We start from the raw sequence: 56,585 nt of genomic DNA on the forward strand, positions 1-56,585 counted from the left end.
CCGGGGGGGGGGGGGGCCGGGGGGGTGGGCCAGTGTGCCGGTGGGGGCCCGGGGGCCGCCCCGGGCGCCCGGAGCGGCGCCAACGCCCGTGGGGGGGCGGCCCGTGGTCCGGCGCCCCCTCGGGCGTGCTACCAGGCTCGGGTGGAGGACCCCGGTTACTTCTTCTTGTCCTTGCTGCCGTACGGCAGCCCGGCCAGACCGGCGATGACCACGAAGGCCACGATCGGGATCAGCACGTACAGGCCGAGGGTCTGGGCCACGGTCAGGCCGCTGCCCGGGTCGTCGCCGTCGTCCCGGGAGTAGGCCATGGCGGGCGACGACAGCAGCATCATCAGCGTGACCGTTGCGGTGACCGCGCCGGCTCGCAAAGCGTTCCTCTTGTCCACGCTGCTCAACTTACCCGCCACTTACGCCGCCGCGCTCGGCGGGGTCGGCCTTTCGGGCCGCCGGCCCGGCGGCCCGCAGGAGTCCGGCCAGGGCCTGCGCGGCCGGGGTGGCGGCCAGCTCGTCCAGCGTCACCGGGCGGCCGGAACCGTCCGCGACCGGCAGCCTCCAGTTGGGGTACTGGTCCCAGGTGCCGGGCAGGTTCTGCGGGCGCGGGTCGCCCACCAGGTCGGGCAGCCAGATGCCGACCAGCTCGGCCGGGGTGGCCAGCAGGAAGCGGTACAGCGCCTGCGCCGAGAGCGGCTCGTCCTCGGCCAGCAGACCCAGCCGGGTCAGCTCGGCCCGCCAGTCCGCGAGCTCGGCCGCCGCCTGGGCCTGCTCCTCGTCGAGCGACCGGGCCAGCAGGCCGAGCCGGTGGCGCAGCTCGACGTGCTCACCCGAGAGCCGGGCGGCGGTGCTCGGCAGGTCATGGGTGGTCAGCGTGGCCAGGCTGCCGGGCCGCCAGCGCTCCGGGGCCAGGATCTCGCCCCCGGCCTGCCAGTCCCGCTCGAACCAGAGCACCGAGGTCCCCAGGACGCCGCGCGCCGCCAGCTCCTCGCGGACGCCCGGCTCCACGGTGCCCAGGTCCTCGCCGATCACCGCCGTGCCGGCCCGGTGCGCCTCCAGGGCGAGCACCCCCAGCATCGCCTCGGCGTCGTAGCGGACGTAGGCGCCCTCGGTCGGCGCGTGGCCGGCCGGCACCCACCAGAGCCGGAACAGGCCCATCACGTGGTCGATCCGGATCGCCCCCGCGTGCCGGGCCGCCGAGCGCAGCAGCTCCGCGAACGGGGCGTAGCCGGAGGCGGCCAGCGCGTCCGGACGCCAGGGCGGCAGGCCCCAGTCCTGGCCGTGGGCGTTGAAGGCGTCCGGCGGGGCGCCGACCGAGATGCCGCCGCCCAGTACGTCCTGGAGCGCCCAGGCGTCGGCGCCGTCCGGGTGGACGCCGACGGCGAGGTCGTGGATCAGACCGACGGCCATGCCCGCGGTGCGCGCGGCCTGCTGGGCCCCGGCGAGCTGCCGGTCGACCTGCCAGGCGAGCCACCGGTGGAACTCGACGCGGTCCGCGAGCTCCTCGGCGGCGAGGGCGACGTGCGGGCTGTCCGGGTGACGCAGGCCCTTCGGCCAGCTGTGCCAGTCGGCGCCGTGCGCCTCGGCGAGGGCGTTCCAGAGCGCGTACCGCTCCAGCCACTCGCCCTCGCCGCGCCGGTAGGCCGCGTAGGCGGCCCGGCCGCCCGCCCCGAGCGGCACCTCGTGCAGCAGCTCCAGGACCCGGCGCTTGAGCGCCCAGACGGCGTCCCGGTCGATCAGGCCGTCGTGGCCCAGCACCTCGGCGCGCAGCCGGGCGGCACGGCGGCCCAGCTCCTCGGCCTCGGCGCGCTGCTCGCCCGTCAGATAGCCGTAGGCGGGGACCGCCTCGACCCGCAGGTGCACCGGGTCGGCGAAACGGCGGGAGGAGGGACGGTAGGGGGACGGGTCGGAGGGGACGGTGGGCAGCGCGGTGTGCAGGGGGTTGATCTGCGCGAAGTCCGCGCCCAGACCGCCGGCCCACTGGGTCAGTTCCGTGAGGTCACCGAGGTCGCCCATGCCCCAGGACCGGTCGGACAGGACGGAGTAGAGCTGTGCGAGGAAGCCCCAGCCGCGGCCGGGCAGTCCCGGGAGCCGCTCCGGCGCGACGATCAGATGGGCGTCCTGCCGGGTGCCGTCGCTCTCCGCCCTGAGCCGGTGCCGCCCGAGCGGCAGGTCGGCGGGCAGCCAGTGCGAGTGCCCGCGCGGCAGCTCCCAGAGCCCGCCGCCCTCCAGCTCGACGGTCAGCCGCGCGTCCGCCGGCACGTCCAGCGCCGTCCGCCGGCCGGCCCGCACCACCACGCAGGGCGGCAACAGGCGTGCCCGCTGCTCGGCGCGGTGACGCTCCAGCGCCTGCCGGGCCTCCTCCGGCGTGCCGGCCGCCACCCCCAGCGCGGCCAGCACGGCGACCAGTGTCCGCGCGCCCACCGGCACGGCCCCGCCCCCCGGGTTGTCCCGGGTGTCCACCCCGTAGGCCTGGGCCAGCGCCACCAGCTCCGCCGGGGGAGGCGGCGCGTCCTGCGCGGGCACCTCCAGGCCGTCGGCTCCGTCACGGTCGAGATAAGCGGCCACGCGCGGCTCCTGCGATGTCTCGGCAACGCCCAGTCAGGACAGCCACAGTCCTACCCGCGTAACGGCCCGGTGACCCGGTGCGACACACGGCCGGGGCGGGTGCGCGCGCTCCGACGGGGCGTCACCCCGGCCCGCGCGGGCCGCCGGCGCCCGGGGCCGGGCCCGTTCGAGCACGGGGGAACCGGCGCGTGGGCGGGCTGGTTCCGGAGTCGGGCGATGAAACGACAAAGAGGACAAATTCTGCATACCCGTCGGCGACGTTGACACCGGCAGGGCCAACTGGTGGGCTTTGGCGCGATGTGGTCATTGCCTGGCGAGGAGGCTCCTGTGCAAGCCCGAGTGTCCGTCGCCGCAGGGCGGCGGTTGAGGCAGCAGCTGGAGCAGAGCCCGGCACTGCGTGACGTGTTGCAGCACCCGGCGGCGATCGCGGCGCGGCGGGCGACCGCGCGGACGTGCCGTCAGTTGGCCCCCAGGGCCGCGGACCGGCTGATCGCGGACCTCAAGGGCACGGAGCCGCTGCTGGCCTCGGTGCGGGCCGAACGCGCCGGGGTCCGGGCCGGGGCGCCGAGCCGGCGGACCCTGCAGGTCGCGGCGACGCTGTCGGCGGCCGCCGTGGTCGGCGGACTGCTGGTGAGCGGACCGGTCGCGTACGCGTACAACCCGGGGCCCGACGTGGTGAGCACCGCGTCGCAGACACCGCTGGGCAGTGTGAGCAACCCTCAGGTCTTCCCGCGCCCGCAGGAGCAGAGCGTGACCGGCAAGCCGGTCGCGGTACCCGCCGAGGTGACGCTGGTGACCGCGCCGAAGGCGGACCACGGCGCGGTGGACACCGTGCGCGAGGTGCTCGGCGTGGCCGGGGCCACCGCGGTGACGCCGCGGACGGAGGCCGGCACACCGGTCGCCGGGTCCCTGGTCGTGTACATCGGCGGTCCCGCCGAGGGCGCGGGCGGCGAGGTCGACCGGGCGCTGCGGGAGCTGACCGCGGCCGCCGGCGGCAAGGACGGCACCGCACCCTCCACCGCGGGGATGCCCGCCGGCGGATACGTGCTCTCCGCCGGCCAGCTGCCGGCCCCGGGCGGCGGGACGTACGGCGTGGTGGTGCTGGCCGGCGCCGACCAGGCGGGCAGCTTCTACGCGGCGCAGAGCATGCGCCAGCTGCTGGCCGCCGTGCCCGCCGGGCAGGGGCAGGCACCGGGCGCGGCCGGCCTCGGGCTGCCGGGGATCACGCTGCGCGACTGGCCCTCCGGCGCGCCGGTGCGCGGCACCGCGGAGGCGTTCTACGGCACCCCGTGGAACCAGCAGCAGCGCCTCGACCAGCTGGACTTCCTGGGCCGCTCCAAGCAGAACTTCTACCTCTACGCCCCGGGCGACGACCCGTACCGGCTCTCCCGCTGGCGCGACGCCTACCCGGCGGCCAAGGCGGCGGACCTGAAGGCGCTGGCCGCCCGGGCCGGGGCGAACCACGTGACGGCCGGCTACGCGATCGACCCCGGCCAGTCGCTCTGCTACAGCTCGGGCAAGGACGCGGACGCGCTGGTCGCCAAGCTGGACGGACTGCGGGCCCTCGGCTTCACCGCGTTCCAGTTGCAGTTCCTCGACGTCTCCTACGACGAGTGGCACTGCGGCGACGACCGGGCCAAGTACGGCACCGGGCCGGCCGCCGCCGCCAAGGCGCAGGCCGAGCTGGTGGCCAAGGTGCAGGACCGGCTGATCGCGAAGAACCCGGGGCTGGCGCCGCTCTCCGTGGTGCCCACCGAGTACCACCAGCAGGGCGCCACCCCGTACCGCACCGCGCTCGCGGCGGCACTGCCGGCCGGCGTGCAGGTGGCCTGGAGCGGGGTCGGGGTGATCCCCGAGAAGATCACGGGCACTCAGGCCGCCGAGACCGCCGGCCTCTACGGGCACCCGCTGGTCACCATGGACAACTACCCGGTGAACGACGCCAACCCGGACCGGCTCTTCCTCGGCGCCTACACCGGGCGCGACACGGAGGTCGCCACCCGGTCGGCCGTCATGCTCACCGGCGCGATGCAGCAGCCGACGGCCTCGCGGATCGCGCTCGCCACCGCCGGGGACTTCGCCTGGAACCCCGGCGGGTACAAGCCGGAGGACTCCTGGCAGGCCGCCCTGCGCTCGCTGGCGGGCCCGGCCGGCGCCACCGCCGCCCCGGCCGGGGCGGTCCTGGCGTCCGTCACCGCACTGGCCGGCAACAGCTCCTCCTCACCGCTGTCCAAGCAGGAGTCCGGCTACCTCGCCCCGCTGCTGGAGCGGTTCTGGGCGACCGCCGAACCGAACGCCGGGGCGGCGCCCGACCTCGCCAAGCTGATAGAGGCGGCGGCCCCGCTGCGGGAGTCCTTCGCCGCGATGGCGGGGGCCCAGCAGACCCTCACCGCCACCCCGGCCACCGCGGCACTGGCCGCCGAGGCCGGGCCCTGGCTGGCCCCGTTGCGCGACTACGGCCTCGCCGGCCAGGCCGCGCTCGACATGCTGCTGGCCCAGCGCGGCGGCGACGGCGCGGCGGCCTGGCGGGCCCGGGTCGAGCTCAACAAGCTGCGCGAGCAGCTCGGCCAGAGCCCGGCGACGGTCGGCGCGGGCGTGCTCGGCCCGTTCCTGGAACGCGCCGTGCGGGCCGCCGACAGCTGGGCCGGCGTGGTCGGCGGCGGAGCCGCCCCCACCACCACCATGGGCACCGCCCACGACCACCTGCCCGCGCTGATGACCGACGGCGTGGCCGACACCTTCTACTGGAGCTCGGCGCCCCCGCAGCCCGGCGACTCGGTCGGCCTGGACCTCGGCGGCGGCCGCCCGGTGGGCAGCGTCACCGTGCTGATGGGCTCCTGGGGCAGCGGCCCGGACGGCACGAGCGCACTCGACGACTACATCCGCGACGGCGTGCTGGAGTACTCCACCGGCGAGGGCGGCTGGAAGCAGCTCGCCCAGGTGAGGAACCAGCGCAGCGTCACCGCCCAGCTGCCCGCCGGGACGGTCGTCCGGGCGGTACGGCTGCGGGCCACCGCCGTCCAGAAGACCGCCGTGGCGGTCCGCGAGTTCAGCGTGACCGCGCCGGACGAGGCCCCGGCCAGCGTCACCGGCGGCCCGGCCGCGCTGCCCGGCGCCTCGGCGGGCGCCGTGCTGGACGGCAACCCGGACACCGCCTACCGGGCGGCCACCGCGCCGACCGTCGCGGACGAGCCGCTCACCGTCGAGCTGGGCACGGCCCGGCCGCTGGACCGGCTGACCGTCCTCACCGACCCGACCGTCCGGGCCTCCGCCACCGTCTCGGTGCGGCGCGCGGACGGCACCTGGGCGGAGATCGGCACCGTCCAGCCCGGCTACAACGAGCTGCCGGCCGGCGGCCAGAGCGCGGACGCGTTCCGGCTGGCCTGGAAGCCCGGCGGCGAGCCGCCGGTCGTCAACCAGGTGATCCCCTGGTACGCGGACGCCCCGGCCGCCCGGCTCAGCCTGGCCGACGCCGCGCTGGACGTGGTGACCGGCGCGACCGCGCCCGTACAGGCCCGGGCGATGGTCGAGGCCGGCCGGCCGGAAGGCACCGTCGGCGAGCTGCGCACCGAGGTACCCGCCGTGGCCAAGGGCCTGACCGTGGCACCGGCCTCCGGGGTGAGCGTGCCGCGCGGCGGCCGGGTGGGCGTGCCGCTGCTGGTCAGCGCCGCGCCGGGAACGCCGTCCGGCACCTACCAGGTACCGGTGCTGTTCGTGACCGGTCCGACCACCGTGCGCCAGGTGCTCCAGGTGCACGTGGTGCCGCCGACCGGCGGGCCGGACCTCGCCACCACCGCGAAGGCCGCCTCCTCGGCCGACGAGACCTCCTCCTTCCCCGCCTCGGCGGTAGCCGACGGGGACCCGAAGAGCCGCTGGTCCTCCCCCGCCAAGGACGACGCCTGGGTGCAGCTGGAGCTGCCGAAGGCCGCCCACCTCGGCTCGGCCGTGCTGCACTGGCAGGCCGCGTACGCCTCCTCGTACAAGATCCAGACCTCGGCGGACGGCATCGCCTGGACGACGGTGGCGACCGTGGACGACGGCAAGGGCGGCAACGAGACGGTGCGGTTCGACGCGCCGGGCGCGAAGTTCCTGCGGGTCCAGGGCGTCGCCCGGGCCACCAAGTACGGCTACTCGCTCTGGGGCGTGGAGCTGTACGCCGTCGCCGACCCGTCGGCCCCGGTGACCGAGCAACCGGTCACGACACCGGGCACGACGGTGGTACCGCCCACCACCACGACGCCGCCGCCGGGCACCACACCGGCCACCACCCCGCCGGGGACACCCTCGGGAGCACCGTCGCAGAAGCCCTAGCGACCCGGAGGACCCACGAAAGACGGGCGGGGGGACACACCCCCGCCCCGAGCCACCGTGACCGGGCACCCCGGCGTCCGAACCCCGACCCGGAGGTCTGAAGCCCCGACCATCGAGGTCCGAACCCCGGCCCCGGCCGAACGCGCCCCGAGCCGAAGGGCCGCGCCGGTGCCGAAAGGAAGAAGCGAGGACGACGCGAGGAACGAGCGGCGCCCGGAGCGCCGACCGTCGGCACCGGACCGAAGCGGCCCGGAGGCGAGCGGGCGAAGATACAGCGGCGAGCGGGCGACGATACAGCGGCGGGCCGCCGTGCGCCCCGATGCGGGGTGCGCGGCGGCCCATGAGGCGTACCGAAGATATGACGGGCAAGCCCTTGTGGAGCGGGGTCAGGCGGAGAGCGGTTCGGGCTGCTCACCGCGGCGGGCGGGGGCGGAGTGGGCGGAGTGCGCCCGGCCGAGCGGCAGCGGATGCGCGCCCTCGGTATGGTCGTGGTGTTCGTACTCGGCCCACTGCGGGGCGTGCAGCTGGTCACCACCTCCGTAGGGCTCCAGGTAGGGCCGCCAGCGCGGGTCCTTGATCCCGGTGCCGATGATGCGCCAGGCCAGGCCGCTGGGCGGGGCCGGTGGCCGCTTCATCCGCCAGCCGAGTTCGGTGAGGTGACGGTCGGCCTTGGTGTGGTTGCAGCGGCGGCAGGCTGCCACCACGTTGTCCCACCGGTGCTGGCCGCCCCGGCTGCGCGGGATGACGTGGTCGACGCTGGTGGCGGCGGCCCCGCAGTAGACGCAGCGGCCGTGGTCGCGGGCGAACAGCGCCCGGCGGGTGAGCGGGACGGGCCCGCAGAACGGGACCCGGACGAAGCGGGTCAGTCGGACGACGGACGGCGCCGGAAGGGCGCTGGTGGCGCTGTGCAGAGTGACTCCCGAATCCTCCAGGCTGACCGCCTTGTGGTTGAGGACCAGGATGAGTGCGCGGCGCATCGATACGACGCCGAGCGGCTCGTAGGACGCGTTGAGGACCAGGACATGCGGCACGGATGCCTCCTTGGACGCCTGCGGCGCGTGGCTCGCGCCGGGACGAGCGGTTCGACCACGCAACGGGTGCGTGATCTCCCCCAGTGTCGCCTTACGCCTTTGTACGGCGCCACCACTCCTGTGTAACGGAGCTGATGTGAACTCCGGGTGTGGGTTCTGTCATACCCGATATGCCCGGGCGAAGGACGGGTTGCACCCGGGTGCCCTCCCGGGGGACGGCTCGTCCGGTCGGAGCAGCGCGGTGGCGGGCACCGCCCGGTGCCGTCGGAGGCCCGATCAGAGGCCGGTCGGGGGCGGATCGGCGGGCCGATCGGGGGCGTGCCGGGGCGTTGACGGGGCGTCCGGGCGGCGGCCACACGCCCCGGGGCGGCTGCTCCGGGGCCGCCCGGCGGCCGCCCGGCGTGTCCGGGGCGCGGTCCGGCGGCGGATAGGCTAAGACGGACGGTCCGCAGGCCCAGGGTGTGCCTCCGCGGTGTGCCTCCGCGTCGGCGGGCTGTGCCACGACCCCTGCAGGAAGGTCCCCGCACGTGTTCAGGTCCGGTGCCGCCGGTTTCCTCGCCGACGCGTCCACGACGCTCTCGTCCACGCCGCCGAGCCCGTCCCCGAGCCCCACGGCCCCGCAGCTGCCGCAGTTCGACCTCAGAATCCCGACCAGCGCGCAGGAGGTCAGCGACACCACCAAGCAGGCGGCCGGCTGGTTCGACTCGCACTGGCAGGACTGGCTGGCGAGCGGAGTGCGGATCGTCTTCATCATCGTGCTGGCGCTGGTGCTGCGGGCCGTGGTGCGCAAGCTGATCACCCAGCTGATAGCGCGGATGATCAAGTCGAACGAGACCGACGACGAGCCCGGCCGGCTCGGCGGGCTGCTGGCCAACACCGGGGTGGTCAACCCCGAGCGCCGGCAGCAGCGGTCCGAGGCGATCGGCTCGGTGCTGCGCAGCGTCGCCTCGTTCAGCATCCTGGGGACGGCCGCGCTGATGGTCCTCTCGGCGCTCGGGGTGAACCTGGCGCCGCTGCTGGCGAGCGCCGGTGTGGCCGGTGTGGCGATCGGTTTCGGTGCCCGCAACCTGGTCACGGACTTCCTCTCCGGGGTCTTCATGATCATGGAGGACCAGTACGGCGTCGGCGACGAGATCGACACCGGGGTGGCGACCGGCACGGTGCTGGAGGTCGGCCTGCGGGTCACCAAGCTGCGTGGCGCGGGCGGCGAGATCTGGTACATCCGCAACGGCGAGGTGAAGCGGATCGCCAATATGAGCCAGGGCTGGTCGACCGCCTCGGTGGACGTCCAGGTCGGCTACAAGGAGGACCTGGCCCGGGTCGAGGCGCTGATCCAGGAGACCGCCGAGGCGATGGCCAAGGAGGCGCCGTTCGACGAGCTGGTCTGGGCGCCGGTCTCGATCCTGGGCGTGGAGTCGGTCGCGGTGGACTCGGTGGTGCTGCGGGTCGAGGCCCGCACGGCCCCGGGGAAGGCGCTGTCGGTCGCCCGGGCGTTGCGGCACCGGCTGAAGACCGCCTTCGACCAGGCCGGGATCAAGGTCAAGGAGGAGGCCCCGCTCGCCGCCGGAGCCGCCGGAGCCGCCGCCGCGGCCCCCATCGGGGTGGTGCTGACCACCGGCCCGACGACGGCGCCCACCGACGCCGCCCCGCCGTCCGCGCTGGCCGACCCCACCTCGCCGCGCTACCTCGCGACGGCGCCGATACCGGCTCCGGTGAAGCCGGCCGACGACATCTCCAAGGCGCCCTGACCGGCCCGCCGGCCGCCGCCGAGCGCCCACCCGCCGCGCACCGGACACGCGAACCGGACGAAAGCCCCGTCTCCCGGACATCGGGAGGCGGGGCTTCGCGCTGGCCGGTAACGCTTCGGCATCCACCGTCGGAAGGACCATTGACACCCTCCTGACGTGGACCGTACGGTCCTGTCCAAGCGACTGGAAAGTTTCCTAACAGTTCGCCCGGAGCCCACCCCACGTCCGTCGTGACGTGCCGGGAAGAGGAGGATCGACGCCGTGACCAGAACGCCCGCCAAGGCCCCCCTCGCCGGCACTCCCAGCCTGCTGCGCGCCATCAACGACCGCGCGGCCCTCGAACTGCTGCTGGAGAACGGCCCGCTCTCCCGCACCCAGATCGGCACCCTGACCGGCCTGTCCAAGCCCACCGCCTCCCAGCTGCTGGCCCGCCTGGAGGCCGCCGGGCTCGTCCTCCCGGTCGGTACCACCGCCGGCGGGCCGGGCCCCAACGCCCAGCTGTACCAAGTGAATCCGGCCGCCGGCTACGTGGCCGGCCTGGACGTCACCACCAGCCACGCCCGGATCGCGATCGCCGACATCACCGGCGTCAAGCTGGCCGAGCACGTGGTGCCCACCAAGGGCTGGACCGCCGCCGAGACCGTCACCCGGGTCGCCGCCGCCGTCGCCGAGGCGGTCCGGGCCGCCGGGCTCCCCGAGAACGGCCTGCACACGGTGGCGATCGGCGTCGGCGGCGCGCCCGACCCCGTCACCGGCAAGCTCCGCTACGCCTCCCACCTGCCCGGCTGGCACTCCCCGCGGCTGACGCGGGAGCTCTCCGAGGCGATCGGCGCGCCGGTGTCGATCGAGAACGACGTGAACCTGGCCGCCGTCGCCGAACAGGCCTCCGGCGCGGCCCGCGGGTTCGAGGACTTCGTCCTGCTCTGGGCCGGGGAGGGCACCGGCGCGGCGATCGTGATCGCCGGCCGGCTGCACCGCGGCTTCACCGGTGGCGCCGGGGAGGTCGGCTACATGCCCGTCCCCGGTTCACCGGTCGTGCGGGACGTGCGCCGCCGCAACTCCGGCGGGTTCCAGGAGCTGGTCGGCGCACCCGCCGTCCGGGTGCTGGCCAAGGAGTACGGGCTCGGCGCGCCCACCGCGGAGGAGTCGCTCGCCAAGGCCCTGGAGACCCCGGGTGCCGGTGACGAGTTCCTCACCGCCCTGGCCGGCCGGCTCGCCGTCGGACTGGCCGTGATCGTCGCCGTCGTGGACCCCCAGCTCGTGGTGGTCTCCGGCGGCGTGCCGAGCGCGGGCGGCGAACGGCTGCGCGCACTCGTCGAAGAGGAACTGGCCCGGATCTCGATCGCCCGGCCCGAGGTGCGCAGCAGCGCCCTGCCAGGCTCACCCGTCCTGCTCGGCGCACTGCAACGCGCCCTGGCAGCCGCTCGCGAGGCGGTCTTCTCCACGCACTGAAGCCCGCCCGCCGCGACCGCACCACCCCACGGACAGCTCCCACCCGCACCAACGCCCGCCCCTGCACACCTCTCCCCCAACCCCCCAACGCGGGACCCGAGGCAATGACGCCTGCCCGCGCACCCCCAGGAGGATCTCGAAGTGCACTCCACCACCTCCCGCAGAAGCCGCCGGACAGTCGCCGCCGTGACCGGCGGCGCCGTGCTGGCCCTGCTCGCCACCGCCTGCACCGGCACCAACGACGCCGGCGGCAAGGACGACTCGGCCACCGGCGGCGACGTCACCATCACCTTCTGGCACGGTTGGAGCCAGGACTCCGAGGTGAAGGCGATCGACGCCAACATCGCCGCCTTCGAGAAGGCCCACCCGAACATCCACGTCAAGGCCGTCGGCAACATCGCCGACGACAAGGTCAACCAGGCCCTGCGGGCCGGCGGCGACTCCGCCCCGGACGTGGTCTCCTCCTTCACCACCAACAACGTCGGCATGTTCTGCTCGACCAAGGCCTTCGCCGACCTCAAGCCCTTCCTGGAGAAGGACAAGATCGACGCCGCGAAGACCTTCCCGGCCGCGATGCTCAACTACACGCAGTACCAGGGCAACCAGTGTTCGCTGCCGCTGCTCGGTGACGCGTTCGGTCTGTACTACAACAAGAAGGCCTTCGCCGACGCCGGCATCACCAGCGCGCCGAAGACCTTCAGCGAGTTCGCCGAGGCGGCCACCAAGCTGACCGTCCCCGACGGCGACGGCTTCAAGCAGCTCGGCTTCATGCCGCTGTACCACGGCTACGAGTCGACCACCGAGCACTTCCTCGGCCAGTGGGGCCCGAGCTACTTCGACGGCTCCGGCAAGTCGAACCTCGCCACCGACCCCAAGGTCGCCTCGATGCTGACCTGGCAGAAGGGCCTGGTCGACAAGCTCGGCGGCTACGACAAGCTCGACAAGTTCCGCTCCACCTTCGGCGAGGAGTTCAGCGCCAAGAACCCGTTCCACACCGGCCAGGTCGCGATGGCCATAGACGGTGAGTGGCGCACCGCCGCGCTCGCCGAGAACAAGCCCGACTTCGAGTGGGCCACCGCGCCGTTCCCGGTGCCGGACGACCAGGTCGCCACCTACGGCCGCGGCTACCAGACCGGCACCATCGTCGGCATCGCCAGCAGCAGCAAGAAGCAGGCCGCCGCCTGGGAGCTGGTCAAGTACCTGACCACCGACACCGACGCCGTGGTCAGCTTCGCCAACGCGATCCACAACGTGCCGAGCACCTTCGACGCGCTCAACTCGCCGAAGCTGATCAGCGACGAGAACTTCAAGACCTTCCTGGACATCGCCAAGAACCAGTACTCCGGCACCACCCCGCCGACCGTCAACGGCGGCGCCTACATCGTCTCGCTGCAGAACCTCGGCTACGCCTACGAGTCCGGCCAGCAGAAGGACCTCCCGGCGGGCCTCACGGCCACCGCCAAGGAGATCGACGCCGCCATCGCCCAGGCCAAGTAGCCCGGCGCCACCTCGGAGCTCCCATGTCACTCGCGTTCGGCACCCGCAAGGGCACCGGATCGACCGACCCGGCGGCGCCCTCCACGCAGCACCTGCTGCGCCGGAAGCGCCGCCGGGAGGCGGCCCGCACCCTCGCCTTCCTCTCCCCCTGGCTGATCGGGTTCAGCGTCTTCTTCCTGTACCCGCTGATCTCCACCGTCTACTTCAGCTTCATGAAGTACAACGGCTTCAGCGCCCCCACCTTCAGCGGCCTGAAGAACTGGGACTACGTCTTCAACGACTACCCGTCCTTCTGGAAGGGCCTGCGCAACACCCTCTGGCTCGTCGTCGTCATGGTGTCGTTGCGGGTGACCTTCGGCCTCGGCATCGGGCTGCTCATCACCAAGGTCAAGACCGGCGTCGGCTTCTTCCGCACCGTGTTCTACCTGCCGTACCTGGCACCGCCGGTGGCCGCCACCGTCTCGTTCGCCTTCCTGCTCAACCCCGGCACCGGACCGGTGAACCACTTCCTCGGCGAGATCGGCCTGCCCCAGCCCGGCTGGTTCGCCGACCCGGCCTGGTCGAAGCCCGCGCTCACCATGCTCGCCATGTGGGGCATCGGCGACCTGATGGTCATCTTCATGGCGTCCCTGCTGGACGTCCCGAAGGAGCAGTACGAGGCCGCCGAGCTCGACGGCGCCGGCCCGCTCCAGCGGTTCCGGTACGTGACCCTGCCGAACATCTCGCCGATCATCATGTTCTCGGTGGTCACCGGGGTCATCCAGACCATGCAGTACTACACCCAGGCGATCGTCGCCGGGAAGGTCGCCGGCGGCATCGCCGGCAACTCCGGGCAGCAGTTCGAGCCCGGCTACCCGCAGGGCTCCACCTGGACCCTGCCGCAGATGGTCTACAACCTCGGCTTCCAGCGCTTCAACTACGGCGCGGCGTGCGTCGTCGCCCTGGTGCTGTTCGCCATCTCGATGGCCGTCACCTCGCTCCTGCTGCGCCGCAAGTCCGGCTTCATGGCGAACGACGACTAGCGGACCAGTGAGGACACGATCATGACTCTCAGCACCACGCTCTCCAAGGCCCCCGCGGGCACGTCCGGCGTCACCGGGTCCGGGCGGCCCGGCTCCGCCGCCGCGCGGGCCGCCCGCCGCCGCGCCGTGCTCAACTGGGTGGCCGTCCACTCGCTGGCCATCGCCGCCACGCTGTTCTTCCTGCTGCCGTTCGTCTTCGCCTTCCTCACCTCGGTGATGACGGACAACCAGGCGCTCACCACCGACTACTGGCCCACCTCCTGGGAGTGGGGCAACTACGCCAAGGTCTGGGACACCCCCGGGTTCCTCACCTGGTGGCGCAACACCCTGCTGTACGCCGGCCTCGGCACCGTGCTGACCATCGTGTCCAGCCTCCCGGTGGCCTACGCGCTCGCCAAGTTCCGCTTCCGGGGCCGCAACCTGGCCCTGATGGCCGTCATCGCGATGATGATGCTGCCGCCGCAGGTCACCGTCATCCCGATGTACCTGTTCTGGTCGAAGCAGATGGGCCTCTCCGGCTCGCTCTGGCCGCTGATCATCCCGATGGCCTTCGGTGACGCGTTCTCGATCTTCCTGCTGCGCCAGTTCCTGATGACCATCCCCAAGGAGTACATCGAGGCGGCCCGGATCGACGGCTGCGGCGACCTGCGCACCCTGCTGAAGGTCGTGCTGCCGATGGCCAAGCCGGCCATCGCCGCCGTCGCGCTGTTCCAGTTCTTCTACGCCTGGAACGACTACTTCGGCCCGCAGATCTACGCCAGCGAGAACCCGGGCGCCTGGACCCTCTCCTACGGTCTGGAGTCCTTCAAGGGCGCCCACCACACCAACTGGAACCTCACCATGGCCGCCACCCTGCTGGTGATGGCGCCGGTGATCATCCTCTTCTTCTTCGCACAGAAGGCCTTCATCGAAGGCGTGACACTGACAGGGGTCAAGGGCTGATGTCCGCACTGAAGTTGGCCATCGTGGGTGGCGGTTCGACGTACACCCCCGAGCTCATCGACGGGTTCGCCCGGCTGCGCGACAGCCTGCCGATCGCCGAACTCGTCCTGATCGACCCGGCCGCCGACCGGTTGGAGCTGATCGGCGGGCTGGCCCGGCGGATCTTCGCCAAGCAGGGGCACGGCGCCGTCGTCACCACCACGACCGACGTCGAGGCGGGCGTCGCCGACGCCGACGCGGTGCTGCTGCAGCTGCGGGTCGGCGGGCAGGCGGCCCGCAACCAGGACGAGACCTGGCCGCTGGAGTGCGGCTGCGTCGGCCAGGAGACCACCGGGGCGGGCGGCCTGGCCAAGGCCCTGCGCACCGTGCCGGTGGTGCTGGACATCGCCGAGAAGGTCCGCCGCACCAACCCGGACGCGTGGATCGTCGACTTCACCAACCCGGTCGGCATCGTGACCCGGGCGCTGCAGAACGCCGGCCACAAGGCCGTCGGCCTGTGCAACGTCGCGATCGGCTTCCAGCGGCGCTTCGCCGGACACCTCGGCGTCGACCCGGAGCTGATCCGCCTCGACCACGTCGGTCTGAACCACCTCACCTGGGAGCGCGGCGTCACCCTGCTCGACGCCCCGGGCGCGGCCACCGGGCGCGAGGTGCTGCCGGAGCTGCTCACCGGCTTCGGCAAGGAGATCTCCGAGGACCTCCGGCTGCCGCGACGCGTCGTCGAGCGCCTCGGCGTGGTGCCCTCCTACTACCTGCGCTACTTCTACCAGCACGACCTGGTCGTGGAGGAGCTCAAGGTCAAGGGCTCCCGGGCGGCCGAGGTCACCGAGATCGAGCGGCAACTGCTGGAGATGTACGCCGACCCGACCCTGGACACCAAGCCGGAGCTGCTCGGCCAACGCGGCGGCGCGTTCTACTCCGAAGCCGCCGTCCAGCTGATCGCCGCCCTGCTGGGCACCGGCGGCGGGACGTCGGTGCAGGTGGTGAACGCCCGCAACAACGGCGTCCTGCCCTTCCTGCCCGACGACGCCGTGATCGAGGTGCCGGCCGAGGTGGACGCCGCCGGCGTGCGCCCGCTGCCGCAGCGCCCCGTCGAGCCGCTGTACGCCGGGCTGATCGCCTCGGTGACCTCGTACGAGCAGCTCGCCCTCGACGCCGCCCTGCGCGGCGGCCGCGACCGGGTCTTCGACGCCCTGCTCGCCCACCCGCTGGTCGGCCAGATCGAACTCGCCGACCAGCTGACGGACCGGCTGCTCGCGCACAACCGCGAGCACCTCGCCTGGGCCTGACGTGCCCCTTCCGTCCGGCCCGCGCCGCCGGCCGTCGGCCCTGCCGACCGTGCCGACGGCGGGCCGGGCCGCGAGGAGACCGACCACCCCCGGCCGGGGACAACGGCCGGGCCACGCACGAGCCGCGGGGACCTCATGACCCACCAGCCCGAACCACTCCTGCCCGGCGTTCTCGCCATCGACGCGGGCAACTCCAAGACCGACGTCGCCCTGATCGGCGTCGACGGCACCGTGCACGGCTCCGCCCGGGGCGGCGGCTTCGCACCGCAGAAGATCGGCGGCGCGGCGGCCGTCGCCGGCCTCGCGCCGCTGGTCGAGGAGGCGGCCGCCGCTGCCGGGCTGTCGTTCCGCAGCGGCGTCCTGACCACCCACGTCAGCGCCTGTCTCGCCAACGCCGACCTCCCGGTGGAGGAGGCCGCGCTGCGCACCGCGCTGGAGACCCACCCCTGGGGCGTCACCAGCTCCGTCGTCAACGACACCTTCGGCCTGCTGCGGGCCGGCACCGACGGCCCGCGCGGCATCGCCGTCGTCTGCGGCGCCGGCATCAACTGCGTGGGGCTGCTGCCCGACGGCCGCACCGCCCGGTTCCCCGCCCTCGGCGAGCTGACCGGCGACTGGGGCGGCGGCAGCGGCCTCGCCACCAGCAGCATGTGGCACGCCGTCCGCGCCGAGGACGGCCGCGGCGGCCCGACCGCGCTCGCCCGCGCCATCGCCGAGCACTTCGGCCTGCCGAGCACCATCGCCGTCGCCGAGGCCATCCACCTCGGGCAGCTGCCCCACGCGCGGCTGCACGAGATCGTCCGGGTGCTGTTCGCGGTGGCGGACACCGGCGACCGGGTCGCCCTGGAGCTGATAGACCGGCAGGCCGACGAGATCACCCGGCTCGCCGTCGTCGCGCTGCGCCGGCTGGACCTGCTGGACGAGCCCACCCCGCTGGTGCTGGGCGGCGGTGTGCTCGCCTCCCGGCAGCCGCTGCTGCTCGACAACCTGACGGCACGCCTGGCCGCGGCGGCGCCGCTGGCCGAGCCGCGGATCGTGGTGGCACCGCCGGTGCTGGGCGCCGCGCTGCTGGGCCTCGACCACCTCGACGCCGGGCCGGCCGCCCAGGCGCGGGTGCGCGAGGCGTACGGCGACCCGGCCCGGCCGGTGGCGGCGTAACGCCCGACTGCCCGGCCGCTCCCCCGAGTTCCGCCCCCGACAGGTCCGCACACCCGTCGGGGGCGGTCACGTCCGGGGCAGGCGCGGCGAAGGCCCCGGGGCGGCCGCGGCCCGCTCCGGTCAAGCCCCGAAGGGCGGTGCGCCACCGCCGCCGTCCCACACCGCCGCCGCACCACCGCGCCGGTCCGCCGCGCCGCCCGGGGCACCGGGATCGGCGGGGCGGGGAGATCCGGGGTCACCGGCGGCACCCGGTCCCGGGTCGCCCGGTCCGGGCCGGGCCGGTGCCCCTCCCGGTCCGCCGAGCCACCGGTCGACGCTCTCGTGGATCAGCGCGAGGTACTCGTGCTCCGGATCGAGCGCGCCGAGCGCGTCGTCGAGCAGCCCCCGGCAGACCTCGGCCGCGCCGGTGCGGTCGCCGGCCGCGCCCAGCCAGTCCGCCAGGCTCGCCCGGGCGACCAGGGTGTGCGGGTGGTCGTGGTCGTAGTCGGCCGCGCGGTCCGCCAGCAGCGCCCGCAGCTCCGCCACCGCCCGCACCGGATCGCCCGCCCGGCCGCGCAGGTTGGCGAGGTTGGCGCGGGCCAGCAGCACCGTGGGGTGGTCCGGGCCGAAGCCGGCGGGCAGCCCGCCGAGCAGCTCCTCCAGGGCTTCCGCCCCGCCCGCCGGATCGCCGGCCGCGCTGCGCCAGACGGCGAGGTTGTTGCGGGCGGTGAGGAGGAAGAGGTCGCCGGGGTCGAGCGCGCGCCGCGCGTCCGCCAGGATCGCGGCGAACTCCTCGGCGGCCGCCGCCGGATCGCCGTCCCGGCCCCGCCAGGCGGCGAGGTCGCCGCGACAGGCCAGGGTCTCCGCCGCGTCCGGCCCCTGCACCCGGACCAGGACCGGCAGCAGGGCGCCGAGCAGCTCGACCGCGGCCGCGCGGTCGCCCGCCCGGCCGCGCGCGTTGGCGGCCTCGCCGGCCAGGATCAGGGTCGCGCGGTGCTCGGGCCCGACCCGCTCCTCGGCCTCCCGCCGCACGTCCTCGAAGTACCCGGCGGCCGCGATCACCCGGCCGCTCTGGGTGAGGCTCGTCCCGGCGCGCTGCAGCACGGAGGCCGACGCCGCCTGGGGATCGGCCCAGAGCGCCCCGCCGGCGTTGGCCCGCAGCACGGCGGTGTTGGCCCGCAGGGCATGGGCCAGCGCCTGGTCGTGGTCGGTCACCGGCCAGGCCGCCTGCAGTGCCCCGGCCACCAGCCGGGCGAACGCCGCGCGGCTCTTCGCGGCCGCCGGCAGGGTGTCATGGGCCAGGTGCTGGGTGAGCGCGTGCACCCTCAGCACGGCGAACTCCCGGCCGTCGGCGGGCGGGAGGAACTCGGCGAGGCCGAACCGGTGCAGCACCTCCAGGACGGCGAGGGCGGCGTCCGCGTCGGGCAGGGCGACCCCGTGCGCCGGCAGCGTCCGCACCAGCCCGTCGTACTCCGCCGTGTCGAACAGCCGGCCGTACCAGCCGAACAGGGCCTTCGGTCCGGGGAGCTTCGACACCAGGACCCGGCGCCCCAGGTGGGCCCGCGCGGGCTCGCCGGTGAGCACCCCCACCGGGATGCCGCCGGGGTCGAGCAGCGCCGCGAGCTGGAGCATCGGGGTGGCCAGACCGCCGGTGTGCCGGTCCGCCCGGGCCAGCGAGACGCCGAGGACGGCCGGGAGCGGGGCCCGCTGGTCGTCGGGCAGCGCGCCGTCGGACGGGGTGAGGCCGGTGAGCGGGTGCCGGCCGCTCAGCATGGACCGGTAGGTGGCCGGGAGCATCCGCGTCTCGTCGAGGTAGGCGGCGGCCTGGGCGAGCGCGAGCGGGAGGTGGCCGAGTTCGGCGGCGAGCCCGGCCGCCTCCTCCGGGGCGACGGCGGGCAGGCGCTCCGCGAGGTAGGCGACGGACTGCGCCTCGGTGAAGAGGCCGACGTCGACCAGGCGTCGGCCGCGGGCCGCCAGCGGCCGGTCGCGGCGACGGGTGGTGGCCACGGTGCGGCCGTACGCGGTGTCCGGCGGCCACAGCTCGCGCAGGTCGGCCGGGTCGGTCAGGTCGTCGAGGACGACGAGCCAGCGCCGGTCGGTGGAGTCGAGCCAGGCCAGCAGGCGTTCGGGGGCCGGTTCGAGGTCCTGCCGGTCCGCCAGGCCGATCTCCAGCGCGGCCCGGGTGTAGGACTGCCGCACCGCCTCCCGGTCGGTGGCGGCCGTCCAGACGACGAGGTCGAGCCCGCCGGAGCGCAGCAGGCTCCGGGCGTGCCGGGCGGCGATCTGGGTCTTGCCGACGCCGCCCATCCCGGACAGCACGGTCGTCCCGGCCGGGGTGTCGGCCAGCTCCCGGACGAGCCCGCGGGACTGGAAGGCGTCCGCGACGTTCGGGATCATGCCGACCCGGCACGGCCAGCGCGGTTCGGTGATCCGCAGCCGCACCTGCTCGGCCTGGACCAGCAGGCCGTTGACGGTCCCCCCGGTCATCGCGTTGCGCACCCGCGCGGACGGAGCCGCCGACGGCTCGGGGGCCACCGACGGCTGGGAGGCCACCGCCTGCTGGGAGGCCAGCGACGGCTCGGGGGCCATGGGCGGCTCGGGGGCGCCCGCCGACGACCGGGCGGGCTGGGAGGAAGGCGCCATGGCAGCCAGTGTCACAGCCGACGGTCCACCCCGTAGACACCTCTGCCGGATTCATCTCCGGTCTGATGAGCTGCTCGGCATGGAACACGAACAGAACGGCCCCCGGCGGTGGTGGGTACTCGCCGTCGGCATGTTCGCGATGACGTCCGGGTGCGCGTTCCAGTTCGGGCTCCCGTACCTGATCCCGGCGCTGCGCGACGAGGGCCTCTCGCTCAGCCGGGCCGGGCTGCTCGCCGCCTGCCCGACCATCGGGCTGGTGCTGACGCTCGCGGCGTGGGGCGCGGCGGCCGACCGGTGGGGCGAGCGGTGGGTGCTGGCCTCCGGACTGGGACTGGGCGGACTGGTGCTGCTGGCGGCGACGGCGGTGCGCGGGCCGCTCCCGCTCGGCCTCTGCTTCCTGCTGGCGGGCGCGGCCGGGGCGTCGGCGCACGCGTCGAGCGGACGGCTGATCCTGGGGTGGTTCCCGGCCCGGGAGCGCGGACTGGCGATGGGGCTGCGGCAGACCTCGCTGCCGCTGGGGGTCGCGCTGGCGGCGCTGCTGCTCCCGCCGCTGGCCGCGCACGGGCGGGCCCGCGCGCTGGCGGTGCTGGGCGCGCTGAGCGTGGCGGCGGCGCTGCTGGTGGCGGTCGCGGTCCGCGACCCGGCCCGCACCGACGGCGGCGCCGGCGCGCGGGCCGCCAACCCGTACCGGACGGCGGTGTTGTGGCGGCTGCACGGCGCGGCGACCCTGCTGGTGGTGCCGCAGTTCACGGTGTCGGTGTTCGCGCTGGTCTTCCTGGTGGACGAGCGCGGCTGGCCGCCCTCGACGGCCGGTCCGCTGCTGGCCTGCGTCCAGGTGGCCGGCGCCGGCGCCCGGCTGGCGGCCGGGCGCTGGTCGGACCTGGTCGGCAGCCGGGTGCGTCCGATCCGGCAGCTCGCGGTGACGGCCTCGGGCGTGCTGGCCCTGCTCGCGGTGGGCGCCTTCACCGGATCGGCGCCCGCCGTGGCGGCGTTGATGGCGGCGGGCGTGCTGACGGTCTCGACCAACGGGCTGTCGTTCACGGCCGTCGCCGAGTACGCGGGCAGCGCGTGGGCGGGCCGGGCACTGGGCGTGCACACCACCGTTCAGAACGCGGTCGCGGCCTGCGTGGGCCCGACGGTGGGCGCGCTGATCGGCGCGACGGGGTACGGGTGGGCGTACGCGCTGGTGGTGGGCTTTCCGCTGGCGGCGGCGGCGCTGCTGCCGGGGCTGGACGAGAAGTCGGCCGGTCCGACGTCCCGTGCGCGGCCCGAGCGGGCCGGGGTTGACCTCAACCGAGGTTGAGGTTGTCGAATGGGGGTCGGTGGCGAACACCCGCGCCACCGGGGCGGAATCCGGCAGGGGGAGGCACGGCCGCAGGGGGCGAGGGACGCCCCGGCTCGAACGGGTGGAAGAGCGTGGCCGGTCAGGACAGCGCGGTCGATGCCCCGTCCGCAGGGTGACGACCGGCCCCGGGGCCGTGGGCCGCCTCCCGTCATCGATCGTGCCGGAGGCGGCCCCGGTGCTCCCCCGCGATGACGCGGCTTCCCCCGGACCGGGCGGCTTCCCCCGGACCGGTCGACAGACCGCCCGCCGATGGCGCAGAGTCGCGCCATGCCTCACCTTCCACCGCCGCCCCTCCCGGCCCGCTACCGGAGCCGGGCCGCCACCCCGGCCGACGCGCCGGCCGTCCACCGGCTGATCGCCGCCTGCGAACGCGAGGTGCTCGGCGACGCCGCGCACCGGGCCGAGAACGCGGTCGACGGCGTGGCCGCCGACCTCGCGCTGCCCGACCTGGACCCGGCGCGTGACACGCTGCTGGTGCTGGACGCGGCGGGGGCGGTGGTCGGCCGGGCCTGGGTGCACGGCGGGCGGCGGAGCAAGGTCGACGTCCACCCGGCCCACCGGGGCGAGGGGTTGGGCGGCGCGCTGCTCGACTGGGCCGAGGCGCGGGCGCGGCAGCTGGGCAGCGAGCGGATCTCCCAGACCCTCCTGGACGGTGACCGGGCGGCCGTCGAGCTGCTGCGGGCCCGCGGCTACGGGGCGTTCGTCACCCAGTGGCTGCTGGAGATCGAGCTGCCCGCCGAACCGGTGGTGTCCGCACCGCCGGCGGGGGTCACCGTCCGGCCGTTCCGCCGCGGTGACGAGCACGCGGCCTACCGGCTCACCGAGGACGCGTTCGACGAGTGGCAGGTGCGGCGCAAGCCCTACGAGGAGTGGGCGCGGCACACCGTCGAGCGGGCCGCCTTCGCCCCGGCGCTCTCCCCGCTGGCCTTCGCCGACGGGCAGTTGGTCGGCGCGGTGCTGTCCCTGGATGTCCCGGAGAGCGGCGAGGGCTATGTCGAGCGGGTCGCCGTCCGGCGGGACCACCGTGACCGGGGGATCGCCCGCACGCTGCTCCAGGAGGCGTTCCGCTCCTTCCACCGGCACGGACGGCGGTCGTGCACGCTGTGGACGCATTCGGAGACCGGCGCGCTCTCACTGTACGAGCGGGTGGGGATGACGGTCCGGCTCAGCTCGACGGTCTACGGCAAGCCGCTCCACCCCGGGGACGGCGGGACATCGGCCTGAGCCGTAGTCAGCTGTGCGGCCGTGCGGCGGTGTCCACCTGCGGCGCCGATGGTTACCGCCGAGTAGGATCGGTCCGGAACGGTCGGGCCGGCAGGATCAGGGGGCGTGCACGATGGAGCAGCGACGGACCGCGGTGGTGTCGGGCGGCGGGACGGGGATCGGCCGGGCCGTCGCGGCCGAACTCGCCGGACACGGCTACCGGGTGGTGATCGTCGGTCGGCGGCCCGAGGTGTTGGCGAAGGCGGCGGCGGAGATCGGGGCCGACGTGATCCCGGTCGCGGCCGACCTCACGGTGGCCTCCGAGGTCACCGCCGCGGCCGCGGCGATCGCGGCGTTCGGCCCGGTGGACGTGCTCGTCAACAACGCCGGCGCGGTGATCACCCCACCGGCCGACGCCTCGCTGGAGGCACTGGCCGAGGCCTGGCGGCGCGACCTGGACACCAATCTGCTGACCGCCGTCCTGCTCACCACCGCCCTCGCCGACCAGCTGCGACGCCCCGGCGGGCGGCTGATCCTGATCAGCTCCGCCGCCGCCCAGCGCGGCGGCGCCGGCCCGCACTCGGCCGGCTCCTACGCGGCCGCCAAGGCCGCCCTGCACGGCTGGGGCTTCGGCCTGGCCCGCCGGTTCGGGCCGGAGGGCATCACCGTCAACATCCTCGCCCCCGGCTACGTCGAGGACACCGAGATCTTCGGCAGCGACTGGACTCCGGAGTTCCACGCCGACAAGGTGGCCGCCACCCTGGTCGGCCGGGCCGGCACCCCGCGGGACGTGGCGGCCGCCGTCGCCTATCTGGCGTCCCCGGCGGCCGGCTACGTCACCGGTCAGGTCATCGGCGTCAACGGGGGCGCCGTCCTCGGACGCTGAGGCACGGCCGCACCACCGGCCCCACCCAGATGTTCTGACTGTTCGTCACCCAATGGACCCACCAGCGCAGTTGGCCACCCGGGCCGCGACGGTTCGGGCCGGATCGACCCCCAGAAGGCTGGGATACCGAGCGCCCCGCCCCGACGGCGAGGATGCCCGTACGGGAGCTGTGGCATGAACGGGACACGGCTCCCTCCGCATCCCGTCCCACCGGAGGAGCACCCTCATGGCTTCGCGCAACCGACGCGCCGCCCTCACCTCAGGCCTCGCCGCACTCATCGCGGTGACCGGCCTCGGACTCGGCGCCGCACCCGCCCATGCCGACCCCGCGAACCCCGCCTGCAACCCGAACCAGGACTACCTCTGGCAGGACATCGTCTCGGCCCGGGTCGAACCGACCGTCACCGACTTCCTCGCGGTCGCCATCGCCCCCGGGACCACCGGCCGGTACACCAAGACGCTGTCCGAGGTCGACTCCGTCAGCACCACGGTCAACAACAGCCTGGAGGTGACCGCCGACTTCAAGGCACTGTTCGTCAAGGTCAGCGCCAAGGTCGGCTTCTCGGTGTCCAGCACCAGGGCGAGCACCCGGACCACGACCGTCACCGACACGGTGAACTTCAACAGCCCCGGCTACTACGGCCTCTACCGCGGCACCCGCAAGGTGACCGGCGAGTGGATCCAGTTCGTCTGCGCCCGCTCCGGCCCGACCACCGGGTACTGGATCAGGACCGACCCCGGCGCCAACGGCACCTTCATCACCTTCGACGTTCCCGAGCAGGGCACCGTCTCCTGCGCCTGGCCCGAGCCGGCCGGCACCCTGCGCGCCGCCGCCCGGTCGCGACTGGTCTGCTGACCGCCCGCCACCGCCTCCCGACCCTTCCGCCGTGAAAGCGAGTTCATGATGCCCGTTCTGCACCGACTCCGGCGCGGGATGCGCCGCCGGGCGGCCGTGCTCGGCACCGCTGCCGCCGCCGTCGCCCTGGTGTTCACCGCCGTCCCGACCGCCGTGGCGGCTCCCGCCCCGGCCCCGGCCGCCCTCAACACCACCTGGGGCGACTTCACCTGCGACGGGGGCCTCTACCGGATCAACACCGGCACCGGCCGACCGCTGACCGTCGCCCTGTCCTCCGGGAACCACGGCTCGGTCATCCAGTACTTCTGGGGCAACGAGTCCAACCAGAAGTGGATCTACTGCCACCGGCCCGAGGCCAACGGCACCGAGACGGTGGTCTTCCAGGACAGCTGGCGGCACTGGTGCCTCGCGGTCGACCGCGACGCCACGTTCCCCGGGGCCTGGATCCTCACCACCGGCTGCTTCAGTGACCGCATCCCCGCCGAGCAGCAGTTCGTGAAGACGAAGGTGCCCGGCACCAACCTGTTCGCCCTCCAGGGGCAGCACTCCCGCCTGTGGGTCGCGGCCCAGGACCACTCCGACGGCCTCGGCTACCAGATCGTCCAGGACAGCCGGCCCGACCTGTACTCGCTCCAGGCCGTCTGACGGCGCGGCGCCGGCCGGCGTCCCGGCAGTCGCTCCACGCGACGACTGCCGTCCGACGCCCGGGCACCACCGCACACGGCCGGCCGGGTTCCGGTGGCCGGCCGGCCGCACACGGGGGCGGCCGGCGGTCAGCGGCGGCCGGCGGCGGCTCGCGGTCAGCGGCGGCCGGCGGCCAACAGCGCGGGGAGCGTGGCGAGTTTGACCCGGGGACGGCCGGCGGCCTCGCCGAGCGCGCGTTCGGCACGGTCGATGGCCCGCAGCTGCCGCAACCCGACGGCGTCCGGCCGCCGGCTGCGGACCAGCCGGGCCAACTCCCGCCGGCTGCGGGCCGACTCGGGCAGCACCCCGGCGGCGGCATCGTCCAGCAGGGCGTCCACGGTCTCCTGGGCGCAGGCCCGGTTGGCACCGATCCCGCCGGACGGGCCGCGCTTGGCCCAGCCCACCACGTACGTACCGGGCAGCGGCCGGCCCGACCCCGGGTCGATCACCCGGCCACCCCGGTGCGGAACGGCCGCGGCGGCGTCGTCGAACGGCAGGCCGGGCACCGGAACGCCCCGGTAGCCGATGGACCGCACCACCAGGCCCGCACGGATGGCACCCCGCTCACCGGTGGGCTCGACGCGCGGCCCCTCGGGCCCGTCCACGAGCGCCGTCCCGCCGAGCCGGACGCCCTCCACCCGGCTCGCGCCCAGCAGTTCGGTGGGCGCGGCGAAGAAGCGCAGCACGATCCGCCGGCCGGGGCGCGGCGGCCCGTCGCCGTCGACGCGCTCCAGCGGCAGCCCGGCGAGCAGCGCGGCCTTGGAGCCGGGCGGGGCGGCGGCGATCGCGGCACGCACCTCGGGGTGGTCCTCGACGACGAGGTCGACACCGGGCAGCTGCCGCAGGGCCAGGAACTCGGGCCGCGTCCAGGCCGCCTGTTCGGGCCCCCGGCGGGCGAGCAGCACCACTTCTCGCACCCGGCTGTCCCGCAGGGCCGCGAGGGCGTGGTCGGCGATGTCGGTCGCGGCGAGCCGGTCCGGGTCCAGCAGCAGGATCCGGGCGACGTCCACGGCGACGTTGCCGTTGCCGACGACGACGACCCGCTCGGCGGAGAGGTCGACGGCCTCGGCGGGGACCGTCGGGTCGGCGTTGTACCAGCCGACGAAGGTGGTGGCGGGCAGACTGCCGGGGAGGTCCTCACCGGGCAGGCCGAGCCGGCGGTCGGTGGCGGCGCCGACCGCGTAGACGACGGCGTGGTGGTGGGCGGCGAGTTCGGCGTGGGTGAGGTCCTTGCCGATCTCGACGTTGAGATGGACCCGCAGCCGGGGGTGGTGGAACACGCTCGCGAAGCTCTCGGCGATCCGCTTGGTGGACTGGTGGTCGGGGGCGACGCCGTGCCGCAGCAGCCCGCCGGCGACCGGCAGCCGGTCGATCATGGTGAGCTCCGCGCCGGTGGTGCGCAGCAGCGACTGGGCGGTGTAGCTCGCGGACGGGCCGGTGCCGACGATGGCGACGCGCAGCGGCCCGAGGCCGTTCGGCAGGCTGCGGGGGAAGCTCGGTGCTCCCCAGCTGTGGTCGGCGGGGTGCTCGCGGTAGTAGTCGCGGTTGAGCTCGCCGAAGACGGTGTCGGGGCCGGCGAGCCGGTCGACGGGGAAGACCGCGTCGACCGGGCAGGCGTCCGCGCAGGCGCCGCAGTCGATGCAGGCGACCGGGTCGACGAACAGCATGTCGGTCCGGCCGAACTCCGGCTCGTCCGGGGTGGGGTGGATGCAGTTGACCGGGCAGACGGACACGCACGAGGCGTCGTTGCAGCAGGTCTGGGTGATCGCGTAGGCCATGGCCGGGTGAGGTCCTCGCTGCGTGGGGGTCGGTCGGGTCGCACCGGGCCGGGGCGGGCCGGGCGGCCCGAGGCCGGTGCGCGTCGGACGGGCGGTGCGCGTCGGCCCGCGGTCCGGTGGACGTCGGACGGCCGGTGCGCGCCGGGCGCCGGCCGGGACCGGGAACGGGACCGGTCAGAGCATGTCGACGCGGCGGTAGACCGCCGCCGCCGAACGGTTGAGCAGGCCCGCCTCGCCGAGGAAGGCCATCAGGTGACCGGAGCTGGTGCGCATCATCGCCTTGCGGTGCTGGTTGTCGCGCACCTCGGCCAGCGCCCGCTCGGTGTCGAGGCCGGCCGCCCGGTACACCCCCCGATGGACCATGCTGCTGACGATGACGAAGGCGGCCACCGCGATGCCGGTCCCGGCGGCCCGCCGGCGCGCGCGGCCCGCGCCGCGCAGCCGCTCGCGGATCTCCTGGCGGGCGAACTTCATGTGCCGCGATTCCTCGACGACATGGATCCGGGACGTCCCCCGGACGATCTCCAGGACGTTCTCGCCGCGCATCCAGTCGCGCTGCATGACGTCGAGCACCTCCTCGGCCACCAGGATCCCGCCGTAGGCGAGTTCGCCCTTGGCGGTGGCCTTGAAGAGGCGGCCGGCCTGGGCGATCGCGGTGGCCGGCCGGTACCGCGGGACGCCCATCTTCTCGCAGGCGCGGGCGAACATGATCGAGTGCCGGCACTCGTCGGCGATCTCGGTGAGGGCGAAGCGGAACTCGGCACCGGCCGGGTCCTTTAGGTACTGGTCGCGCAGCACCATCTGCTGCAGGATCATCTCGAACCAGATGCCGGTCGTCATGATCGAGCAGACCTCGTGCCGGGTGAGGGTGACCCGCTGCTCCTCGGTCATCTCGTCCCACAGCCGGGTGCCGTAGAGGGTGCTCCACTCCGGGTTGAGCCCGTAGCCGTCCGCCGGGAGCGGCGCGTCCCAGTCGATCTCGGTCGCCGGGTCGTAGGAGAGGGTCGCGGCCGAGTCGAGCAGCCGCTTCGAGACGTCGTCGTCGGCCGAGGTGTGACGGTGGTCTCCCGCTGCCGTGCCGGGGTGAGCCATGGCTGCCTCCAGGTGCGTGCCCTGCGCGGGGTTACCGCCCGCCCCGCTTATTAGACGGAGAGTACAATAAGAGCCCGGGTGCGAGAAGCCCTCGCGCACCGACCGGGCCCCCGGGCATGACTGGCGGCCACGCCCTCCGGAGGGATGATGGAGAGGCCCCGGGCCGCGCAGCAGGGGGCACGGACCGGCGCGCTCTCGGCCGGCGGAACAGCCGGAGGAGAGGAGCGGACCGGATGAGCACGGCAGGCGCCCTCCCCCTCGGCCACCGCCCGACGGACGACCGGGGCGGGCCCACCCGGTACCGGATCTCCCCCGGCGCGCACCGGCGACTCCCCCGCCCCCGCTCCGTGCCGCTCCCCCCGCCGCACGGCCGCCCGAGGGGCGGCGACAGGCACGGGCGGGACCACCCGCCACCCGAGTGGCGGCACCCGACCGCCCCCGGCCGGAGCCCGGCCCGGCGGCATCCGGCCGGGCGGACCGAGGACCGGGCACGACGGACGACGGACGGACCGAAGACGGACGCGACGGCACGACACATCCGAGGTGCGCACCATGGACAGCCGACGACCCCCCTTCGTCGACAGCGCGGCCGGTGCCCTGCTGGACGCGGACGGCAGGATCGTCCGCTGGACCCGGGAGGCCGAACGGCTGCTGTCGCTGCCCGCCGACGAGGTCTGCGGCCGCCCGGTCCGTGAGCTGCTCGCGGACCCGGCCGGCTGGGACACCCTGCTGGCCGGGCACCGGACGGCGCGCGCGGCGGAACGGACCGCCGGGCCCCCGGCGGAGCGGGCCGCGGAACGCCCCGCGGACACCTGGTCCGGCACGGCGGTGTTGCGCTCCGGCCGGGGCGGCCACCTCGGGGTCGTCTTCCAGGTGCTCCCGCTGGCGGACACCACCGCCGGGGAACCGGCCGCGGCCCGGTACTTCGTACTGGCCGCCCCCGCCCGGCTGGTCACCCAGTGGCGGCAGGACCAGGCGTTCACCCGGGAGCTGTTCCTCCAGGACCGGGTGGGCCTCGCCGTCTTCGACGACCAACTGCGGCTGGTCAGGACCAACACCCACCTGCTCCCCTACACCGGCCTCCCGCCGGATCTGACCGGTCGGCGCCTCGGGGACTTCCTGCAGGCCGAGGACGCGGAGGCGGTCGAGCGGCAGCTGCGCGAGGTCCTGCGGACGGGCCGTCCGCTGGTGATCTCGGGGGAGCTGGTGCGGACGATCGAGGCTCCGCGCAGCGGCGCGGCCATGGCCATCTCGGCCTTCCGCCTCCAGACCGCCGACGGCCAGGTGATCGGTGTGACGGCACTGTTCACCGACGTCACCGCCCTGCACCGCTCCGGCGAACGGCTCGCCGTGCTCCACCGCGCCACCGCGGCGGTCGGCGGTTCGCTCTCCGTCACCGGCACCGCCGAGGACCTCGCCGCCGTCCTGGTGCCGGGGCTGGCCGACCTGGCCGTGGTCGACGTCGCCGAGGCGGTGTTCACCGGCGAGGAGCCGGCGCCCGGCCGGGACGGCCGTCTGCCGCTCCGTCGCACGGCCGTCACCGGGGCCACCGAGCTGCTGACGGACGCGGAAGCCTCCCCGGGAGCGGGCCCGGACACGGTGGCGGTGGCGGTGGCATTCGACGACACCGAGGGCGCCGCGACCGCGACCGACCCGACCGCCACCGCTCCGGCGCCCACCACGATGACCGCCCCGCTGCGCGCCCGCGGCAGCCTGCTCGGCCGCGTGACCGTGCACCGCGCCGCCGGCCGCATCGCCTACGAACCGGCCGATCTGGACCTGCTGCACGAGATCGCCGCCCGCGCCGCCCTCGCCCTGGACAACGCCCGCCGCTACACCCGCGAGCACCGCGCCGCCGTCAGCCTCCAGCGCAGCCTGCTGCCGCCCGCGCAGACCGAGACCGCCGCCGTCACCACCGCCAGCGTCTACCTGCCCACCGACACCGCCGGCGGCGTCGGCGGCGACTGGTTCGACGTGATCCCGCTCTCCTCGGCCCGCGTCGCCCTGGTCGCCGGCGACGTCGTCGGCCACGGGCTGGAGGCCAGCGCCACCATGGGCCGGCTGCGCACCGCCGTCCGCACCCTCGCCGACCTCGACCTGGAACCCGACGAACTGCTGGTCCACCTCGACGACCTGGTCTGCCAGTTGCTCATCGAGGCCGACGAACCGGAGGACGAGGGCGAGTGGCCCACCGGCCACCGGACCGGCCCGTTCGGCGCCACCTGCGTCTACGCCGTCTACGACCCGGTCTCGCGGCGCTGCGCGATGGCCTCCGCCGGACACCCCCCGCCCGCCGTCGCCGCCCCGGACGGCACCGTCGAGTACGTCCCGGTGCGCCCGGGACCGCCGCTGGGCGTCAGCGGCCTGCCCTTCGAGGCGACGGAGGTCGAGCTGGCGCCCGGCAGCGTGCTGGCGCTCTACACCGACGGGCTGATCCTCGGGTACGGGGGCGATCTCGACGAGGGCCTGGCCGAGCTGCGCCGCCGGATGGCCCGCCCCGGCGCCGCCGAGGCACCGTTGCCCGAGCTCGGCCGGGAACTCGTCGACGACCACCCGGCGCACCGCCTGGCCGACGACGTCACCCTGCTGCTCGCCCGCACCCGCGCGGTACCGCCCGAGGCCACCGCCGCCTGGTCACTGGAGGCCGACCCGGCCGCCGTCGCCCGGGTCCGGGAGAGTGCGACGGAGCGGCTGCGCGCCTGGGGGCTGGAGGACCTGGTCTTCACCACCGAACTCGTGCTCAGTGAGCTGGTCACCAACGCCATCCGCTACGCCGGCGGCCCGGTCCAGGTACGGCTGATCCGCGCGGAGCGGCTGACCTGTGAGGTCTCCGACCCCAGCGCCACCCAGCCGCGGATGCGCCGGGCCCGCCTCACCGACGAGGGCGGCCGCGGCCTCTACCTGGTCGCCCAGCTCACCAACCGCTGGGGCAGCCGCTACACCCGCAACGGCAAGACCATCTGGGCCGAGCAGGAGCTTCCGTAGGACACCGGACGGGAGCCGCCGCCGTCCCCGGAGCGGCGCCGGGCGGCGGTCAGGCCTCGCCGGGGGCGAGTTGGGCGAGCAGGCCCTGACGGTCGATCTGGATCCAGTACTCCACGATCCGCCCGGCCTCGACCCGGTGGACCGCGCTCGCCTTCTCCGTCAGCGGCCGGCCCGGCGGCGGACGCCCGTCGATCGGCGCGAGGTGGTGCCCGTGCCGGGTCCACCGGGCGTTGACCCGGTCGCCGTCGGCGAGCAGCTCGTCCAGGTCGACGCGGTCGCCGTCCGCCCGGCCGGGCACCGGGGCACCGACCGCCGGCCCCCGCGCGCCGACCCCCGCCGGCCGGCCACGGCCCGCCGCCCCGGCCCGGCCCGGTGCGCGACCTCCCGCAGACACCCTGGGTGTCTGATTGGCTACGGGTGGGCCGCGGCAGGCGCGGCCCTCGGCACCGGAGGCAGTGATGAGCACCGAAGAGCGGATCAACCCTGCGGCCCGACTGGGCTTCCAGCCCGGACAGGTCGTCCAGGAGCTCGGCTACGACGACGACGTCGACCTGGGACTCCGCGAGGCGATCGAGGAGATCACCGGCCAGGACCTGGTGGACGAGGACTACGAGGACGTCGCCGACGTGGTCCTGCTCTGGTGTCGCGACGAGGACGGCGACCTGACCGACACGCTGGTCGACGCGATCACACCGCTGGCGGACGGCGGCACGATCTGGCTGCTGACCCCCAAGACCGGCCGCGACGGGTACATCGGGCCGAGTGACATCAGTGAGGCCGCGCAGACCGCCGGACTCTCCCAGGCCAAGTCCGTCAGCGCCGCCGCGGACTGGTCCGGCACCCGCCTGACCACCCCCAAGCGGTAGGCGCCCGGATCGGCTCCCGGCTCCCGGTCGCCGTCTCGCGCGCGGGCGGCGACCGGAAGCCCGCGACCGGACAACGCCACGACCGGGTGACGCGGGTCACATCCGGCCGCGTCACAGGGGGACGGACCGTCTCACCCCAAGGGGTGCGGGGCGACGACGACAGAGGACCACCCCATGGACGCGCGACCGGACTTCGTCGGCGACCCCGACCGCCGGCAAGGCCCCAGGCACCTCATGACGGTGGGCCGGGCGATCGAGGAGTCGCCACCGCCGGCCGCGACGCAGGAGCTGGTGGCACGACACGCACGGCCAGGAGGCCGCCGCCGCGGGTGAGACCTCGGCGCGACCGAACCTGGTGGCGGCCCGGCGGGAGGACGACAGGGGAAGGGGATTCGTCGTGAGCAAGGTCGAGGAGTTCGAGGAGCTGCGGCCACCGCTGTTCTCGATCGCGTACCGCGTGCCGGGCAGCGTGAGCGAGGCCGAGGACGCGGTGCGGGAGACCTGGCTGCGCTTCGACCGCTCGGCGACCCGGCCCGCCTCGACCAAGGCCTTCCTGTCGGCCGCGGTGACCCGGATCTCGATCGACGCGCCGCGCTCCGCCCGGGTGCGACGGGAGGCCTACGTGGGCCCCTGGCTCCCCGAACCGCTGCTGGACGATCCCTACCAGGCCGGGCCCGGTGGCGGACGCCCGGGCCGTCCACCACGAGCTCCGGGAGGCGCGCCGCCCCACGCGGCAGCCGGGGCGGCCCGAGGCGTCAAGGTTCCTGCACCGCAGTGGATCTGACGGTCCGTTCGGGCATGATCGGGGAATGGACTACCAGGAGTGCGTGGACATCCTCGAAGAACTGCACGGACACGTCGACTGGCCGCTCCGGGAGGCGCGGCACGCGAACGTCCCCCGGCTGCTGGCCGCGCTGGGGCATCCCGAGCGGGAGCTGCGCGGGATGCTGGTGGTCGGGACCAACGGCAAGGGGTCGACCTGCGCGTTCGCGGTGTCGGCGGTGGCCGCCACCGGCGCGCGGGCGGGCAGCATGCCCAGCCCGCACCTCCAGGAGCCCCGGGAGCGGATCCGGGTCGACGGGGTCCCCGTCACGCGCGCCGAGTACGCCGCGGCCTTCGCCGAGGTGCACCGGGCCGCCGAGCGGGACGACCTGCCCGTCATGGCCACGGGCCTCTACGCGGCGACCGCCGCCGTGCACTTCCGGAACGCGGGGGTCCGTCTGGCGGTGGCCGAGGCGAGCATCGGCGGGAGCAGGGCCGCGGCCAGGGAACTGGACCTGGACGTGAAGGTCGTCACCGGCATCGGGCTCGACCACGTCGGCCTGCTCGGGGACACCCTGGCCGAGATCACCCGGGCCAAGGTCGAAGCCGTGCGGGACGGGGACCACGTGGTCCTGGGCCGGCTCGACCCCGAGGCGGCCGCCGCCGCGGGCCGGGTCCTCGACCGGCGGACCGGGCTGTCCGTGTGGCGGATGGACCGCGAGATCCACTACACCGCCCGCACCGTCGACGGTCCCGGCGGCCCGACCGCGCTGGTCGACGTCACCACCCCGCGCGCGGTGCACCGCGACCTGCCCTGCCCACTGCCCGGGGCGCACCAGCACCACAATCTGGCCGTCGCCGTCGCCGCGGTGGACGCGATGGTCGACCGCGGCCACGTCCGCGCACCGGACGCCGCGGACCTGCGCACCCGGCTGGCCGCCACCCGCTGGCCCGGCCGTCTCGAACTCGTCCCGGCGGCCCGGCTGGGCGACTGGACCGGCCGCGTCCTCCTCGACGGCGCGACCAACCCGCAGGGCGTCGCCACCGTCACCCCGGAGATCCTGCGCCACGCCCGCGCCGCCGGCCACCCCGACCGGCCACCCGTGCTGGTCTTCTCCGCCTTCGCGCACAAGGACGTCCCCGGCATGCTGGCCCCACTGCCGGCCCACTGGCCGCTGATCCTGACCCGCACCGGCTCCCACGAGTGCGCCGACCCCGCCGCCCTGCGCGCCCGCCTGGCACCCACCGACCGGGGCCCCTGCCTGACCGCCGAGGACACCCGGTCGGCACTGCGCCGGGCCGGCGAACTCGCCGGGCCGGGCGGCCTGGTCGTCGTCCTCGGCTCGCTCCGCCTCGTCGGCGAAGCCCGCACCGCGCTCGGCCTGCCGCCCGCCTGACCGGCACCGCCGGCCCCACCGCGGGACGGTCGATCGCCCGCACCGGCCCGTGCGGGGCGATCGGGCGTCCCGCCCCACCGGGGCTCAGCCGCTCAGGGCGTCCGCCAGCCAGGGGGTGATCACGGCCATCGCCTCGCCGAAGCGCGAGATGGCGCAGTGACCGGTGTCCGGGATCAGGGCGACCCGGGTGTCCCGGCGGCCCTCGAACACCCGGGCGTCGTCCAGCGGGACATGGACGTCCTCGGTGCCGTTGACCACCAGCATCGGGCCGTTGGCGTCCTGGTCCAGCAGCGCGCGCAGGTCGAAGGCCGCGAACGCCGCCTCGCGCTCGGCCGTGCTCGGCATGGCCCCGAAGCCCAGGGCGTTGCCGACGATGCCGTCCATGCCGAAGGCGAAGCCGCGGCCCGGCGCGAAGGAGCGCTCCACCGGACCGCCGAGCACCACGGAGGCGTCCACCGCGCCGGTCAGCCCGGTCCGGGCGGAGTAGTAGCCGCCCATCGAGATGCCGAAGTGGCCGACCTTCCGGTTGCCGAGCGTGCGGGCGAAGGCGACCAGTCCGGCGACCACCTCGGCCCCGCCGTCCGGGGTCATCGGCAGGTGGGCGGTCTCGCCGGTGCCGGCGAGGTCGAACAGCAGCAGCCGGGCGGGCAGGGTGAGCGCGAGCTGCTCCCACATCCCGTGCAGGTCGGTCTTCCAGGAGTCCACCCCGCCGCTGGCCAGCACCACCGGCGCGTCGGCGGGCAGGCCGGGGGCGGCCATCAGGTGGATCGGCAGGGTGGCCCCGCCACCGCGGTAGGGGACGGTGAGCGTGCGGCGCTCGAACTCCACCGGGAAACCGGGGGCCGCGAGGACGTACTGCTCGACCTGGCGGGCGAGCGCGGTGCGCTTGGGCTCGTCGGCCAGCGAGGGGAACTTGGCCCAGCCGTAGGCCTGCGCGGCCAGCCGGTGCTGCCCCGCCCCGGCGTGCCGGGCGGCGAGGGCGGACCACTCGTGCACCCAGCCGCCGGGCCGGTCGGGCCACATCTCGGTGACGGCGGCGCGGACCGCGTCCACCTCGTCGACGGGCAGGCCGAGGGTCATCTGCGGGTATCGCTCGACGAACAGGTCCCGCGGGTCCAGGGGCCAGGTGAAGGACATGGTGGTGCCTCCTGCTGCGCTTAAAGCCGGAACTCTTGCCTTAGCGACTATGCGCCTGGGCAGCGCTTAACGCAAGCTCCCCTGCGTTAAGGTGGTGGCCGAACGACGGTGATCGAAAGGTGGCGACCGGAAGATGGCGACCGAAGGTGGGACCGAGGTGACCGGCACATGACCGAGGAAGCGGCGGAGCCGATCCGGCGCCGCCCGGGCGGCCGCGCCGCACGCGTCCGCGAGGCCGTGCTGAGCGCCGCCCTGGAACTGCTGGCCGAGGAGGGCGTCGACCGGCTCGGCATCGCCGCCGTCGCGGCCCGCGCGGGAGTCAACGAGACCACGGTGTACCGGCGTTGGGGCAGCCGGGAGAAGCTCGTCCTGGACGCCATGCTGGCCGGGAGCAGCGAGGGCATCCCCGTCCCCGACACCGGCGCCGTCCGCACCGACCTGGCCGCCTTCGCCCGCGCGCTGGCCGAGTACCTCGCCACCCCGACCGGTCGGTCCGTCGCCCGGGCGGCCGCGCTCAGCTCCGACGCCGCCGACCCCGAACTCGCCGAGGCCTGGCAGGCCTTCTGGCGGTCCCGGCTCGATCAGGCCGGCGCCGTCATCGGCCGGGCCGTCGAACGCGGGGAGCTCCCCCCGGACACCGACACGGCCCTGGCACTGGAACTGCTCTGCGCCCCGTTGCAGACCCGCGCCCTGCTCGGCCACCGTCCGATCGAGCCGGACCTGCCGGAGCGCTTGGCCGACCTGGTGCTGGACGGCCTGCGCGGGAGGGACTGAGCAGCGGGAGCCGGTGCGCCGGCTCCCCACCACCGGTGAGCGGTCCGGGCCAACCGTCGGACCGGACCGCTCACCGCGTGCTACTCCTCGCCGGGCGCTCGGCCCACCGGGTGGAAGTCGATGCGTTCACGGGTGATGGGGAAGCCCGCCTTGGCGAAGTTCGCGGCCATCGGGACGTTGGCCCGGTCCGTCGCCGCGGCGATGAACTCCGCGCCCTGCTCGACGAGATCGTGAGTGCACTCGGCGAGGAGGTCGTAGGCGTAGCCGCGACCGCGCTGTTCCGGGACGACGCCGATGTAGCCGATGATCGGCCCGGACTGGTTGTGGGCCGGGATGTGGATGCCGGCCAGGTCACCCTCCGGCGTGCGCGCGATCCGCCACCACTCCCGCGGGGAGGGGCACCAGTGGAAGAAGTCGAGTTCCTCCTGGGCGGCCTGGTCGAGGCCGCCCTCCTCGACGGCCCTGAGCGCGTGGGCGTCCAGGGTCGCGGAGTGGATGCGGCGCAACGCGTCGAAGAACACGGCGTCGTCGGGTTCCGCCTCGAAGAGCAGGCGGCCGGGCCGCTCGGGCAGACCTCGCTCCGGGGTCCAGCGGTACAGGTGGCGTTCCACCAGGAGTTCGTAGCCGGCGGCCCGTGCGGCGGCGAAACGGGCCTCGGCGGCGGCGCGCAGGGCGGCCTCCTCCCGCCAGCCGCCGGGCAGGTTGATCTCCAGTTCGACCTGCCGGGGGGCGGAGCGCAGGAGCGCGGCCCCGGCCTCCTCCTCGCCCTCGGCCACGTCGAACCAGTTGATGTTGATGGGCTCCGCGTCGTCGGGGCCGCCCCACCACGCGCCGCGGGCGACGACCTCGCCGTCGCGCAGGGCGACGCGCTTCCAGTCGGGGCGGAACCGGGTGAGCCGGTGGCCCTCACGGGCACCGAGGGGGTCGGGGAGTGCGTCGAAGAGATGGGCGTCGCTCGCGGAGAGCGCGCGGATGACCGGACCGGTCATGGATTCCTCCGGGATACAGGCTGCTTGGAGCGCTCCCGGTCAGAACTGGTGCATCACGCCGGGAGAGCGGACGAGGGAGCGCGGGAAAGGTGTGAACTGCACGGCACTCGCCTCCTTCCGTTCGTCTCGGGGCGTGGTGCCACACGGTACGCGGCCGGCCACTGGTCCGTCCACGGGTTTTCGCGCCTCAACCCGCCGCCCGCTTCACGAGCGCGCTGACGAACTGTTCGTCGGCCGCGGTCAGCTCCTTCAGGGCGAAGGCGGTCGGCCACATCGCGCCGTCGTCGAGTGCCGCCTGGTCGCTGAACCCGAGCGTCGCGTACCGCGACGTGAACTTCTCCGCGCTCTGGAAGTGGCAGACGACCTTGCCGTCCCTGGCGTACGCGGGCATCCCGTACCAGAGCTTGGGCGCGAGACCGGGCGCGACGGTCTTGACGATCCGGTGAATCCGCTCGGCCAGGACCCGGTCGGCCTCCGGCATCTCGGCGATCTTCGCGAGCACGTCCTGTTCCGCGGCCGCGTCCTTCTCCGCCTTCGACGCACCGCGCCGCGCCGCCGTCCTCTTCTGCTCCCGCGCGTGCTCCTTCATCGCGGCCCGCTCCTCGGCGGTGAATCCCTCGTACTTCTCGGCGGGTGACTTCGTGGACGGCATGATGGGCTTCCTCTCGTACGAAACGCTGGGGGTCGGGCGGGAGTCGGGGCGGCGTGGGGGGCGGGGCGGCGTGGGGGGCGGGGCGGCGTGGGAGCGGACTACTCCGCGGCTTCCCAGGCGAAGCCGTCCGGGTCGGTGAAGGTGTCGCCGGTGCCGCCGAGGGCGATGCGGTGCGAGCCGGTGCCGTCCACGGGGACGCCGAGGTCCTTGGCCAGGGCGCGGCGCTTGTACAGCGCCAGCTTGACGGGGCCGGAGGTGCCGGGGGCGAACTCGGCGTACTTGCCGCCGAAGCTCTTGGCCACGGTCAGGCCCCGGCCGACGTAGAACTGCCGGGTGGCCTTCACGTCCTCGACGCCGATCAGCAGGACCAGCTCGTCGAACTCGCGGGTGGCGGGGCCGGTGTCCTTCTTCGCCGAGGTCGCGATCTTCCAGATCGTCCCGTCCGGCGCCCGGACGACGCCGCTGTAGCCCCACAGCGACTTCGCGGCGGGCTTCAGCACCGTGGCGCCCGCCTCCACCGCCGCTGCGACGAAGCCGTCGACGGTGGCCGGGCCGGACACCGTGAGGGCCAGGGTGAAGCCGCGGAACCCGGTGGAGAGGGCGTCGGACGCCCGCAGGCGGATGTGCGCGGCCACGCCGAAGGCGGTGTAGAAGCCCTGGGCGGCCTCGGGGTCGGCCACCTCAAGGGTGACGGACGCGAGGGACGTGCGGGCTGCGGTGAAAGCGGTGGTTGCCATGACCATCACGCTAGGGGCTGGGGTGCGGCCGGGGCTTCTCGATTCCTGACCGTTCGCGCGACCTGCTTCGCGACGCACCCCGGCATCCCCTCCAGCCCGGCGGCCCAGCCCGGATCGAAGGCCGCACCCGCGGCATCGGCATCGGCGTCGGCGTCGGCGTCGGCGTCGGCATCAGCGGCGGCCGCGTCCACCGCCCGGCGCCGGAAAGCCCCGGGCGACAGGCCGACCAGCTCGGTGAAACGGGTGGTGAACGTGGCCGGCGACGCGCCGCCGACCGCGAAGCAGACCTCGGAGACACTGAGGTCGCCCCGCCGCAGCAGCGCCGTCGCCCGCTCGACCCGACGCGTCATCAGATACGCGTACGGGGACTCACCGTAGGCCGCCCGGAACCGCCGGCTCAGATGCCCGGCGGGCATGTGCGCGTCGCGGGCGAGCGCCTCCACGTTCAGCGGTTGCGCGTACTCCCGGTCGATCCGGTCGCGGACGCGGCGCAGCCGCGCGAATTCGGCCAGGCGCAACGCCTGGACACGGGCACGCCGCCATTCGGGCCTGCACATGAGAACCCTCCCCTTGATCGTTCGTCTTCGTGGTGCCCTCGACAGATGCGAGCGGCCGGGGTGCCGCCTCGGTGGGCACCCCGGCCGCTCGGCGGTGCGGGTTGCCGGCCCGCCGGACTCAGCGCACCTGCTGGATCCGGACCAGGTTGCCCGCGGGGTCGCGGAAGGCGCAGTCGCGGACGCCGTACGGCTGGTCGGTCGGCTCCTGGACCACCTCGGTGTCACCGGCCTGCACCTTCTCGAAGGTGGCGTCGAGGTCCGAAGTGGCCAGCAGGATCCAGCCGTAGGTGCCCTTGGCCATCATCTCGGCGATCGTGCGCCGCTCGTCCTCGGTGATCCCGGGATCGACGGCGGGCGGCGCCAGCAGGATCGACGTGCCGGGCTGACCGGCCGGGCCGACCGTGATCCACCGCATCCGGCCCTGCCCCACATCGCTGCGGACCTCGAAACCGAGGACGTCGCGGTAGAAGGCGACCGACGCGTCCGGGTCGTCGTGCGGGAGAACGGTCGTGTGAATGGTGATGTCCATGGGTCGGCAGGCTAGACGCGACTCCGTGAGCCGCGCTTCTCGAATCCTGCTCGATCCGGACGTGTCGGACCGTTCACCGCCAGGTCGGCCGGAGCCGCGTAGCTACCGCGACAGCGGCCCCTGAGCCGACCCCGTCCCCGCGCGCTGCCCGTTCCCGGACAGCGAAGAGGCCGGTCGGGCCGACGTTCTGTCGGTCCGACCGGCCTCATCCGGTCCGAAGACCACATGTGCGCGAGGGGGGAGTTGAACCCCCACGCCCTTTCGGGCACTGGAACCTGAATCCAGCGCGTCTGCCTATTCCGCCACCCGCGCATCTGGGTGATGAGGTAAATCGTAGCCCATTGGCGGGGGTGCTCCGCACCAGGTTGAGGCGCAGGCCGCGGACGCCGGACGAGGTGCTCCACGACCCGGTCACCCAGCCCGCCCGAGAGGCGGCCGTGCTCCGCGCCGTCCTCGTCGAGGTGGCCGCGGTCGAGATCGGTGACGGTGACGGAGCGCGCCGGGTGGCCTCCTTCTCGTCAACGGGCCTGCGGAGCGCCGGGGTCGCGGCCCACGGGCGGGCGGCATCGGCGAGTTCGTCCGGGCGCTGATCGCTCCCGCGCCCGGGGCCACCGCGTCCGCCTTCGGGCGGGTGCGGGATGTCGTCGCCGTCTGACCGCGGCGGCGACCCGGCGCACTCGTCGCTCTCCTCGCACCGGATTCCCTCCAAGGTGGGGTTTGGCTCAACCGATCGGCCGCGGTGCGCCGATACCCCGTCCGACGAAAGTCCCGGACGGGGTGGCGGCGCTGAGGGCCGTCACCCCGCCCGCGTCCTCAGTCGCCCTTGATCTTCTTCATGGTCAGGTGGGAGTCCACCCGCGTGACGGCCGGCAGTCCCATCAGCCGGCCGGTGAGGAAGGTCTCGTAGGCGGCGTGGTCCACCACCGCGACGCGGACGAAGTAGTCGGGGCGGCCGAAGAGCCGGCGGAATTCGACCACCTCCGGATAGGAGGCCACCGTCGTCTCGAACTCCTCCACCGTCTGGAGGTCGTTGACGCCGATCTCGACCGCGACCACCACCTCGAAGCCGCGACCGGCGGCCGCCGGGTCGATGCGGGCCCGGTAGCCGGCGATGATGCCCGCGTCCTCCAGGCGCTTCACCCGGCGCAGGCAGGGCGGCGGCGTGAGGCCGACCCGCCTGGCCAGCTCCACATTGGTCAGCCGGCCGTCCTGACTCAGGTGGAACAAAATGTCACGATCGATGCCGTCCAGCACGTCTTTGTTGCTCATAGGGCGACTCCAGGGCAATGATTGGAAACCATATTACCGTGAATTCGTCCTAGAATTTCTGGTATGGATTCCCCGTCCGCCGGAACGCTCGCGCGCCCCGGCTCACCTCCCCCACCCACCCCCGCGACCGCACCCTCCACACCCTCCGCTCGGGCCGACCTGGTCGCGGCGGCGAGGGATTCCAGCTCGGTGGGCCTGGCCCTCGTCCCGCTCGGCATCGCCTTCGGCGTGCTCGTCGCCCACGCCGGTCTCCAGTGGTGGTGGGCCACCGCCTTCACGGCCCTGGTCTACGCCGGGTCGCTGGAGTTCCTGCTGCTCGGGCTCGTCGTCGCCGTGGCCCCGCTCGCGCAGATCGCGCTCACCGCCTTCCTGGTCAACTTCCGACACGTGTTCTACGCGCTGTCCTTCCCCCTGCACCGGGTGCGGAGCGGGCTCGGCAAGGCGTACAGCACCTTCGGGATGACGGACGAGGCCTACGCGCTGACCACCGGCGCCGACGCCCGGTCCTGGAGCGGCCGGCGGATCATCTGGCTCCAAGTGCTCTGCCAGGCCTACTGGGTGGCCGGCGGCACCGCCGGCGCGCTGTTCGGGGCGCTGGTGCCCGCGCGGCTGGTCGGTCTGGACTTCGCGCTGACCGCCCTGTTCGTCGTCCTGACGATCGACGCCTACCGCGCGCGGCGTGACATCCCCACTCCGGTGCTGGCCCTGGTCTGCGCGCTCACCGCGCGTTTCGTCCTCCCCGGCCAACTGCTGCTCGCCGCCACCGGCCTGTTCACCGCGGCCCTGCTGGCCCGGTACGCCCTCGCGCGGCACGGCACGCCCGCCGGGAAGGAGCCGTCCCGTGCCTGACACGCCCTACCTGCTCGCGGCCATCGGCGTCTCGACCGCCGTCACCTGGGGGCTGCGCGCACTGCCCTTCGCCGCGCTCGCCCCGCTGCGGGCCAGTGCCGTGCTCCACTACCTGAGCGTGCGCATGCCGGTCGGCGTGATGGTGATCCTGACCGTCTACTCGCTGCGCGAACTCCCCCTCGCCGATCCGTTCCGCACCGCGCCCACCGCCCTCGCCCTGGCCGCCACACTGGGCCTGCACCTGTGGCGGCGCAACGCCGTGCTGAGCATCCTGGGCGGCACCGCCGTGCACGTCGTGCTCGCCAGCGCGGTCTTCGCCCGCTCCTGACCGGCCCACCCCTGACCGGCCCACCCCTGACCGCTCCGCTCCGGGCCGACCCGCCACGGAACCCGCTCCCCGGACCGACGTCACCCGCCCCTACTTCTGCGCGGCGGCCGTCTCCAGCGCGGCGCGCCACCGCGGGCTGTCGACGTAGTGGTTGTCGTACAGCTCCGAGGAGTCCTTGATCTCCTGCGGGCTCGCCTCGCCGCGCATCACCCGGCCGAGCAGGCGCAGGTAGTCGAAGCGGGGCATGCCGGGCGTGAAGACGAAGAGCACGTCGGCCTCGGAGCCGGGTGCGGCGGCGAAGGCGTGCGGGGTGTGCGGCGGGACGAGCAGGAAGTCGCCCGCTCCGAGGACCTCGACCTTGTCCCCGACCAGCACCTGAAGCTCGCCGCCGATCACGAAGAACAGCTCCGAGGCCCGGGTGTGGAAGTGGGCCGGAGCCCCGACGGCGCCCTTGGCGAAGGTCGAGCGGTAGCTGGTGATCGGGCTGCCGTCGGTGCCGCAGTCGGCCAGCAGGGTCATCACGCTGCTCGGGTCGCTGGTGGTCTCGGCGGTGGCGGCACGGGTCAGGACCGGCTTCTGGGTGGCGGTGTTCATCGTGGTGACTCCTCGTCGAGCGGTGGCCCCCGGTCTCTCGCCGTGGCCTTGTGTCCACCACTCTAGGAGGCCAAGAGACCGACTCAACGGTGCATTTGACTATCAGTTTCGTGGGTCAATTTTCGCCCACCCGCACGACCCGCGCCGGCACCCCTACCGCGCCTCGCACCCGCCCCGAAGACCCGTTCACACATCCCGGCGCCGGACCACGAGTACGGCGAGCGCGATCGTGACCAGCGGCCAGAGCGCGTACACGAGCCAGCAGCCGGGCACGGTCGCGGTGTACGCGAGCGAGTCGGGATCCGGCTCCCAGGACTGGACCAGGCGGTGCCAGGCGGACGACACCAGCGCGTGCTTGAGGTCCGCCGACCAGCGGTTGCTCTCCGAGAACATGGTGGGCAGCATCAGCAGGACGAAGACGCCGGTGACCACCGTCCCGGCGGCGTGCCGGAGCAGCACACCGAGCCCCAGGCCGACCACGGCGCAGACCGGAGCCAGCAAGGCGGACGCCGCCAGCGCCCGGAACACCCCGGGATGGGTGATCGGAACGCCGGCGTGGCGCCCGTCCAGGACGGCCTGGGAGACCAGGAAGGACCCGAGGGCCGCGACCGTGCCGACCACGGTCCACAGCGCGGCGGTGACGGCCGCCTTGGCCAGCACGACCGAGCCGCGGGCCGGAACGGCCGCCGTGGTGGTGCGGATCAGCCCGCTGCCGTACTCGCTCACCACGGTGAGGGCGCCCATGGTGGCGGCGACGAGGATCAACGTCCAGTAGCCGGCGGGCGGGTAGGCGTCGTAGGCCAGGAAGTCGGCGCCGGACCCCGCTTCCTTGTCCGCCAGGGCGGCCGCAGCGGCGGACCCGATGACGAACAGGACGGTGAGTCCGATCACCCACGGGGTGGAACGCAGCGACCGTGTCTTGATCCACTCGGCGGCAGCGAGATCGTCGAAGCGGGCGGCCGGGGTGGTCCGGTGAACGGGGGCGAGCGTGGTCATCAGAGCTGTCCTGCCAGGTATTCGGTGCTGTCGGCGGTGAGTTCCATGAAGGCCGCCTCCAGCGAGGCGGTCCGGGTGGTCAGTTCGTCCAGCCGGATGCCGTGCTCGAAGGCGAGCGCTCCGATCCGGTCGGCCGGGAGCCCGGTCACGGTGAGCTTCTCGGCCCCCGCCGAACCCTCCGGCTCGACCGCGGCGCCCGCCGCGGTCAGCACGGCCACCAGCTCGGCGGCCTGCGGAGTCCCGACCACGACACTGCCACGGTTGCCGCGGGCCGCGAAGTCCCGCACCGACTCGGCGGCGATGAGGCGGCCGCGGCCGATGACGACCAGTTGGTCGGCGGTGTTCTCCATCTCCGACATCAGATGGCTGGAGAGGAAGACCGTGCGCCCCTCGGCGGCCAGACGGCGGAAGAGCCGGCGCACCCAGAGCACACCCTCCGGGTCCATGCCGTTGATCGGCTCGTCGAACATGAGCACCGGCGGGTCGCCGAGCAGGGCGGTGGCGATGCCCAGCCGCTGCTTCATGCCGAGGGAGAATCCGCCGACGCGACGCTTCGCCACCTCGGCCAGCCCCACCTCCTGGAGCACCTCGTCGACCCGGCGCGGCGGGATGCCGTTACTGCGGGCCAGGGCGGACAGGTGGGCCGCGGCGCTGCGTCCGCCGTGGACCTGTCCGGCGTCGAGGAGGGCCCCGACGTGCCGCAGTCCGCGTGAGTGACGGTGGAAGGGGACGCCGCCGACGGTGGCGGTCCCGGCGGTGGGCGTGTCCAGCCCGAGGATCATCCGCAGGGTGGTGGACTTGCCGGCGCCGTTGGGGCCGAGGAAGCCGGTGACCTGGCCCGGCCGCACGGTGAAGGACACGTGGTCGACGGCCGTCCTGCGGCCGTAGCGCTTGGTGAGTTCGTTGACTTCGATCACGACGGCAACCCTGCCGGGACTCCCCCCGTCCGGGCATCGGGCCGTGGGCGGCACCTCGCGTGCCGCGATCGGCCCGGGGGCGTACACCCCCGGGCCGATGTCGCGCGGGCGGCGGCTGGCTAGCCTCGCGGCATGGACATCACAGCGACCACCGCCCCGCCACCTGCGGGTCTCCCCTCGTCCCCGCCCTCGCGGAGGGCCGGGATCCCGCTCCCGGGAACGCAGGCCACGGCCTGGGGCGGGGCCGTGCTGTACCTCCTGGCGGTCGGTCTGCTGGTGGGGGGCGCGCCGCGGGCCTCGGGCACCGTCCACGGCATCGGGGCCATGCTGTCGGTGACCCTGCTCGTCGGCCTGCTCCGCCGGTGGCCGCTGCTGACCCTGGTGACGGCCCACCTCGGGTCCGCCCTCGTGGTGGTCGGCACGCCGGGCACCCTCGGGGCGCCGCTGTCGGCGTCCTACCAGAGCCAGTTCCTCTCCTTCCTGGCGATGGACGCCCTGCTGGCCTTCATCGTCGCCACCGCCGCCCGGCGGACCTCGGGCGTCGCCGTCGCCGTGTCCTTCGTCGCCCAGCTCCTGATGGTCGGCGGCTTCGCGCACGGGGACGGCCTGACCGTCAACGCCGTGATCGCCCTCCTCGCGATGGCCGCCGCCTGCATGGTCGGCCTGCTGAGCCGCGAGCGCCGCGAGCACGCGGTGGCGCTGCGCTCGCAGGAGGTGGCCGAGGCCGTGACCGCCGAACGGGTGCGGATCGCCAGGGAGTTGCACGACATGGTCGCGCACAGCATCGGCATCATCGCCGTCCAGGCCGGCATGGGGAGCCGGGTGATCGAGACCCAGCCCGCCGAGGCCCGGGAGGCCCTGCGGGCCATCGAGGCCACCAGCCGGGAGACGCTGGCGGGCCTGCGGCGAACGCTGGTGGCGCTCCGTCAGGCCGACCCGGGGGCGGCCGACTCGACGCGGGCACCGCGCGCGCCCGCGCCGGGTCTGGCGGACCTCGAACGGCTGGCGGCGGCGACCGCGGACGCGGGCGTGCACGTCGACCTGCGCATCGGCGGGGAGCGGCGCCCGCTGCCGGCCGACATCGACCTGTCCGCCTACCGTATCGTCCAGGAGGCGCTGACCAACGTGGTCCGCCACGCGGGCACCGGGCACTGCCGGGTGTCGGTCGACTTCGGGGACGAGGAACTGTCGGTGGAGATCGTCGACGACGGACGGGGCGCCGCCGCGAGCGGCTCGGCCCACGGCTTCGGGCTGGTGGGCATGCGGGAGCGGGTCGGCCTGCTGCACGGCCGACTGAGCGCCGGGCCGCGTCCCGAGGGCGGCTTCCGGGTGGTGGCGCGGGTGCCGCTGCCCGAGCCCGTCGCGGTGCCGGCGGCGGGCCGATGACCGTCCGCGTCCTGCTGGTCGACGACCAGCCGCTGCTGCGCTCCGGCCTGCGTGTGCTGATGGCCGACCACCCCGACCTGACGGTCGTCGGCGAGGCCGCCGACGGAGCCGAGGCGGTCCGGCTGGTCGGCGAACTGGGCCCGGACGTCGTGGTGATGGACATCCGGATGCCCGGGATGGACGGCATCGAGGCCACCCGTCTGATCACGGCCGGTCCGACCGCGGCGCGCGTCCTCGTCCTGACCACCTTCGACGAGGACGACCACGTCTACGACGCGCTCCGGGCCGGTGCGAGCGGCTTCCTGGTCAAGGACATGGCGCTGGACGACATCCTCGGGGCGGTCCGGGTGGTCGCGGCCGGCGACGCGCTGATCGCCCCGGGCGTGACGCGCCGCCTGATCGCCGACTTCGTCGGACGCCCGGGAGCGGCCGGCTCCGGGGCCGTCCCGGGAGGCTCGCCGCGGCCGATCGAGGGCATCACCGAGCGGGAGCGGGAAGTCCTGACGCTGGTCGGGCGCGGCCGTTCGAACGCCGAGATCGCGGAGGACCTGTTCATCACGGTCGCCACCGCCAAGTCGCACGTGTCGCGGCTGTTCGCCAAGCTGGGCGCCCGGGACCGGGTCCAGCTCGTGATCACCGCCTACGAGGCGGGACTCGTCACACCGACGCGGTGAGCGACCGACCGGACCGGGCGGGCGTCGGGGCCCGGGGTTCCCGCCGCATCCCCGCCGCATCCCGGCCGCATCCCCGCCGTGCCCCGCGCGGACGGCCCGCCGGTGCCCGGCCGGACGGGCACCGGCGGCTGCCCTTCCCGGCCCCCTCCGGCTGCCCTCCCGCCACCGTTCCGACGGGGGGCGTCCCCCCGATGAATTCGGAGGCTTCCCGCAGCGCGTGACCATGGAATCGCAGGTGATGATCGATTCCACACGCCGATAGGGACATTGAGGGGTCGAAACATGACGAACAGTCGAAAGCACGTCGGCCGACGAGGGCTGTTGATCACGGCCGGTGTCGCCCTGGGGGCGCTGCTCGCCCCCGTCGCGGCCCAGGCCGCACCCGCCGGCCCGGCGGACACGACGGACACGGCGACCGCCACGGGCGGGCCGCGGAGCCCGGTCCGCGCGCTGGAGCGGGCGGCCCACCCGCTGCGCTCGACCGAACCCGGCGGGAACACCGCCGACCTGCGCGCCCTGGGCACGATGATCGGTGACGCCCGGGTGGTCGGCCTCGGCGAGGCCACCCACGGCTCGCACGAGTTCTTCGCCATGAAGGAGCGGCTGTTCCGCTACCTCGTCGAGGAGAAGGGCTTCACCACCTTCGCCCTCGAACTGAGCTGGTCCGCGGGCCTCCGGATCGACGACTACCTGCAGACCGGCAAGGGCGGCGACGCCCGCAGCGTCGCCAAGGCCACCCTCGCCAACTCCCCTTGGGACCGCGAGGAGTTCGTCAGCCTCATCGAGTGGATGCGTGACTACAACCGGCGCCACCCCGGCCGGACGGTGCACTTCATGGGCGACGACCTCGGCGCCCCCTCCCTCGACGACGCCTTCTTCGCCCGGATCACCGACTACGTCCGGCAGCACCACCCGCAGGCCCTCGCGCGGCTCGACGAGCTCTACACCGGCCTGCGCCCGATCGACGACGCCTTCGCCTACCTGCGCAAGCCCCTCGCGGAGCGCCGGCAGCTCGCCGCGCGCGCCCAGCAGGCCCTGGAGCTGGTGAGCGGCCTGCGCGGCTCCGGCGGGGAGGCCTTCGAGTGGGCCGAGCAGAACGCCCGCTCCGTCGCCCAGACCACCGCGTTCCTCACCGCGGACCCCGACGACCGGGAGGCGCTGCCCGGCTTCGAGCGGTTCCGCGACGAGGTGATGGCGCAGAACGTCGCCTGGTGGCAGAAGCGCACCGGCCACAAGGTGCTGGTGTCGGCCCACAACGACCACGTCGCCTACGCCTCCGGCGACCCCGGGCTGTACCCGAAGACCCAGGGGGCCTTCCTGCGCGAGACGTTCGGCCGCGGCTACCTCCCGATCGGGTTCACCTTCTACCAGGGCTCGTTCCTGTCCAAGGACACCGCGATCGGCGGCGACTGGAAGAAGTTCACCGAAGGTCCCCCCGGGACCGGGCTGAACGAGTACACCCTCGACCAGGTCCGCCTGCGGGACTTCTACCTGGACACCCGCACCGCGCCGGCCGCCGCGAAGGCCTGGCTGAAGGTCCCCCGGCCGACCCGCAGTTACGGCACCCAGGCGCCCGTCCCGCCCGGCACCCTCGCGCTCGCCACGTCCTTCGACGTCCTGATCCACCTCCACCGGATCCGGGAGTCGGACAAGACGCCGTAGGCACCGACGAGTGGGGCGGGCGGCCCACCCGCCGCCCGCCCGCTCCCGTGGTGCACTGGCCCGACCAGGGACGGTGCCGCCACCCGCGTCGACGGCCACCGCTCCCACGGGTGCACCAGCGCCTCGCTGCCCGGCGGCGCCGGGTACCTCGTGGTGACCGCCCCGGACGCCCACTGGGCGGTCGCCGCCGACCTCGCCCTGCGCGGGGCCGGCGACCCGCCCCCGCCCTAGCCGGTCCGGTCCCGGTCCTCCTCGCGCCCCCGGAAGGCCCGGCGGTACTCGCGCGGGGCGACCCCGACCCGGGCCACGAAGGCGGGCCGCAGGGAGACCGCCGCGCCGAACCCGCACCGGACCGCCACCGCGTCCACCGGCAGGTCCGTCTCCTCCAGCAACCGCTGGGCCAGCAGCACCCGTTGCTCCAACAGCCAGCGCAGCGGCGTGGTGCCGGTCGCCCCGACGAAGCGGCGTGCGAACGAACGCTCCGACATCACCGCCAGCGCGGCCATCCCGCGGACCGTCCACGGGGTGTCGAGCGCGGCCAGGATCTCGGCACGGACCCGGGCCAGGGCGTCGCCGCCGGCGTCCTCGGGGACCGGCGACGGGATGAACTGGGCCTGGCCGCCCGCCCGGAAGGGCGCGGTGACCATCGCGCGGGCGATCGTGGCGGCGGCCTGCTGACCGTGCGCCGCGCGGACCAGGTGCAGGCACAGGTCGATCCCGGCCGCCACCCCGGCGGAGGTCCACAGCTCACCCTCCCCGGTGAAGAGCACCTCCGGGCGGACGTCCACCGCCGGGAAGCTCCGGGCCAGTTCGGCGGCGAGCGCCCAGTGGGTCGTGGCGGTCCGGCCGTCCAGCAGGCCGGCCTCCGCGAGCACGAAGGCGCCCGCGCAGAGCGCGGCGACCGTGGCGCCCCGCCCGTGGGCGTCGCGCAGCGCGGCGAGCACCGCCGGGTCGCGCGCCTCGTGCACCCGCTCCACCCCCGGGACGATGACCAGATCGCACTCCCGGAGCATCTCCAGGCCGAAGTCCGGCACCCGCTCCAGGCCGCCGTCGAGCCGCACCCGGGCGCCCCGCGGCCCGCAGACCCGCAGCTCGAAACCGGGCAGCCCGGGCCGGCTGACCCGGTTCGACCACACCTCCCCGATCACCGCGTAGTCGAACGCCCGCACGCCGTCGAAGATCAGGCAACCCACAGTCCGCATGGCCGCAATCTAGGACGGCCGGTCCGGACGGGACGCTCCGGGGCCGCCCGCCGGGCGGGCACCAGCCGGCCGGTCGCCCCGGAGTTCGACGAACCCGCCCCGCACCGGGCGCCGTTGCGGGTACGGTCGCGCGATGAGCACAGTACTGATCATCGGTGTCGGTGACGTGGGACAGCGGCTCGCCCTGGGCCTCGCGGCCGGCGGCCGGGTCCGGCGGCTGGTCCTGGCCGGACGCTCCACGGCCGGGGTCCGGGAGAGCGCCGCGGTCGTCGCCGCCACGGCCGACTGCCTGGTGGAGCCGGTGGTTCTGGACGCGCTCCGGCAGGACGACATCGCCGACCTGCTGCGCCGCACCGCCCCCGACCTCGTCGTCCAGTGCGCCGCGCTCCAGGGGCCGTGGGCCCTCGCGGGCCGGGAGGACGACCCCCGGGTGCGCGGCGTGCTCGACGCCGGGCTGGGGCTCCGGCTCCCCTACCAGCTGCCCGTCGTGCTCGCCGTGATGAGGGCCGTCCGGGCCGCCGGTTGGACCGGGCCGGTGGCCAACCTGTCCTTCCCCGACGTGACCGGGCCGGTACTCGAACGCCTGGGGCTCGCGCCCACGCTCGGGCTCGGCAACGCCGGCATGGTGCTCCTGCGGGCCCGCGCGGCGCTGCGCGCGGCCCGGCCCGAGGGCGACCTGCCCCTGATCCGCGTGCTGGCGCAGCACGCGCAGGTCTTCGACGTCATGCGGTCGCGGGAGCCGGCCGATCCCGACGACCGCTGCCGGGTCTTCCTCGGGGAGGAGGGCCGGCGCGAGGACGCCTCCGCCTACCGGGCCCCCGCGCTGGCCCCGGGAGCCCGGTACAACCCGGTCACGGTGGCGTCCGCGCTGCCGGTGCTGGAGGCGTTGCTGCCCGGCGGGACACCGCTGCGCTGGTCGGTGCCCGCCCCGAACGGACTGCCCGGCGGGTACCCCGTACGCATCGCGGACGGGCGGGTGGCCCTGGACCTGCCGCCCGGACTCGACCTGGCCGAGGCGGTCGGCCACAACGAGCGGGCCGGCCGGCGCGACGGGGTGGCACGCGTCGACGCGGACGGGACGGTGCACTTCACCGAGGAGTGCCGGGCCGCCGTCGCGGACTTCGCGCCCGACCTCGCGCGGCCGCTGGCCGTCGCCGACCTGGCCGCGCGGGGCGCCCGGCTCGACGAGGTGCTGGCGCCCTGAGAGCGGCCACCGGCCGGGCCCGGCACCCGGGAACCGCGGACCGCCGCACCGGCGAACCGCCTGGCAGGAATCGATCGATGGGTGGCGGCAGCGCCCCTCACGACGGGTGCCCGGCCGACGGCACGCTGGACCCATGACGAACACCGCAGCCTTCGACGCCCCGCTCACCATCGACTCCGACGCCGTTCTCGTCGTCATCGACGTCCAGAAGGGCTTCGAGGACCACGCGTTCTGGGGCAGCCGGGACAACCCGTCGGCCGAGCGGCGGATCGGGGAGCTGATCGACACCTGGCAGGCCACCGACCGCCCGGTCGTCGTGGTGCAGCACGCCTCGAAGTCCGGGCCGCTGGTGCCGGGCACCCCGGGGTACGAGCTGAAGGACGTGGTCGCGCGGGTGCGGCCGGACCTGCACATCACCAAGCCGGTGAACAGCGCCTTCTACGGCACCCCCGACCTGGACGCCTGGCTCCGGGAGCGGGGCGCCCGGCAGGTGGTGATCGTCGGGATCATGACCAATGTGTGCAACGAGACGACGGCGCGGATGGCGGGCAACCTCGGGTACGACGCGATCTTCCCGACCGATGCCATGCACACCTTCGACATGGTCGGCCCGGACGGGGTGACCGTCCCGGCCGCCGAACTCGCCCGGGCCACCGCCACGGTGCTGCACGCGATGCGGTTCGCGAAGGTGGTCACCACCGGGGCCGTCCTGGCGGCGGCCACGACCGCATCGGCTGCGGCGATCGGTTGACCGGACGGCCCGGGCCGTCCGGTCGACCGGCTGGAGAGCCAGCGTGCCGGAGAGTCAGCCGATCAGCGCGCCGTAGGCCGTCCGCTCCACCGCGTTGAGCAGGACGACGCTCCGCCCCGGCCCGGTGGCCACCGCGTGGAGCCGGGCCAACGCCTCCGCCTCGGTGGGTAGTTCGAGCCCCAGGGCGGCAGCCGCCGCGTCCCGCTCGGCGAGCAGGCCGGGCTCGTCCTCCAGGTACTGCTCGGCCGCCTCGGCACTCTCCTCGGCCGTGAAGTCCGGGCAGTCCCGCCACCACGGCACGGTCAGCAGCAGCCGGACCAGCTCCGGCAGACCGATCGCCACCAGGGCGGCGCCGCCCTCGGAGTCGGCGTAGAGGACGGGCCGCTCCTCGCCGCCGGCCCCGCAGAAGAAGTAGGTGCCGCCCGCGCCGTCGCCCGCGATCGGCTCCAACGGCTCGCCGGAGGCCAGCACGACCTCCTCCACGTGCTCCGTCCGCCCGAGGTCGAAGTCGCCCGGCCAGAGCAGGAAGTCGGCGGCGACGGCGGTGGCCCGGACGGCGGCGAGCAGCGAGTACGTCATGCCCGCCACCCTAGGCGCCCGCGCCGACAGCCCGGGTCCGGCGGAACGGCCCGGCGGCGGCCCCTCACCCCACCCGCTCGGCCGGGGAGGCCTCCCAGGTCCGCGCAGGTCACCGGTCACGTGGTGGACGCCGTCCGCGTCCGGACGCCCGTCCCGGGTGAGCACCCGGACGTCGTGGCCGGCCGCGCGCGGCAGCGGCAGGACGTACCCGCCGGGGGCTCAGCCCTTCTTGGAGAGGAAGTCGTACGCGCCGGCCGCGACGTCGTCCAGGTACGGGCCGGCCTGGTACATCGGGTCACCGGTGTGCTTGCCCACCGAGACGTTGCTGACCAGCGCCGGCTTGCCGTCCTTGACGGCCAGCCAGCCGCCGCCGCTGGAGCCCGCGGTCATGGTGCAGCCGATGACCAGCATCGGCGGACGCGTGGGCTCGTACGACAGCCGGCCCGGCTTGCCGCTCTCGCAGCGGTTCAGCTCCATGCCGTCGTACGGCGGGGCGGCCGGGTACCCGTACTCGCTGATGCTCAGCTGGTCGCGCGGGGCGTTGAACCAGACCGGCACCGCACCTCCGACCGTCTCCTCCAGCGACTTGGCGCCGTCCGCGGGCTTCACCCGGACGATCGCGAAGTCGTAGTGGGTGGCCGCGTCGCCGGTCTTGCCGCCCTCGGCCTTCCACTGCGGGGAGGTCACGGCCTGCGTGGCGCCCCAGATGCCGAACGGCGCGTACTGGGACTCGTCCGCCTGCTTGCCGCCGCTCAGCGCGGCGTTGCTGTTGAAGGCCGGGATGAAGGTGATGTTGCTGTAGAACGAACCGCCCTTGCCCTGGTGGACGCAGTGGCCGGCCGTCCAGACCAGGTTGCTCTTGCCGGGGTGGGCCGGGTCGGCCACCACGGTCGCGGAGCACTGCGCGTGGTTCAGGCCGGCCGCGGCCGCCGGACCGGCGCCCGGCGCGTCGGCGAACAGCTTCCCGTGCACGGCGAGCTTGGTGTACGGGTGCTGCAGGGGTTGGGCGTTGACGGTCTTCGGCAGCGGGTCGTTGCCGTTGTCGGCCGGCTGCGCCGGCGGCTGGGCCGGCTGGGCGGACGGCTGCCCGGGCTGCGCGGGCGGCTGGGCCGGTGCCTGGGACGGCTGCTGCGGAGCCACGGGCGGCTGCGAAGGCTGCTTGGGCGGGGCCGGGGCCTGCGAGGCCGGCTGCTGGGTGCCGGACGCCTTCGGCGCCGCCGGCGTGGTCGGGTGCCCCGGCTGGGTAGGCTGGCCGGCCGGCGGCTTGGTGCCCGGCGCCGAGGTGGCGGGCCCGGGAGGCGACGGCTGGGCCGGGGCCGGGGCCTGGGTGCCCGCGGGCTGCGGGGCCGGCGGCGCGATCGGCTCGTCCGGCTTGGCCTGGAGCAGCTTCTCCAGGGTCCAGAAACCCTTGGTGGCGGCCGGGAGGGCGTAGTCCTTCGCCCACTTCTCCCAGTCCTCGAACTTCCACTTCTTCAGGTCGTCGAGATTGGACGGGAGGCCGAGATCGGGCGCGCCCGCCACGGCGGCGGAGTCGGCCGAGCTGTTGTCCGGCCCGCACGCCGAGGTGCCGAGCAGGGTGAGCGCGAGGACCGACGCCCCGAGAACGGCCCGAGCGGAACGCGTGGTTCTACCTGACGATGACATGAACTTCTGAATCCCCCTGTGTGAAAACGCGCGGCGCCGACAGAGCGGCGCCGCGGTGCGCGGGGGAGTATTCCACTGACCGTCAGGCGCGGGCGCACCCGCCCCCGCTACCGGCCGACCGCGCCGTCAAGCTGTTCACGAAGGATGTCGGCGTGACCGGCGTGCCGGCCGGTCTCCTCGATCATGTGGACCAACAGCCACCGCATGGACGGCGCAGGGGCGTTGGGGCGCAGCGAGCGAACGCCGGGCCGGTCGAGGTGACCGGCCGCGGCGGCGATCACCTCGTTGGCCCGGGCGATCGCGGCCCGGTAGTCGGCGACCGATCCGGCCACCGACTCGTCGCCGGGCGAGGGCGCGTCGTCGTCCCGCGGTTCGCCGCCCTCGCCGCGGTACGCCCAGAGGAACCAGTTGAGTTCGACCGCGGTGAGGTGCCGGACCAGCCAGAGCAGACTGGTGCCGGAGGCGACGCCGGGGCGGCGGGCGTCCTCGTCCGTGAGGCCGTCGGTCTTGCCGATGACGGCTTCGCGCAGGTAGTCGAGAAAGGTCAGCAGGGTGCTCGGTTCGTCGGCCTCGATGCCGGGCGGGCGGACGTCACTGGGCTTGCCGGCGGCGGTGGTGTCGGTCACATCCCCACCCTAGTGGCGCTGCGTCAGATCGGTTCCGGAGGAAGGAACCTCCCGGAGAAACCACGTCGACGCGGGCCCCGGTTCGTGGCAGGCTCGGCCGCCGCGACCACCGACCCCAGAGGGAGCCGTTCCACCGTGCGCCGAAACCTCCTGCTCGCCGCCGCCCTGACCGCCGCCGCGCTGACCGCGCTCACCGGCTGCGACGGCGGCGACCGGGCCACCGCCTCCGCCGGCACCGGCGGGCCGGCAGCCTTCGACCCGGCGGAGGCGGTGGCGAAGGCGGGCAAGGAGCCGTACGCGGTCTCGGTCCGGGGCACCGGCGGCGTCGGCGACGGCGTGATCACCGCGCGGCAGAACCTCAACACGGTGTACACCGGCCACCGGGAGATCAAGCGGCCCGACGGCACGACCCTGGAGTTCGTCACCACCGCCGACGCCGAGTACGTCCGCGGCCACGACGCCACCGGCTCCTGGCTGAGGACCCGGCGGTCCGGCGAGGGCTCGGAGGGCTCGGTGTTCGACTTCGGAGGCTACGCCTCGGTGCTGCTGGCCGAGGGCCCGGCCGCCCGCAAGGGCATGGAGACCCGGGACGGCGTACCGGTCTTCCACCTCGCCGGGCATCTGGACCAGGACCAGCTCGCCCGGGCGTCCGGCGCGACGAGCTCGGCGGCGAAGCTCCAGGGCGTCACCGGCCTCGACCTGGACCAGTGGATCGACGCGCAGGGGCGGACCCGCTACGTCGAGGAACGGCTGACCGTGGACGGGAAGCCGGTGGTCGCCAAGATCGCCTTCAGCGACTTCGGCCCGGCCGAGATCTTCGCCGCCCCGACCGGGACCATCGTCTGACCGCGTCCGGCAGGGCGGCGCGGCCGCGTCACGGCAGGCCGTCACCGCCGGGCCCGCCCCGGCGGACCGTCACCACCCCTGGTGGTGGACCCAGTCCGCGAGGTGGCGCGCGCAGTCGTCGACGGACTCCCGCCAGCTGTGCGCCGCGCCCTCGCCGGCCTCGTCGCTGACGTGCTTCACCAGGCGCACGGGCAGTCCGGCCCGGTGGGCGACGGTGGCGACGGCGTAGCCCTCCATGTCGACGAGGTCCGCGTGCTCGGCGAGGCGGTCGCGGGCGGCCGCGCCGGAGACGAAGAGGTCACCGGTGGCCAGCACCGGGCCGTCGCCCTTGCCGACCATCAGCGGGGCGCCGTAGGTGCGGCCGGTGAGCTCCAGCAGGGCGGGGCTGTCGAGGTCGTGCTGGATCACCTGGACGACCGTGTGGGTGCCCTCCCAGCCGGGGCGCAGGGCCCCGGCGGTACCGATGTTGACCACCTCGCTGGGGTGCTCGCCGCGGGCGAGGACGGTCGCCAGCGCGGCGGCCGCGTTGACCTTGCCGATGCCGGTCAGCAGGACCGGAAGCCGGTCCCCCAGGTACACGGCCTCCTCCCGGACGGCGACGACGAGCAGCGGGCGGTCGGCGGTGATCGTTCCCAGAAGGCGCATGCCGCCATGGTACGGACGGCCCCTCCCGGAGGCCCGGACGGCACAACCGGACCCCTCCCCTCCGGCTGTCCGGGGAACCGCATAGGGTGCATCCCGCGTCGACCCGATCACCGCCCGCCCCCACCGCCGGGGCGGCGGTCCCGGACGGCACTCGGCGGCGCCGGCACCGCTGATCGGAAGAACGCCCGCGGAGCGGGCCCGGAGCACGGGCCCGGAGCACGGGCCCGGAGATGCTCAAGATCGGCGCAAGTCGGGTGTGGCCGCGGGGAGTGACGGCCATACTGCTGGCACAGGCCGGGCCCCGGAGGACGGAGCCCGCCACAGGGGAGGGTGAGGCCGGTGGCGACACCAGTACGTACGGAGCGGCCCCGCACGGTGGCGCCGGCTCGGCCGGGCGGACCGGCCGCGGTCCGCCGGACCGGCCCGGTGGGGCGGCTGAGGCAGGCCACCCGGACGGCACCGGGCCGGCTGCGGCTGGCCGGCGCCCTGCTGACGGTGCTCACCGTGGCGTTCGGCGCGCTCACCGCCTGGCAGGTCAACTCCCGCGCGCAGGCGGCGGAGCGGGTGGTCTCCTACAGCCAGCCGCTGAGCCAGGCGGCCGCCGACATCCACCGTTCGCTGGCCGACGCGGACACCACGGCGGCCACCGGCTTCCTGCTGGCGGGCGCCGAGCCGAAGGCCGTCCGGGACCGCTACGAGAAGGACCTCGCGACGGCGTCCCGGCTGATCGCCGAGGCGGCGGCGCGGACCACCGCCTCCTCCCCCGCCCAGGGCTGGCTCACCGCGCTCAACCAGCAGGTCCCGGTGTACGCCGGGCTGGTGGAGAGCGCGCGGGCCGACAACCGCCAGGGCTTCCCGCTCGGCGGCGCCTACCTGCGCTACGCCTCGGACCAGATGCGCACCGTGCTGCTGCCGGCCGCCGCCGCCCTCAGCGCCGCCGAGAACCAGGCCCTCGCGGACGACTACGCCGAGGCCAGGGCCGTCCCGTGGGCCGCGTACGGGCTGGGCGTGCTGGCGCTCGCGGCCCTGGTGGGGGTGCAGATGACGCTGTACCGGCGGACCAACCGGGTGTTCAACGTCGGGCTGGTCGGCGCGACCGCCGCCGTGCTCTCCGCGGTGCTCTGGCTGACGGTGACCGGGACGGGCGCGAACTCCGCGCTGCACGCCAGCGAGCGCGAGGGCGCCGGTCCGCTGCGGGCGCTCAACGCCGCCCGGGTCGACGTGCTGACCGCCCGGCTGGCGGAGAACCTGCACTTCGTCGCCCGCGGCTCCAGCACCCAGTACGCGGACCTCTGGGCGAGGACCACCGAGCACCTGTCCGCCGCGAACGCCCCGGCCGACCGGTACTCCGGCACCCTGCCGGACGCCCGGCGGCTGGCCCCGACGGACGCCCGGGCCGCCATCGACGAGGCGCAGCGGCAGTACCAGCAGTGGCGCGAACGACACCTGACGGCGAGCACCTTGGAGAACGCCGACGCGGACTACCAGGGCGCGCTGGACGCCACGGTGACCGTCAAGGAGGCGGACGTGCCGAACAGCGCCGACGCCGCGTT

The 56,585-nt window shown here is 74.7% G+C and carries 49 protein-coding genes, 1 tRNA gene and 1 pseudogene (1 of these 51 running past the window's edge); 28 read left to right on the forward strand and 23 right to left on the reverse strand.

Annotated elements, in window-relative coordinates; genetic code table 11:
• Positions 1–155: 155 nt before the first annotated feature.
• Together ACFXHB_RS25905 and malQ are read right to left on the reverse strand one after the other, a co-directional pair.
• Entirely contained in the window at positions 156–386 is a 231-nt protein-coding gene (locus tag ACFXHB_RS25905) for a hypothetical protein (RefSeq protein WP_380577021.1), read from the reverse strand.
• 10 nt (positions 387–396) lie between these two features.
• Positions 397–2,517, reverse strand: coding sequence for a 4-alpha-glucanotransferase (gene malQ / locus ACFXHB_RS25910; RefSeq protein ID WP_380577074.1), 2,121 nt, complete (start codon positions 2,515–2,517; stop codon positions 397–399).
• 369 nt (positions 2,518–2,886) lie between these two features.
• Between malQ and ACFXHB_RS25915 the strand changes: the two genes are divergently transcribed.
• Positions 2,887–6,870, forward strand: a complete 3,984-nt coding sequence (locus tag ACFXHB_RS25915; RefSeq protein WP_380577022.1) for a beta-N-acetylglucosaminidase domain-containing protein — start codon at positions 2,887–2,889, stop codon at positions 6,868–6,870.
• 386 nt (positions 6,871–7,256) lie between these two features.
• Here the strand turns inward: ACFXHB_RS25915 and ACFXHB_RS25920 are convergent, their stop codons facing one another.
• Positions 7,257–7,901, reverse strand: a complete 645-nt coding sequence (locus ACFXHB_RS25920) for an HNH endonuclease (RefSeq protein WP_380577023.1) — start codon at positions 7,899–7,901, stop codon at positions 7,257–7,259.
• Positions 7,902–8,428: 527 nt separating this feature from the next.
• Between ACFXHB_RS25920 and ACFXHB_RS25925 the strand changes: the two genes are divergently transcribed.
• From ACFXHB_RS25925 to ACFXHB_RS25955, 7 genes are all read left to right on the forward strand, one after another.
• Positions 8,429–9,649 carry a mechanosensitive ion channel family protein gene (locus tag ACFXHB_RS25925; RefSeq protein ID WP_380577024.1) on the forward strand — a complete coding sequence of 407 codons (1,221 nt, stop codon included), beginning with the start codon at positions 8,429–8,431 and terminating at the stop codon, positions 9,647–9,649.
• Between the two features lie 261 nt (positions 9,650–9,910).
• Positions 9,911–11,101 (forward strand): ROK family transcriptional regulator, encoded by a 1,191-nt coding sequence (locus tag ACFXHB_RS25930; RefSeq protein WP_380577025.1) that lies wholly within the window; start codon positions 9,911–9,913, stop codon positions 11,099–11,101.
• A gap of 186 nt (positions 11,102–11,287) precedes the next feature.
• On the forward strand, positions 11,288–12,598 hold the full coding sequence (locus ACFXHB_RS25935) for an ABC transporter substrate-binding protein (RefSeq protein WP_380577026.1): 1,311 nt from the start codon (positions 11,288–11,290) through the stop codon (positions 12,596–12,598).
• A gap of 23 nt (positions 12,599–12,621) precedes the next feature.
• The gene (locus ACFXHB_RS25940; protein ID WP_380577027.1) at positions 12,622–13,620 is read left to right on the forward strand and encodes a carbohydrate ABC transporter permease; all 999 of its coding nucleotides are present in this window, start codon (positions 12,622–12,624) and stop codon (positions 13,618–13,620) included.
• A 21-nt stretch (positions 13,621–13,641) separates the two neighbouring features.
• Complete coding sequence (locus tag ACFXHB_RS25945) at positions 13,642–14,562, forward strand: carbohydrate ABC transporter permease (protein ID WP_380577028.1); 921 nt, start codon at positions 13,642–13,644, stop codon at positions 14,560–14,562.
• A gap of 8 nt (positions 14,563–14,570) precedes the next feature.
• Positions 14,571–15,851 (forward strand): 6-phospho-beta-glucosidase, encoded by a 1,281-nt coding sequence (locus tag ACFXHB_RS25950; protein WP_380577075.1) that lies wholly within the window; start codon positions 14,571–14,573, stop codon positions 15,849–15,851.
• Positions 15,852–15,986: 135 nt separating this feature from the next.
• The gene (locus ACFXHB_RS25955; RefSeq protein WP_380577029.1) at positions 15,987–17,009 is read left to right on the forward strand and encodes an N-acetylglucosamine kinase; all 1,023 of its coding nucleotides are present in this window, start codon (positions 15,987–15,989) and stop codon (positions 17,007–17,009) included.
• 120 nt (positions 17,010–17,129) lie between these two features.
• On the opposite strand, the gene ACFXHB_RS25960 is transcribed toward ACFXHB_RS25955, so the two are convergent.
• A complete protein-coding gene (locus ACFXHB_RS25960) occupies positions 17,130–19,631 on the reverse strand; it encodes an NB-ARC domain-containing protein (RefSeq protein ID WP_380577030.1) in 2,502 nt (833 codons plus the stop codon).
• Positions 19,632–19,710: 79 nt separating this feature from the next.
• Between ACFXHB_RS25960 and ACFXHB_RS25965 the strand changes: the two genes are divergently transcribed.
• The 5 genes from ACFXHB_RS25965 to ACFXHB_RS25985 all read left to right on the forward strand — a co-directional run bounded on the left by ACFXHB_RS25965 (position 19,711) and on the right by ACFXHB_RS25985 (position 24,566).
• A complete protein-coding gene (locus ACFXHB_RS25965; RefSeq protein WP_380577031.1) occupies positions 19,711–20,934 on the forward strand; it encodes an MFS transporter in 1,224 nt (407 codons plus the stop codon).
• 309 nt (positions 20,935–21,243) lie between these two features.
• Positions 21,244–22,200, forward strand: a complete 957-nt coding sequence (locus ACFXHB_RS25970) for a GNAT family N-acetyltransferase (protein ID WP_380577032.1) — start codon at positions 21,244–21,246, stop codon at positions 22,198–22,200.
• A 112-nt stretch (positions 22,201–22,312) separates the two neighbouring features.
• Positions 22,313–23,065 (forward strand): SDR family NAD(P)-dependent oxidoreductase, encoded by a 753-nt coding sequence (locus ACFXHB_RS25975; RefSeq protein WP_380577033.1) that lies wholly within the window; start codon positions 22,313–22,315, stop codon positions 23,063–23,065.
• Between the two features lie 226 nt (positions 23,066–23,291).
• Entirely contained in the window at positions 23,292–23,921 is a 630-nt protein-coding gene (locus ACFXHB_RS25980; protein ID WP_380577034.1) for a hypothetical protein, read from the forward strand.
• Positions 23,922–23,966: 45 nt separating this feature from the next.
• The gene (locus ACFXHB_RS25985; RefSeq protein WP_380577035.1) at positions 23,967–24,566 is read left to right on the forward strand and encodes an RICIN domain-containing protein; all 600 of its coding nucleotides are present in this window, start codon (positions 23,967–23,969) and stop codon (positions 24,564–24,566) included.
• A gap of 155 nt (positions 24,567–24,721) precedes the next feature.
• On the opposite strand, the gene ACFXHB_RS25990 is transcribed toward ACFXHB_RS25985, so the two are convergent.
• Positions 24,722–26,383: an FAD-dependent oxidoreductase gene (locus ACFXHB_RS25990; protein WP_380577036.1), complete on the reverse strand. Its 1,662-nt coding sequence runs from the start codon at positions 26,381–26,383 to the stop codon at positions 24,722–24,724.
• A gap of 174 nt (positions 26,384–26,557) precedes the next feature.
• Positions 26,558–27,475, reverse strand: coding sequence for a diiron oxygenase (locus ACFXHB_RS25995; protein ID WP_380577037.1), 918 nt, complete (start codon positions 27,473–27,475; stop codon positions 26,558–26,560).
• Positions 27,476–28,027: 552 nt separating this feature from the next.
• On the opposite strand from ACFXHB_RS25995, the gene ACFXHB_RS26000 reads away from it, so the two are divergent.
• Positions 28,028–30,460, forward strand: coding sequence for a SpoIIE family protein phosphatase (locus ACFXHB_RS26000; RefSeq protein ID WP_380577038.1), 2,433 nt, complete (start codon positions 28,028–28,030; stop codon positions 30,458–30,460).
• Positions 30,461–30,509: 49 nt separating this feature from the next.
• On the opposite strand, the gene ACFXHB_RS26005 is transcribed toward ACFXHB_RS26000, so the two are convergent.
• The gene (locus tag ACFXHB_RS26005; protein ID WP_380577039.1) at positions 30,510–30,758 is read right to left on the reverse strand and encodes an ester cyclase; all 249 of its coding nucleotides are present in this window, start codon (positions 30,756–30,758) and stop codon (positions 30,510–30,512) included.
• Between the two features lie 160 nt (positions 30,759–30,918).
• On the opposite strand from ACFXHB_RS26005, the gene ACFXHB_RS26010 reads away from it, so the two are divergent.
• The 3 genes and pseudogenes from ACFXHB_RS26010 to ACFXHB_RS26020 all read left to right on the forward strand — a co-directional run bounded on the left by ACFXHB_RS26010 (position 30,919) and on the right by ACFXHB_RS26020 (position 33,485).
• Positions 30,919–31,326 carry a DUF3052 domain-containing protein gene (locus tag ACFXHB_RS26010; protein WP_380577040.1) on the forward strand — a complete coding sequence of 136 codons (408 nt, stop codon included), beginning with the start codon at positions 30,919–30,921 and terminating at the stop codon, positions 31,324–31,326.
• Positions 31,327–31,723: 397 nt separating this feature from the next.
• Positions 31,724–31,993 (forward strand): annotated as a pseudogene (locus ACFXHB_RS26015) (sigma factor); the annotation flags it as partial.
• Between the two features lie 142 nt (positions 31,994–32,135).
• Entirely contained in the window at positions 32,136–33,485 is a 1,350-nt protein-coding gene (locus ACFXHB_RS26020; RefSeq protein WP_380577041.1) for a bifunctional folylpolyglutamate synthase/dihydrofolate synthase, read from the forward strand.
• A gap of 84 nt (positions 33,486–33,569) precedes the next feature.
• Here the strand turns inward: ACFXHB_RS26020 and ACFXHB_RS26025 are convergent, their stop codons facing one another.
• Positions 33,570–34,622 carry an alpha/beta hydrolase gene (locus ACFXHB_RS26025; RefSeq protein WP_380577042.1) on the reverse strand — a complete coding sequence of 351 codons (1,053 nt, stop codon included), beginning with the start codon at positions 34,620–34,622 and terminating at the stop codon, positions 33,570–33,572.
• Positions 34,623–34,790: 168 nt separating this feature from the next.
• Here ACFXHB_RS26025 and ACFXHB_RS26030 point away from each other — a divergent pair, with 168 nt between their 5' ends.
• The gene (locus ACFXHB_RS26030) at positions 34,791–35,396 is read left to right on the forward strand and encodes a TetR/AcrR family transcriptional regulator (protein WP_380577043.1); all 606 of its coding nucleotides are present in this window, start codon (positions 34,791–34,793) and stop codon (positions 35,394–35,396) included.
• Between the two features lie 80 nt (positions 35,397–35,476).
• Here ACFXHB_RS26030 and ACFXHB_RS26035 read toward each other — a convergent pair whose 3' ends face one another.
• From ACFXHB_RS26035 to ACFXHB_RS26060, 6 genes are all read right to left on the reverse strand, one after another.
• Positions 35,477–36,385, reverse strand: a complete 909-nt coding sequence (locus ACFXHB_RS26035; protein ID WP_380577044.1) for a GNAT family N-acetyltransferase — start codon at positions 36,383–36,385, stop codon at positions 35,477–35,479.
• Between the two features lie 187 nt (positions 36,386–36,572).
• On the reverse strand, positions 36,573–37,037 hold the full coding sequence (locus ACFXHB_RS26040; protein ID WP_380577045.1) for an iron chaperone: 465 nt from the start codon (positions 37,035–37,037) through the stop codon (positions 36,573–36,575).
• Positions 37,038–37,135: 98 nt separating this feature from the next.
• Positions 37,136–37,780: a glyoxalase gene (locus ACFXHB_RS26045; protein WP_380577046.1), complete on the reverse strand. Its 645-nt coding sequence runs from the start codon at positions 37,778–37,780 to the stop codon at positions 37,136–37,138.
• Positions 37,780–38,331, reverse strand: a complete 552-nt coding sequence (locus ACFXHB_RS26050; protein ID WP_380577047.1) for a helix-turn-helix transcriptional regulator — start codon at positions 38,329–38,331, stop codon at positions 37,780–37,782. The genes ACFXHB_RS26045 and ACFXHB_RS26050 overlap by 1 nt, the downstream gene beginning before the upstream one ends.
• A gap of 118 nt (positions 38,332–38,449) precedes the next feature.
• Positions 38,450–38,860, reverse strand: a complete 411-nt coding sequence (locus ACFXHB_RS26055; protein WP_380577048.1) for a VOC family protein — start codon at positions 38,858–38,860, stop codon at positions 38,450–38,452.
• 228 nt (positions 38,861–39,088) lie between these two features.
• Positions 39,089–39,172 (reverse strand) — tRNA-Leu (locus ACFXHB_RS26060).
• A 53-nt stretch (positions 39,173–39,225) separates the two neighbouring features.
• Here ACFXHB_RS26060 and ACFXHB_RS26065 point away from each other — a divergent pair.
• Complete coding sequence (locus ACFXHB_RS26065; protein ID WP_380577049.1) at positions 39,226–39,450, forward strand: hypothetical protein; 225 nt, start codon at positions 39,226–39,228, stop codon at positions 39,448–39,450.
• Between the two features lie 223 nt (positions 39,451–39,673).
• Here ACFXHB_RS26065 and ACFXHB_RS26070 read toward each other — a convergent pair whose 3' ends face one another.
• The gene (locus ACFXHB_RS26070) at positions 39,674–40,129 is read right to left on the reverse strand and encodes an Lrp/AsnC family transcriptional regulator (RefSeq protein WP_380577050.1); all 456 of its coding nucleotides are present in this window, start codon (positions 40,127–40,129) and stop codon (positions 39,674–39,676) included.
• 63 nt (positions 40,130–40,192) lie between these two features.
• Between ACFXHB_RS26070 and ACFXHB_RS26075 the strand changes: the two genes are divergently transcribed.
• Together ACFXHB_RS26075 and ACFXHB_RS26080 are read left to right on the forward strand one after the other, a co-directional pair.
• Positions 40,193–40,978: an AzlC family ABC transporter permease gene (locus tag ACFXHB_RS26075; RefSeq protein ID WP_380577051.1), complete on the forward strand. Its 786-nt coding sequence runs from the start codon at positions 40,193–40,195 to the stop codon at positions 40,976–40,978.
• Complete coding sequence (locus tag ACFXHB_RS26080; RefSeq protein WP_380577052.1) at positions 40,971–41,306, forward strand: branched-chain amino acid transporter permease; 336 nt, start codon at positions 40,971–40,973, stop codon at positions 41,304–41,306. The genes ACFXHB_RS26075 and ACFXHB_RS26080 overlap by 8 nt, the downstream gene beginning before the upstream one ends.
• Positions 41,307–41,396: 90 nt before the next feature.
• Here the strand turns inward: ACFXHB_RS26080 and ACFXHB_RS26085 are convergent, their stop codons facing one another.
• The 3 genes from ACFXHB_RS26085 to ACFXHB_RS26095 all read right to left on the reverse strand — a co-directional run bounded on the left by ACFXHB_RS26085 (position 41,397) and on the right by ACFXHB_RS26095 (position 43,813).
• Positions 41,397–41,900 (reverse strand): cupin domain-containing protein, encoded by a 504-nt coding sequence (locus ACFXHB_RS26085; RefSeq protein ID WP_380577053.1) that lies wholly within the window; start codon positions 41,898–41,900, stop codon positions 41,397–41,399.
• A 186-nt stretch (positions 41,901–42,086) separates the two neighbouring features.
• Entirely contained in the window at positions 42,087–42,896 is an 810-nt protein-coding gene (locus ACFXHB_RS26090; RefSeq protein WP_380577054.1) for an ABC transporter permease, read from the reverse strand.
• Positions 42,896–43,813: an ATP-binding cassette domain-containing protein gene (locus ACFXHB_RS26095; protein ID WP_380577055.1), complete on the reverse strand. Its 918-nt coding sequence runs from the start codon at positions 43,811–43,813 to the stop codon at positions 42,896–42,898. The genes ACFXHB_RS26090 and ACFXHB_RS26095 overlap by 1 nt, the downstream gene beginning before the upstream one ends.
• Before the next feature lie 132 nt (positions 43,814–43,945).
• Here ACFXHB_RS26095 and ACFXHB_RS26100 point away from each other — a divergent pair, with 132 nt between their 5' ends.
• The 3 genes from ACFXHB_RS26100 to ACFXHB_RS26110 all read left to right on the forward strand — a co-directional run bounded on the left by ACFXHB_RS26100 (position 43,946) and on the right by ACFXHB_RS26110 (position 47,535).
• Positions 43,946–45,199: a sensor histidine kinase gene (locus tag ACFXHB_RS26100; RefSeq protein ID WP_380577056.1), complete on the forward strand. Its 1,254-nt coding sequence runs from the start codon at positions 43,946–43,948 to the stop codon at positions 45,197–45,199.
• Positions 45,196–45,873: a response regulator gene (locus ACFXHB_RS26105; RefSeq protein ID WP_380577057.1), complete on the forward strand. Its 678-nt coding sequence runs from the start codon at positions 45,196–45,198 to the stop codon at positions 45,871–45,873. Before ACFXHB_RS26100 ends, ACFXHB_RS26105 begins: the two co-directional genes overlap by 4 nt.
• A 282-nt stretch (positions 45,874–46,155) precedes the next feature.
• Complete coding sequence (locus ACFXHB_RS26110; protein ID WP_380577058.1) at positions 46,156–47,535, forward strand: erythromycin esterase family protein; 1,380 nt, start codon at positions 46,156–46,158, stop codon at positions 47,533–47,535.
• A 227-nt stretch (positions 47,536–47,762) separates the two neighbouring features.
• On the opposite strand, the gene ACFXHB_RS26115 is transcribed toward ACFXHB_RS26110, so the two are convergent.
• Positions 47,763–48,737, reverse strand: coding sequence for a GlxA family transcriptional regulator (locus tag ACFXHB_RS26115; protein WP_380577059.1), 975 nt, complete (start codon positions 48,735–48,737; stop codon positions 47,763–47,765).
• A gap of 133 nt (positions 48,738–48,870) precedes the next feature.
• Between ACFXHB_RS26115 and ACFXHB_RS26120 the strand changes: the two genes are divergently transcribed.
• Positions 48,871–49,941: a hypothetical protein gene (locus ACFXHB_RS26120; RefSeq protein WP_380577060.1), complete on the forward strand. Its 1,071-nt coding sequence runs from the start codon at positions 48,871–48,873 to the stop codon at positions 49,939–49,941.
• A gap of 133 nt (positions 49,942–50,074) precedes the next feature.
• Entirely contained in the window at positions 50,075–50,692 is a 618-nt protein-coding gene (locus ACFXHB_RS26125) for a cysteine hydrolase family protein (RefSeq protein ID WP_380577061.1), read from the forward strand.
• A 54-nt stretch (positions 50,693–50,746) separates the two neighbouring features.
• Here the strand turns inward: ACFXHB_RS26125 and ACFXHB_RS26130 are convergent, their stop codons facing one another.
• From ACFXHB_RS26130 to ACFXHB_RS26140, 3 genes are all read right to left on the reverse strand, one after another.
• Entirely contained in the window at positions 50,747–51,271 is a 525-nt protein-coding gene (locus ACFXHB_RS26130) for a hypothetical protein (protein WP_380577062.1), read from the reverse strand.
• 219 nt (positions 51,272–51,490) lie between these two features.
• On the reverse strand, positions 51,491–52,915 hold the full coding sequence (locus ACFXHB_RS26135; RefSeq protein ID WP_380577063.1) for a hypothetical protein: 1,425 nt from the start codon (positions 52,913–52,915) through the stop codon (positions 51,491–51,493).
• Between the two features lie 107 nt (positions 52,916–53,022).
• Positions 53,023–53,541, reverse strand: coding sequence for a DinB family protein (locus tag ACFXHB_RS26140; RefSeq protein ID WP_380577064.1), 519 nt, complete (start codon positions 53,539–53,541; stop codon positions 53,023–53,025).
• Between the two features lie 135 nt (positions 53,542–53,676).
• Between ACFXHB_RS26140 and ACFXHB_RS26145 the strand changes: the two genes are divergently transcribed.
• Positions 53,677–54,387, forward strand: coding sequence for a hypothetical protein (locus tag ACFXHB_RS26145; protein WP_380577065.1), 711 nt, complete (start codon positions 53,677–53,679; stop codon positions 54,385–54,387).
• Between the two features lie 69 nt (positions 54,388–54,456).
• On the opposite strand, the gene ACFXHB_RS26150 is transcribed toward ACFXHB_RS26145, so the two are convergent.
• Complete coding sequence (locus tag ACFXHB_RS26150) at positions 54,457–55,032, reverse strand: nucleosidase (RefSeq protein WP_380577066.1); 576 nt, start codon at positions 55,030–55,032, stop codon at positions 54,457–54,459.
• Positions 55,033–55,371: 339 nt separating this feature from the next.
• On the opposite strand from ACFXHB_RS26150, the gene ACFXHB_RS26155 reads away from it, so the two are divergent.
• A protein-coding gene (locus ACFXHB_RS26155) for a hypothetical protein (protein WP_380577067.1) crosses the window boundary here: on the forward strand, positions 55,372–56,585 show its 5' portion. Its footprint extends 181 nt past the window's final position; 1,214 of the gene's 1,395 nt are visible here — the first part of the coding sequence; it begins with the start codon at positions 55,372–55,374; the stop codon falls past the right edge of the window.

It is taken from the genome of Kitasatospora sp. NPDC059327 (genome assembly GCF_042752535.1).
Classification (GTDB): domain Bacteria; phylum Actinomycetota; class Actinomycetes; order Streptomycetales; family Streptomycetaceae; genus Kitasatospora.

Coding starts and splice junctions, on each gene's coding strand:
- ACFXHB_RS25940 (WP_380577027.1), top strand. CDS start 12,622: ATGTCACTCGCGTTCGGCACCCGCAAGGGCACCGGATCGACCGACCCG.
- ACFXHB_RS25945 (WP_380577028.1), top strand. CDS start 13,642: ATGACTCTCAGCACCACGCTCTCCAAGGCCCCCGCGGGCACGTCCGGC.
- ACFXHB_RS25955 (WP_380577029.1), top strand. CDS start 15,987: ATGACCCACCAGCCCGAACCACTCCTGCCCGGCGTTCTCGCCATCGAC.
- ACFXHB_RS25960 (WP_380577030.1), bottom strand. CDS start 19,631: ATGGCGCCTTCCTCCCAGCCCGCCCGGTCGTCGGCGGGCGCCCCCGAG.
- ACFXHB_RS25965 (WP_380577031.1), top strand. CDS start 19,711: ATGGAACACGAACAGAACGGCCCCCGGCGGTGGTGGGTACTCGCCGTC.
- ACFXHB_RS25970 (WP_380577032.1), top strand. CDS start 21,244: ATGCCTCACCTTCCACCGCCGCCCCTCCCGGCCCGCTACCGGAGCCGG.
- ACFXHB_RS25975 (WP_380577033.1), top strand. CDS start 22,313: ATGGAGCAGCGACGGACCGCGGTGGTGTCGGGCGGCGGGACGGGGATC.
- ACFXHB_RS25980 (WP_380577034.1), top strand. CDS start 23,292: ATGGCTTCGCGCAACCGACGCGCCGCCCTCACCTCAGGCCTCGCCGCA.
- ACFXHB_RS25985 (WP_380577035.1), top strand. CDS start 23,967: ATGATGCCCGTTCTGCACCGACTCCGGCGCGGGATGCGCCGCCGGGCG.
- ACFXHB_RS25990 (WP_380577036.1), bottom strand. CDS start 26,383: ATGGCCTACGCGATCACCCAGACCTGCTGCAACGACGCCTCGTGCGTG.
- ACFXHB_RS25995 (WP_380577037.1), bottom strand. CDS start 27,475: ATGGCTCACCCCGGCACGGCAGCGGGAGACCACCGTCACACCTCGGCC.
- ACFXHB_RS26000 (WP_380577038.1), top strand. CDS start 28,028: ATGGACAGCCGACGACCCCCCTTCGTCGACAGCGCGGCCGGTGCCCTG.
- ACFXHB_RS26010 (WP_380577040.1), top strand. CDS start 30,919: ATGAGCACCGAAGAGCGGATCAACCCTGCGGCCCGACTGGGCTTCCAG.
- ACFXHB_RS26020 (WP_380577041.1), top strand. CDS start 32,136: ATGGACTACCAGGAGTGCGTGGACATCCTCGAAGAACTGCACGGACAC.
- ACFXHB_RS26025 (WP_380577042.1), bottom strand. CDS start 34,622: ATGTCCTTCACCTGGCCCCTGGACCCGCGGGACCTGTTCGTCGAGCGA.
- ACFXHB_RS26030 (WP_380577043.1), top strand. CDS start 34,791: ATGACCGAGGAAGCGGCGGAGCCGATCCGGCGCCGCCCGGGCGGCCGC.
- ACFXHB_RS26035 (WP_380577044.1), bottom strand. CDS start 36,385: ATGACCGGTCCGGTCATCCGCGCGCTCTCCGCGAGCGACGCCCATCTC.
- ACFXHB_RS26040 (WP_380577045.1), bottom strand. CDS start 37,037: ATGCCGTCCACGAAGTCACCCGCCGAGAAGTACGAGGGATTCACCGCC.
- ACFXHB_RS26045 (WP_380577046.1), bottom strand. CDS start 37,780: ATGGTCATGGCAACCACCGCTTTCACCGCAGCCCGCACGTCCCTCGCG.
- ACFXHB_RS26050 (WP_380577047.1), bottom strand. CDS start 38,331: ATGTGCAGGCCCGAATGGCGGCGTGCCCGTGTCCAGGCGTTGCGCCTG.
- ACFXHB_RS26055 (WP_380577048.1), bottom strand. CDS start 38,860: ATGGACATCACCATTCACACGACCGTTCTCCCGCACGACGACCCGGAC.
- ACFXHB_RS26070 (WP_380577050.1), bottom strand. CDS start 40,129: ATGAGCAACAAAGACGTGCTGGACGGCATCGATCGTGACATTTTGTTC.
- ACFXHB_RS26075 (WP_380577051.1), top strand. CDS start 40,193: ATGGATTCCCCGTCCGCCGGAACGCTCGCGCGCCCCGGCTCACCTCCC.
- ACFXHB_RS26085 (WP_380577053.1), bottom strand. CDS start 41,900: ATGAACACCGCCACCCAGAAGCCGGTCCTGACCCGTGCCGCCACCGCC.
- ACFXHB_RS26090 (WP_380577054.1), bottom strand. CDS start 42,896: ATGACCACGCTCGCCCCCGTTCACCGGACCACCCCGGCCGCCCGCTTC.
- ACFXHB_RS26100 (WP_380577056.1), top strand. CDS start 43,946: ATGGACATCACAGCGACCACCGCCCCGCCACCTGCGGGTCTCCCCTCG.
- ACFXHB_RS26105 (WP_380577057.1), top strand. CDS start 45,196: ATGACCGTCCGCGTCCTGCTGGTCGACGACCAGCCGCTGCTGCGCTCC.
- ACFXHB_RS26110 (WP_380577058.1), top strand. CDS start 46,156: ATGACGAACAGTCGAAAGCACGTCGGCCGACGAGGGCTGTTGATCACG.
- ACFXHB_RS26115 (WP_380577059.1), bottom strand. CDS start 48,737: ATGCGGACTGTGGGTTGCCTGATCTTCGACGGCGTGCGGGCGTTCGAC.
- ACFXHB_RS26120 (WP_380577060.1), top strand. CDS start 48,871: ATGAGCACAGTACTGATCATCGGTGTCGGTGACGTGGGACAGCGGCTC.
- ACFXHB_RS26125 (WP_380577061.1), top strand. CDS start 50,075: ATGACGAACACCGCAGCCTTCGACGCCCCGCTCACCATCGACTCCGAC.
- ACFXHB_RS26130 (WP_380577062.1), bottom strand. CDS start 51,271: ATGACGTACTCGCTGCTCGCCGCCGTCCGGGCCACCGCCGTCGCCGCC.
- ACFXHB_RS26135 (WP_380577063.1), bottom strand. CDS start 52,915: ATGTCATCGTCAGGTAGAACCACGCGTTCCGCTCGGGCCGTTCTCGGG.
- ACFXHB_RS26150 (WP_380577066.1), bottom strand. CDS start 55,032: ATGCGCCTTCTGGGAACGATCACCGCCGACCGCCCGCTGCTCGTCGTC.